Origin of the sequence: Nocardia lasii (assembly GCF_042658545.1) — a bacterium.
GTDB lineage: Bacteria > Actinomycetota > Actinomycetes > Mycobacteriales > Mycobacteriaceae > Nocardia > Nocardia lasii.
On sequence record NZ_JBHSQN010000013.1, the window covers coordinates 148,962 to 203,695 of the forward strand.

At 68.2% G+C, this 54,734-nt stretch carries 56 protein-coding genes and 2 tRNA genes (1 of these 58 only partly in view); 35 read left to right on the top strand and 23 right to left on the bottom strand.

The genetic code is table 11. The features are described from left to right. Nucleotides 1-325: 325 nt before the first annotated feature. The gene (gene pepN / locus ACFP3H_RS19035; RefSeq protein ID WP_378607907.1) at nucleotides 326-2,917 is read right to left on the bottom strand and encodes an aminopeptidase N; all 2,592 of its coding nucleotides are present in this window, start codon (nucleotides 2,915-2,917) and stop codon (nucleotides 326-328) included. A gap of 249 nt (nucleotides 2,918-3,166) precedes the next feature. Here pepN and ACFP3H_RS19040 point away from each other — a divergent pair, with 249 nt between their 5' ends. Continuing rightward, a complete protein-coding gene (locus ACFP3H_RS19040; protein ID WP_378607909.1) occupies nucleotides 3,167-4,003 on the top strand; it encodes a phosphoribosylaminoimidazolesuccinocarboxamide synthase in 837 nt (278 codons plus the stop codon). Nucleotides 4,004-4,020: 17 nt separating this feature from the next. Here ACFP3H_RS19040 and ACFP3H_RS19045 read toward each other — a convergent pair whose 3' ends face one another. Continuing rightward, nucleotides 4,021-4,377 carry a winged helix-turn-helix transcriptional regulator gene (locus ACFP3H_RS19045; protein ID WP_378607911.1) on the bottom strand — a complete coding sequence of 119 codons (357 nt, stop codon included), beginning with the start codon at nucleotides 4,375-4,377 and terminating at the stop codon, nucleotides 4,021-4,023. Nucleotides 4,378-4,502: 125 nt separating this feature from the next. On the opposite strand from ACFP3H_RS19045, the gene ACFP3H_RS19050 reads away from it, so the two are divergent. Next, complete coding sequence (locus ACFP3H_RS19050; protein WP_378607913.1) at nucleotides 4,503-5,321, top strand: NAD(P)-dependent oxidoreductase; 819 nt, start codon at nucleotides 4,503-4,505, stop codon at nucleotides 5,319-5,321. 94 nt (nucleotides 5,322-5,415) lie between these two features. Here the strand turns inward: ACFP3H_RS19050 and ACFP3H_RS19055 are convergent, their stop codons facing one another. Beyond that, nucleotides 5,416-6,123 carry an NAD(P)H oxidoreductase gene (locus ACFP3H_RS19055; protein WP_378607915.1) on the bottom strand — a complete coding sequence of 236 codons (708 nt, stop codon included), beginning with the start codon at nucleotides 6,121-6,123 and terminating at the stop codon, nucleotides 5,416-5,418. Nucleotides 6,124-6,263: 140 nt separating this feature from the next. On the opposite strand from ACFP3H_RS19055, the gene ACFP3H_RS19060 reads away from it, so the two are divergent. Beyond that, a complete protein-coding gene (locus tag ACFP3H_RS19060) occupies nucleotides 6,264-7,211 on the top strand; it encodes an AraC family transcriptional regulator (RefSeq protein WP_378607917.1) in 948 nt (315 codons plus the stop codon). A gap of 454 nt (nucleotides 7,212-7,665) precedes the next feature. Here the strand turns inward: ACFP3H_RS19060 and ACFP3H_RS19065 are convergent, their stop codons facing one another. Genes ACFP3H_RS19065 through ACFP3H_RS19075 form a run of 3 tightly spaced genes read right to left on the bottom strand, consistent with a single transcriptional unit; the run spans nucleotide 7,666 to nucleotide 9,060 of the window. Further along, nucleotides 7,666-8,097: a nitroreductase/quinone reductase family protein gene (locus ACFP3H_RS19065; protein WP_378607919.1), complete on the bottom strand. Its 432-nt coding sequence runs from the start codon at nucleotides 8,095-8,097 to the stop codon at nucleotides 7,666-7,668. A 10-nt stretch (nucleotides 8,098-8,107) separates the two neighbouring features. After that, nucleotides 8,108-8,605: an NUDIX hydrolase gene (locus ACFP3H_RS19070; protein ID WP_378607921.1), complete on the bottom strand. Its 498-nt coding sequence runs from the start codon at nucleotides 8,603-8,605 to the stop codon at nucleotides 8,108-8,110. Nucleotides 8,606-8,649: 44 nt separating this feature from the next. After that, nucleotides 8,650-9,060 carry a MarR family winged helix-turn-helix transcriptional regulator gene (locus ACFP3H_RS19075; protein ID WP_378607923.1) on the bottom strand — a complete coding sequence of 137 codons (411 nt, stop codon included), beginning with the start codon at nucleotides 9,058-9,060 and terminating at the stop codon, nucleotides 8,650-8,652. 65 nt (nucleotides 9,061-9,125) lie between these two features. Between ACFP3H_RS19075 and ACFP3H_RS19080 the strand changes: the two genes are divergently transcribed. Then, the gene (locus tag ACFP3H_RS19080; RefSeq protein ID WP_378607925.1) at nucleotides 9,126-9,536 is read left to right on the top strand and encodes a MarR family transcriptional regulator; all 411 of its coding nucleotides are present in this window, start codon (nucleotides 9,126-9,128) and stop codon (nucleotides 9,534-9,536) included. A 148-nt stretch (nucleotides 9,537-9,684) separates the two neighbouring features. Here the strand turns inward: ACFP3H_RS19080 and ACFP3H_RS19085 are convergent, their stop codons facing one another. The 3 genes from ACFP3H_RS19085 to ACFP3H_RS19095 form a co-directional block, all read right to left on the bottom strand. Continuing rightward, nucleotides 9,685-10,965: an RNA polymerase sigma factor gene (locus ACFP3H_RS19085; RefSeq protein ID WP_378607927.1), complete on the bottom strand. Its 1,281-nt coding sequence runs from the start codon at nucleotides 10,963-10,965 to the stop codon at nucleotides 9,685-9,687. Continuing rightward, a complete protein-coding gene (locus tag ACFP3H_RS19090) occupies nucleotides 10,962-11,360 on the bottom strand; it encodes a YciI family protein (RefSeq protein ID WP_378607929.1) in 399 nt (132 codons plus the stop codon). Before ACFP3H_RS19090 ends, ACFP3H_RS19085 begins: the two co-directional genes overlap by 4 nt. A 94-nt stretch (nucleotides 11,361-11,454) precedes the next feature. Then, nucleotides 11,455-12,675 carry an NAD(P)/FAD-dependent oxidoreductase gene (locus ACFP3H_RS19095; protein ID WP_378607931.1) on the bottom strand — a complete coding sequence of 407 codons (1,221 nt, stop codon included), beginning with the start codon at nucleotides 12,673-12,675 and terminating at the stop codon, nucleotides 11,455-11,457. Between the two features lie 152 nt (nucleotides 12,676-12,827). On the opposite strand from ACFP3H_RS19095, the gene ACFP3H_RS19100 reads away from it, so the two are divergent. Continuing rightward, nucleotides 12,828-13,472 carry a mycothiol-dependent nitroreductase Rv2466c family protein gene (locus tag ACFP3H_RS19100; RefSeq protein WP_378607933.1) on the top strand — a complete coding sequence of 215 codons (645 nt, stop codon included), beginning with the start codon at nucleotides 12,828-12,830 and terminating at the stop codon, nucleotides 13,470-13,472. Between the two features lie 7 nt (nucleotides 13,473-13,479). Here ACFP3H_RS19100 and ACFP3H_RS19105 read toward each other — a convergent pair whose 3' ends face one another. Beyond that, the gene (locus ACFP3H_RS19105; protein WP_378607935.1) at nucleotides 13,480-14,673 is read right to left on the bottom strand and encodes a M48 family metallopeptidase; all 1,194 of its coding nucleotides are present in this window, start codon (nucleotides 14,671-14,673) and stop codon (nucleotides 13,480-13,482) included. 36 nt (nucleotides 14,674-14,709) lie between these two features. Here ACFP3H_RS19105 and ACFP3H_RS19110 point away from each other — a divergent pair, with 36 nt between their 5' ends. After that, entirely contained in the window at nucleotides 14,710-15,183 is a 474-nt protein-coding gene (locus ACFP3H_RS19110) for a ribose-5-phosphate isomerase (RefSeq protein WP_378607937.1), read from the top strand. A gap of 148 nt (nucleotides 15,184-15,331) precedes the next feature. Then, nucleotides 15,332-16,135: an Fpg/Nei family DNA glycosylase gene (locus ACFP3H_RS19115; protein ID WP_378607939.1), complete on the top strand. Its 804-nt coding sequence runs from the start codon at nucleotides 15,332-15,334 to the stop codon at nucleotides 16,133-16,135. A 45-nt stretch (nucleotides 16,136-16,180) separates the two neighbouring features. On the opposite strand, the gene ACFP3H_RS19120 is transcribed toward ACFP3H_RS19115, so the two are convergent. After that, nucleotides 16,181-17,134: a diguanylate cyclase domain-containing protein gene (locus ACFP3H_RS19120; RefSeq protein WP_378607941.1), complete on the bottom strand. Its 954-nt coding sequence runs from the start codon at nucleotides 17,132-17,134 to the stop codon at nucleotides 16,181-16,183. Nucleotides 17,135-17,765: 631 nt separating this feature from the next. Between ACFP3H_RS19120 and ACFP3H_RS19125 the strand changes: the two genes are divergently transcribed. From ACFP3H_RS19125 to ACFP3H_RS19135, 3 genes are all read left to right on the top strand, one after another. Then, a tRNA-Gly gene (locus tag ACFP3H_RS19125) sits at nucleotides 17,766-17,836 on the top strand. Nucleotides 17,837-17,878: 42 nt separating this feature from the next. Beyond that, a tRNA-Pro gene (locus tag ACFP3H_RS19130) sits at nucleotides 17,879-17,955 on the top strand. A 248-nt stretch (nucleotides 17,956-18,203) separates the two neighbouring features. Then, nucleotides 18,204-18,533 carry a hypothetical protein gene (locus ACFP3H_RS19135; RefSeq protein WP_378607943.1) on the top strand — a complete coding sequence of 110 codons (330 nt, stop codon included), beginning with the start codon at nucleotides 18,204-18,206 and terminating at the stop codon, nucleotides 18,531-18,533. A 383-nt stretch (nucleotides 18,534-18,916) separates the two neighbouring features. Here the strand turns inward: ACFP3H_RS19135 and ACFP3H_RS19140 are convergent, their stop codons facing one another. From ACFP3H_RS19140 to ACFP3H_RS19155, 4 genes are all read right to left on the bottom strand, one after another. After that, nucleotides 18,917-19,201, bottom strand: coding sequence for a hypothetical protein (locus ACFP3H_RS19140; protein ID WP_378607945.1), 285 nt, complete (start codon nucleotides 19,199-19,201; stop codon nucleotides 18,917-18,919). Between the two features lie 836 nt (nucleotides 19,202-20,037). Continuing rightward, entirely contained in the window at nucleotides 20,038-20,700 is a 663-nt protein-coding gene (locus ACFP3H_RS19145) for a hypothetical protein (protein WP_378607947.1), read from the bottom strand. 1,460 nt (nucleotides 20,701-22,160) lie between these two features. Beyond that, nucleotides 22,161-22,553 (bottom strand): kinase, encoded by a 393-nt coding sequence (locus ACFP3H_RS19150; protein WP_378607949.1) that lies wholly within the window; start codon nucleotides 22,551-22,553, stop codon nucleotides 22,161-22,163. 134 nt (nucleotides 22,554-22,687) lie between these two features. Continuing rightward, complete coding sequence (locus ACFP3H_RS19155) at nucleotides 22,688-23,539, bottom strand: AAA family ATPase (protein ID WP_378607951.1); 852 nt, start codon at nucleotides 23,537-23,539, stop codon at nucleotides 22,688-22,690. A 209-nt stretch (nucleotides 23,540-23,748) separates the two neighbouring features. Here ACFP3H_RS19155 and ACFP3H_RS19160 point away from each other — a divergent pair, with 209 nt between their 5' ends. The 12 genes from ACFP3H_RS19160 to ACFP3H_RS19215 all read left to right on the top strand — a co-directional run bounded on the left by ACFP3H_RS19160 (nucleotide 23,749) and on the right by ACFP3H_RS19215 (nucleotide 31,002). Then, nucleotides 23,749-24,192, top strand: coding sequence for a hypothetical protein (locus ACFP3H_RS19160; protein WP_378607953.1), 444 nt, complete (start codon nucleotides 23,749-23,751; stop codon nucleotides 24,190-24,192). A gap of 14 nt (nucleotides 24,193-24,206) precedes the next feature. Beyond that, nucleotides 24,207-24,455, top strand: coding sequence for a hypothetical protein (locus tag ACFP3H_RS19165; RefSeq protein WP_378607955.1), 249 nt, complete (start codon nucleotides 24,207-24,209; stop codon nucleotides 24,453-24,455). Between the two features lie 92 nt (nucleotides 24,456-24,547). Beyond that, complete coding sequence (locus tag ACFP3H_RS19170; protein WP_378607957.1) at nucleotides 24,548-25,060, top strand: DUF2637 domain-containing protein; 513 nt, start codon at nucleotides 24,548-24,550, stop codon at nucleotides 25,058-25,060. Nucleotide 25,061: 1 nt separating this feature from the next. Further along, nucleotides 25,062-25,268, top strand: a complete 207-nt coding sequence (locus ACFP3H_RS19175) for a hypothetical protein (RefSeq protein WP_378607959.1) — start codon at nucleotides 25,062-25,064, stop codon at nucleotides 25,266-25,268. Further along, nucleotides 25,268-26,572: an FtsK/SpoIIIE domain-containing protein gene (locus ACFP3H_RS19180; protein ID WP_378607961.1), complete on the top strand. Its 1,305-nt coding sequence runs from the start codon at nucleotides 25,268-25,270 to the stop codon at nucleotides 26,570-26,572. Before ACFP3H_RS19175 ends, ACFP3H_RS19180 begins: the two co-directional genes overlap by 1 nt. Then, entirely contained in the window at nucleotides 26,569-26,889 is a 321-nt protein-coding gene (locus ACFP3H_RS19185) for a hypothetical protein (protein WP_378607963.1), read from the top strand. Before ACFP3H_RS19180 ends, ACFP3H_RS19185 begins: the two co-directional genes overlap by 4 nt. A gap of 2 nt (nucleotides 26,890-26,891) precedes the next feature. Further along, on the top strand, nucleotides 26,892-27,080 hold the full coding sequence (locus tag ACFP3H_RS19190) for a hypothetical protein (protein WP_378607965.1): 189 nt from the start codon (nucleotides 26,892-26,894) through the stop codon (nucleotides 27,078-27,080). Then, nucleotides 27,077-27,235 carry a hypothetical protein gene (locus ACFP3H_RS19195; RefSeq protein WP_378607967.1) on the top strand — a complete coding sequence of 53 codons (159 nt, stop codon included), beginning with the start codon at nucleotides 27,077-27,079 and terminating at the stop codon, nucleotides 27,233-27,235. The genes ACFP3H_RS19190 and ACFP3H_RS19195 overlap by 4 nt, the downstream gene beginning before the upstream one ends. Beyond that, on the top strand, nucleotides 27,232-27,873 hold the full coding sequence (locus ACFP3H_RS19200; RefSeq protein WP_378607969.1) for a hypothetical protein: 642 nt from the start codon (nucleotides 27,232-27,234) through the stop codon (nucleotides 27,871-27,873). Before ACFP3H_RS19195 ends, ACFP3H_RS19200 begins: the two co-directional genes overlap by 4 nt. 63 nt (nucleotides 27,874-27,936) lie before the next feature. Continuing rightward, nucleotides 27,937-29,646 (top strand): replication initiator, encoded by a 1,710-nt coding sequence (locus ACFP3H_RS19205; RefSeq protein ID WP_378607971.1) that lies wholly within the window; start codon nucleotides 27,937-27,939, stop codon nucleotides 29,644-29,646. 13 nt (nucleotides 29,647-29,659) lie between these two features. After that, nucleotides 29,660-29,884, top strand: a complete 225-nt coding sequence (locus ACFP3H_RS19210; protein ID WP_378607972.1) for a helix-turn-helix domain-containing protein — start codon at nucleotides 29,660-29,662, stop codon at nucleotides 29,882-29,884. Beyond that, on the top strand, nucleotides 29,884-31,002 hold the full coding sequence (locus tag ACFP3H_RS19215) for a site-specific integrase (protein ID WP_378608410.1): 1,119 nt from the start codon (nucleotides 29,884-29,886) through the stop codon (nucleotides 31,000-31,002). The genes ACFP3H_RS19210 and ACFP3H_RS19215 overlap by 1 nt, the downstream gene beginning before the upstream one ends. A 153-nt stretch (nucleotides 31,003-31,155) precedes the next feature. Here the strand turns inward: ACFP3H_RS19215 and ACFP3H_RS19220 are convergent, their stop codons facing one another. The 3 genes from ACFP3H_RS19220 to ACFP3H_RS19230 all read right to left on the bottom strand — a co-directional run bounded on the left by ACFP3H_RS19220 (nucleotide 31,156) and on the right by ACFP3H_RS19230 (nucleotide 35,019). Continuing rightward, the gene (locus ACFP3H_RS19220; RefSeq protein ID WP_378607974.1) at nucleotides 31,156-31,515 is read right to left on the bottom strand and encodes a hypothetical protein; all 360 of its coding nucleotides are present in this window, start codon (nucleotides 31,513-31,515) and stop codon (nucleotides 31,156-31,158) included. Between the two features lie 178 nt (nucleotides 31,516-31,693). After that, on the bottom strand, nucleotides 31,694-32,497 hold the full coding sequence (locus tag ACFP3H_RS19225; protein WP_378607976.1) for a metallophosphoesterase: 804 nt from the start codon (nucleotides 32,495-32,497) through the stop codon (nucleotides 31,694-31,696). Nucleotides 32,498-32,541: 44 nt separating this feature from the next. Continuing rightward, complete coding sequence (locus tag ACFP3H_RS19230) at nucleotides 32,542-35,019, bottom strand: phosphoketolase family protein (protein WP_378607978.1); 2,478 nt, start codon at nucleotides 35,017-35,019, stop codon at nucleotides 32,542-32,544. A 133-nt stretch (nucleotides 35,020-35,152) separates the two neighbouring features. Here ACFP3H_RS19230 and ACFP3H_RS19235 point away from each other — a divergent pair, with 133 nt between their 5' ends. The 5 genes from ACFP3H_RS19235 to clpX all read left to right on the top strand — a co-directional run bounded on the left by ACFP3H_RS19235 (nucleotide 35,153) and on the right by clpX (nucleotide 40,148). Beyond that, nucleotides 35,153-35,671 (top strand): FKBP-type peptidyl-prolyl cis-trans isomerase, encoded by a 519-nt coding sequence (locus tag ACFP3H_RS19235; protein ID WP_378607980.1) that lies wholly within the window; start codon nucleotides 35,153-35,155, stop codon nucleotides 35,669-35,671. Nucleotides 35,672-35,817: 146 nt separating this feature from the next. Next, nucleotides 35,818-37,182, top strand: a complete 1,365-nt coding sequence (gene tig / locus ACFP3H_RS19240) for a trigger factor (RefSeq protein WP_378607982.1) — start codon at nucleotides 35,818-35,820, stop codon at nucleotides 37,180-37,182. 195 nt (nucleotides 37,183-37,377) lie between these two features. Further along, a complete protein-coding gene (locus ACFP3H_RS19245) occupies nucleotides 37,378-37,953 on the top strand; it encodes an ATP-dependent Clp protease proteolytic subunit (protein ID WP_378607984.1) in 576 nt (191 codons plus the stop codon). A 44-nt stretch (nucleotides 37,954-37,997) separates the two neighbouring features. Beyond that, complete coding sequence (locus ACFP3H_RS19250) at nucleotides 37,998-38,657, top strand: ATP-dependent Clp protease proteolytic subunit (protein ID WP_378607986.1); 660 nt, start codon at nucleotides 37,998-38,000, stop codon at nucleotides 38,655-38,657. Nucleotides 38,658-38,867: 210 nt separating this feature from the next. After that, nucleotides 38,868-40,148 carry an ATP-dependent Clp protease ATP-binding subunit ClpX gene (gene clpX / locus ACFP3H_RS19255; protein ID WP_378607988.1) on the top strand — a complete coding sequence of 427 codons (1,281 nt, stop codon included), beginning with the start codon at nucleotides 38,868-38,870 and terminating at the stop codon, nucleotides 40,146-40,148. 61 nt (nucleotides 40,149-40,209) lie between these two features. On the opposite strand, the gene ACFP3H_RS19260 is transcribed toward clpX, so the two are convergent. Further along, entirely contained in the window at nucleotides 40,210-41,013 is an 804-nt protein-coding gene (locus ACFP3H_RS19260) for a hypothetical protein (RefSeq protein ID WP_378607990.1), read from the bottom strand. A 509-nt stretch (nucleotides 41,014-41,522) separates the two neighbouring features. Here ACFP3H_RS19260 and mihF point away from each other — a divergent pair. Further along, nucleotides 41,523-41,837 carry an integration host factor, actinobacterial type gene (gene mihF / locus ACFP3H_RS19265; RefSeq protein ID WP_378607992.1) on the top strand — a complete coding sequence of 105 codons (315 nt, stop codon included), beginning with the start codon at nucleotides 41,523-41,525 and terminating at the stop codon, nucleotides 41,835-41,837. 61 nt (nucleotides 41,838-41,898) lie between these two features. Here the strand turns inward: mihF and ACFP3H_RS19270 are convergent, their stop codons facing one another. After that, nucleotides 41,899-43,050, bottom strand: a complete 1,152-nt coding sequence (locus ACFP3H_RS19270; protein WP_378607994.1) for an FHA domain-containing protein — start codon at nucleotides 43,048-43,050, stop codon at nucleotides 41,899-41,901. 173 nt (nucleotides 43,051-43,223) lie between these two features. Here ACFP3H_RS19270 and ACFP3H_RS19275 point away from each other — a divergent pair, with 173 nt between their 5' ends. Further along, nucleotides 43,224-43,796, top strand: a complete 573-nt coding sequence (locus ACFP3H_RS19275; RefSeq protein WP_378607996.1) for a TetR/AcrR family transcriptional regulator — start codon at nucleotides 43,224-43,226, stop codon at nucleotides 43,794-43,796. Further along, nucleotides 43,793-44,380, top strand: a complete 588-nt coding sequence (locus tag ACFP3H_RS19280; RefSeq protein WP_378607997.1) for a GNAT family N-acetyltransferase — start codon at nucleotides 43,793-43,795, stop codon at nucleotides 44,378-44,380. The genes ACFP3H_RS19275 and ACFP3H_RS19280 overlap by 4 nt, the downstream gene beginning before the upstream one ends. Before the next feature lie 111 nt (nucleotides 44,381-44,491). Here the strand turns inward: ACFP3H_RS19280 and ACFP3H_RS19285 are convergent, their stop codons facing one another. Next, entirely contained in the window at nucleotides 44,492-46,039 is a 1,548-nt protein-coding gene (locus tag ACFP3H_RS19285) for a glycerol-3-phosphate dehydrogenase/oxidase (RefSeq protein ID WP_378607999.1), read from the bottom strand. Continuing rightward, a complete protein-coding gene (locus ACFP3H_RS19290; RefSeq protein WP_378608001.1) occupies nucleotides 46,029-46,646 on the bottom strand; it encodes a TetR/AcrR family transcriptional regulator in 618 nt (205 codons plus the stop codon). The genes ACFP3H_RS19285 and ACFP3H_RS19290 overlap by 11 nt, the downstream gene beginning before the upstream one ends. Before the next feature lie 192 nt (nucleotides 46,647-46,838). Between ACFP3H_RS19290 and ACFP3H_RS19295 the strand changes: the two genes are divergently transcribed. Beyond that, nucleotides 46,839-48,467: an FAD-binding oxidoreductase gene (locus tag ACFP3H_RS19295; protein WP_378608003.1), complete on the top strand. Its 1,629-nt coding sequence runs from the start codon at nucleotides 46,839-46,841 to the stop codon at nucleotides 48,465-48,467. Next, nucleotides 48,464-49,411, top strand: a complete 948-nt coding sequence (locus tag ACFP3H_RS19300) for a diacylglycerol kinase family protein (RefSeq protein ID WP_378608005.1) — start codon at nucleotides 48,464-48,466, stop codon at nucleotides 49,409-49,411. Before ACFP3H_RS19295 ends, ACFP3H_RS19300 begins: the two co-directional genes overlap by 4 nt. Before the next feature lie 2 nt (nucleotides 49,412-49,413). Here the strand turns inward: ACFP3H_RS19300 and ACFP3H_RS19305 are convergent, their stop codons facing one another. Further along, nucleotides 49,414-50,106: an AAA family ATPase gene (locus ACFP3H_RS19305; protein ID WP_378608007.1), complete on the bottom strand. Its 693-nt coding sequence runs from the start codon at nucleotides 50,104-50,106 to the stop codon at nucleotides 49,414-49,416. Between the two features lie 304 nt (nucleotides 50,107-50,410). Between ACFP3H_RS19305 and ACFP3H_RS19310 the strand changes: the two genes are divergently transcribed. From ACFP3H_RS19310 to ACFP3H_RS19320, 3 genes are all read left to right on the top strand, one after another. Continuing rightward, nucleotides 50,411-53,089 (top strand): valine--tRNA ligase, encoded by a 2,679-nt coding sequence (locus ACFP3H_RS19310; RefSeq protein WP_378608009.1) that lies wholly within the window; start codon nucleotides 50,411-50,413, stop codon nucleotides 53,087-53,089. Nucleotides 53,090-53,190: 101 nt separating this feature from the next. Then, a complete protein-coding gene (gene folC / locus ACFP3H_RS19315; protein ID WP_378608412.1) occupies nucleotides 53,191-54,561 on the top strand; it encodes a bifunctional tetrahydrofolate synthase/dihydrofolate synthase in 1,371 nt (456 codons plus the stop codon). Beyond that, nucleotides 54,558-54,734 carry the 5' portion of a DUF4233 domain-containing protein gene (locus ACFP3H_RS19320; RefSeq protein ID WP_378608011.1) on the top strand. Its footprint extends 219 nt past the window's final position, so 177 of the gene's 396 nt are visible here — the first part of the coding sequence; its start codon is at nucleotides 54,558-54,560; its stop codon lies off the right edge, out of view. Before folC ends, ACFP3H_RS19320 begins: the two co-directional genes overlap by 4 nt.

The window sequence follows — 54,734 nt, forward strand, 5'->3', positions numbered from 1 at the left end:
CCCGTTGCTGGCGGCTGCGCCGCGGACGCAACGGGCGCTAACTCGCGGCCGGGCCGCTACGCCGCTGCGCGGCGATCCCTCCTCGAGGTCGGGATGTGCGGGGCTGGGAGTGCGGTCATGGCGGAATTGGGGTGTGCAGGTGCAGAGGTGTGCAGGTGCGCAGGCGCGTGGGTGTACGGGTGCAGAGGTGTGCAGGTGCGCAGGTGCGTGGACGTGCGGGTGCGCAGGCGCGTGGGTGCGCGGGTGCACAGGCGCGTCGGTGCACAGGTGCACAGGTGCCTGGGTAGGGGGAGGGCGCGGGTGGTCGGCGCCCTCCCCGGGGTGGCTACTTGGCGTCGAATTCTCTGGCGCGCAGGGAGCGTTCGATGCCTGCTCGGCCTTCGGAGACCAGGCGGTAGAGGGCGGGTGGGTGGTTGCCTGACAGGAACTCGTCGGCCTTGGCTACGGCGTCTTCGGTGATGGCCCAGGCGGGGTAGAGGCCTACTACGACGGTTTGGGCTACTTCGCTCGAGCGGCGGTCCCAGACTGCGGGGATGTCGGCGAAGTACTTGTCGACGTAGGGGGCGAGGACCTCCGCTTGGCCTGCGGGGGCGAAGCCGCCGACGATGGCGCGGGCGGTGATGTTGGGGACGGTGTCGTCGCCCATCACCGTGTTCCATGCCTGGGCCTTCACCTCGGCGAGGGGGCGGGCGGTGGCTGCCATGGCGGCCTGGCGCTTGCCCGCCGCCGTCGGATCGGCCTGGAGTTCGGCGTCGATGGTGGGGGTGTCGAGGCCGTCGGCGTCGATCTGGCCCGCCGCCGCCAGGGCGGTGACGATGCGCCAGCGCAGATCGGTGTCGATGGTCAGACCGGGCAGACCCAGGGTGGCGGGGTCGGCGTCGAGCAGCTGGGCGAGCACCTCGATGTGCCGTGATTCCAGCTTGGCGCCGGTCAGAGCGTTGACGAAGGCGAGCTGATGGTCCGAACCGGCTTCGGCGGCGCGGGCCAGTTCGAGCAGGCGGTCGGCGAACTCGGGCCAGCCCTGCTGCTCGGCCCAGGTCGGCTCGGCGTAGCTCGAGATGGCGGTGGCGGCCTGCATGAGCAGTCGCTGGACCACCCCGATCTCGGATTCGGCGCCGATGCCGTGCTGCACGAGCGCGACGAAATCGCGGGCCTTCATCTCGGCCTGCCTGGTCATCTCCCAGGCGGCCGACCAGGCCAGCGTGCGCGGCAGCGAATCGGCGATGTCACCGACGCGCGCCACGACCACATCGAGCGAATCGGGGTCGAGGCGCAGCGAGCAGTAGGTGAGGTCGTCGTCGTTGACCAGCACCAGCTTGCCGCGCGGCACCCCGACCAGCTCGGGGACCTCGGTGCGCGGGGCAGCGTCGAGATCGAGTTCGATCCTGTTGGCGCGCACCAGCTTTCCGTCGACGTCGTCGTACACGCCGATCGCGATCCGGTGCACCCGGTACTCGCCCGCACCGGGCTGCGCGCCCTCCTGCACGACCGCGAAACTCGAGAAGGTGCCGTCGGCGCCCACGGTGAAATCGGGGCGAAGGATATTGAGGCCGGTGGTCTTGAGCCACTGCGCGCCCCAGTCCGACAGGTCACGCCCGGACGCCTGCTCCAGCGCCGCGAGCAGATCGTCGAAGGTGGCGTTGCCGTAGGCGTGGTCGGCGAAGTAGGCGCGCAGACCGGCCAGGAACGGCTGCAACCCGACATAGGCCACCAGCTGCTTGAGCACCGAGGCGCCCTTGGCGTAGGTGATGCCGTCGAAGTTCACCTCGACCGCGTGCAGGTCGGGGATGTCGGCGGCGATCGGGTGGGTCGAGGGCAGCTGGTCCTGGCGGTAGGCCCAGGACTTCTCCACGTTCGCGAACGTGGTCCACGCACTGGTGTATTCGGTGGCCTCGGCCTGGCACAGCACCGAGGCGAAGGTCGCGAACGACTCGTTCAACCACAGGTCGTCCCACCACTTCATGGTGACCAGGTCGCCGAACCACATGTGCGCCATCTCGTGCAGCACGGTCTCGGCGCGACGCTCATAGGACGCGCGGGTCACCTTGGACCGGAACACGTAGTCCTCGAGGAAGGTGACCGCGCCCGCGTTCTCCATCGCGCCCGCGTTGAACTCCGGTACGAACAGTTGGTCGTACTTGCCGAAGGCGTACGGCACGCCGAAGTTGTTGTGGTAGAACTCGAAACCCTGCTTGGTCTCGGTGAACAGGCGCTCGGCGTCCATGTGCTCGGCCAGCGAGGCCCGGCAGTACAGGCCCAGCGGGATCTCGCCGCTCGCGTCGGTGAAGGTGTCGGTCCACTTCGCGTACGGGCCGGCGATCAGGGCGACCAGGTAGGTGCTCATGCGCGGGGTGGTGGCGAAGGTGTGGCGTATGACCGCGCCGATCTTGTGCTGGTCGATATCGGCGCCGTTGGAGATGACCTCCCAGTCCTCCGGCGCGGTGGCCACCACATCGAAGGTGGCTTTGAGATCGGGCTGGTCGAAGCAGGCGAACATCCGCTTGGCGTCGGCGGTTTCGAACTGCGAGTACAGGTAGACGTTGTCGTCGGTGGGGTCGATGAAGCGGTGCAGGCCCTCACCGGTGTGGGAGTACTCGCACTGCGCCTCGACGACCAGTTCGTTCTGCTCGGCCAGGTTCGGCAGCGCGATCCCGGTCGACTCGTCGTAGGTGCTCACATCCAGGGCGACCCCGTTGAGCACCGCCGACCGCACGTGCGGCGCGACCAGGTCGATGAACGTGCTCGCGCCGGGAGTGGCGGTGAAGGTGACGGTGGTCGTGGACCCGAACGTGTCCGACACCTCGGACCCCGTGCCGCGTGGCTGGTCGGTCAGGTCGAGTTCGATCCGGTAGTTCTGCACGGCTACCACGGCCGCGCGTTCGACCGCCTGGTCGCGGGTGAGATTCGGGGCGGACATTGATCTCCTTCGTCGTCGACGAACACGGCACGGTAGTTCCGCGTCCACAATGCCACCTGCCACCGACACCCGCTCACGAGTTTCGCCCGACGTGGCGCGGGTAGTGCGGCGCCGACGCGACGGTGGCGCGCGTCACGGTGTGCGGCGAGACGGTGCCGGGTCGCGGTGACCAGGTGTGATCCGGTGTCGGTGGTGGTCGGTACAGTCCGTATATACCCAGCAATGGACCCAGGATTCGGAGGCTCGACGTTGAAGCATGTGCACGCCGGGAAAGTTCGTGACCTCTACGAGGACGGCGACACCCTGCTGCTCGTCGCGTCGGACCGGGTGTCGGTCTACGACGTCGTGCTGCCCACCCCGATTCCGGACAAGGGTGCGCTGCTCACGCAACTGTCGAACTGGTGGTTCGAGTACTTCACCGGCATCCCCAATCACGTGGTCTCGGCCACCGATGTGCCCGCCGAGTTCGCCGGGCGCGGCATCCGGGTCAAGCCGTTGAAGATGCTGTCGGTGGAGTGCATCGCGCGCGGCTACCTGACCGGGTCCGGGCTCAAGGAGTACGAGCGTTCGGGGACCGTGTCGGGAATCGCACTGCCCGCCGGTCTGCGTGACGGCGACAAGCTGCCCGAGCCGATCTTCACCCCGTCGACCAAGGCGTCCGAGGGGCACGACGAGGCGATCAGTTTCGCCGACGTGGTGAACCAGGAGGGTCGCGAGGTCGCTGAGAAGCTGCGCGATCTCACCCTCGAGATCTACTCGCGCGGGGCCGAGCATGCCGCGAAGGCCGGCGTGATCGTGGCCGACACGAAGGTCGAATTCGGTTGGGACGGTGAGGTTCTCACCCTCGGCGACGAGGTGCTCACCTCCGACTCCTCGCGCTTCTGGCCCGCCGACGAGTGGGAGCCGGGCCGCGCCCAGCGTTCCTTCGACAAGCAGTTCGTGCGCGACTGGTCCACCTCCACCGGCTGGAACAAGGAGTACCCGGGCCCGGAGATCCCCGCCGAGGTCGTCGAGGGCACCCGGCGCAAGTACGAAGAAGCCTTCGAGCGCATCACCGGCCAGAAGTGGGCTGGAATCCAGGCCTGATTCGAGGCGGCGCCGCGTCAGTGCACCGGCGCGGCGACGCCTGTGACCGCGCAGATGTGCTGCATGTGCTCGCTGCCCCACTGGCCGAGCGTGACCAGCGCCTCGTTGAGCGAGACCCCGCGCTCGGTCAGCGAGTACTCCACCTTCGGCGGCACCTGCGCGTAGACCTCGCGGTGGACGATGCCGTCGTGCTCGAGCTCGCGTAACTGCTGGATCAGCATCTTCTCGGTGACCCCGGGGACCAGGCGTTTCAGGTCGCCGAAGCGCTGGGTGCCGGTGGACAGCGCCCACAGGATCAGGGCCTTCCACTTGCCGCCGACGACGTCGAGCGCGGCATCGATACCGCAGGAATACGGACGCTCTCGCTGCTTCATGCTCGCCTTACTTACTTTTCGGTGGGTAGTGCACTTGATAGTCGGTACTTGTTCTATCAAGCATAACCATCGAATCTGGAAGGACGGCGCCGATCGGCGACGAAGGACTCCGAGCAAGGGGAACAATGACCAACCAGGCAGCGGCACAGCGAGTTTCGGTGATCGGACTGGGCGCGATGGGAACGGCACTGGCGAAAGCCCTGCTCGCCGGCGGGCACGAGGTGACCGTGTGGAACCGCACCCCCGCGCGGGCCGAAGCGTTGGTGGCCGACGGGGCGAGGGTGGCGACGAGTTCGGCCGAGGCGCTGACGGCGGCGGATCTGCTGATCGTGTGCGTCCTCGACGACGCGGCGGTGCGTGAGCACCTCGAACCGGTCGCCGCGCGGCTGCGCGGGCGCACCGTGGTGAACCTGACGACCACCACACCCGAGCAGGCCCGCTCGTCGGGCCGGTGGGCGCGCGCGGCCGGAGTCGAACTGATCGACGGTGGCATCATGGCCATCCCCGACATGATCGGCGGCCCCGGCGCTTTCGTGCTCTACAGCGGGGCCGGCGCGGCCTTCGCGCGCTACCGGTCGGTGCTCGAGCTGTTCGGTGCGGCTGAGTTCGTCGGCGAGGATCTCGGCGCCGCCGCCATGTACGACGTGTCGATCCTCGGTGGCATGTACGCCATGTTCGCCGCGTTCCACCAGGGCGGGGCGATGGTCCGCACCACCGGCGGCACCGCCGCGCGCCTGGCCGAACTGATGACGCCGTTCCTCCAGGCCATGGCGACGACGCTGACCGCGCAGGCTCCCGGCATCGACACCCCGGCCGAGTACGTCCAGCCGCAGAGCGACGAGTTCACCGCCGCCGCCATCGACCTGATCGACAAGTCCGCCGCCGAGTCGGGGAATCCCACCGAGCTCTACGGCGGCCTGCGCCGCACCCTCGTCGGCCGGTGACGGTGGCGTAATCGTGCAAAGCCACGTCCGAAAGGCAGTTTTCTGGCCTTTTCGGCGAAGGATTGCACGATTATGCCACTGCTGCGGCAGGCGTTCAGGCGTTGACCAGACCCGCGGCTAGCAGGTCGTCGACGAAGCCTTCGGCCCTGGCGTCGAAGGCGGCGTAGTGGGCGGTGCGGGCGTCGCCGCTGATGGCCTCGCCGATCACCAGGTTGCCCTCGGCGTCGATGGTCTGCGGCTGCTCCTCGGCGTCGGGCAGCAGGCCGACCCGGGAGTCCGCGAAACCGCAGTAGTAGGCCAGACCGTCGCTGAGCTGGGCTTCCAGCAGCTGCTGCATGCCGGGGATGATCTCGTCGTTCGCGGTCGCGCCCGCCAAGCCGAGCCACAGGACGCGCTTGCCCGCCAAGCGTGGCTTGCTGCGGCCGTAGGCGAAACCGTAGTTCCAGACGGTGTCGATCCAGCCCTTGACCAGAGCGGGCACGCTCTGCCAGTAGACCGGGAACACCACGACCACGACCTCGGCGGCCAGGACGCGACCCATCTGTGCCTCGGTGGCGGGGGAGTAGCGCTTGTCGCGATTGTTCCAGTCCGGCTGGTCGGCGACGGTCATGCGGGGGTCGAAGCCCTCGGCGTGCAGGTCGAGGAAGTCGACGGTGTAGCCCGCGGCGGTGAGTCGGGCGGCGGCGCGGCGGGCGGTGTGGGCCGACAGTGAGTCGGCGCGGTGGTGTCCGAGGACGACAAGGGCTGTGCGCGTGGTGGATTCGTCGGAGGTGGTCGCGGCGGGGGTGGTCGACTGCGGCACGGTGGGGCTCCCTGGCGGATCGAGGTTCAGGTGGATCTGATGCGGGCCGATTGCCCTGTCCTTCGAGTTAACCGCCGATCGGGTGGACGATCTATAGGTGATCATCTCGAGTCGATAGGAATTCGTCTACGCTGGTTCGGGTGGATCCGTTGAGTTCGTTGCTGAGCGGCATTCGTGCCGAAGGATCGGTCGTGACCCACGCCGTGCTGCGGCCGCCGTGGGCGATCAGATTCGCCGACCGCGCGCCGCTGATCATGGTGACGGTGCTGCGCGGCGGCGGCACGCTGGTGCTCGCCGACGGTTCGCACACGACGCTGATCGCCGGGGACACCGCGCTCGTGCAGGCCAGTGCGCCTTTCCATTTGGCCGACACCGCCGCCACGCTCGGTCGCCCGCATCAGGGCTACGAGCTGTCGTGTTTCGTGCCGGAAGGGTTCGGACCGGTCGACCTCGCCTGTGCCACACCGGAATTGATCGAGAAGCCGTCGATCACCGGTGCGCCGGAGGAGACTTCGCTGCTCGTGGGCGCCTACCGGGCGGCGGGGCATCGACACGAACGGCTGCTGCGGGCGCTCCCGCCGGTGATGGTCGTCCACGAAGACGCCGACATGTGTTTGTGGCTCGAACGTTCCGCCGCCGACGCCGTCCGACTGAGCGCGGGCTCGCAGGCGCTGATGGACCGGCTGCTGGACTGGGCGCTGGTCTGCACCCTGCGCAGCTGGCTCGCCGAACAGCAACACTGCGCGCCCGCCTGGTACCGGGGCATGGCTGACCCGGTGGTCGGCCCGGCGCTGGCGGCGATCCACGACCGACCGTTCCACCGCTGGACCGTCGCGAGCCTGGCCACCGAGGCCGCGGTCTCGCGCGCCCTGTTCGCCCGCCGCTTCACCGAGGTCATGGGCGAACCGCCGCTGGCCTACCTCACCGAATGGCGGATGGCCGAGGCCGAGGAACTGCTGGCCGACCCCGCCCGCAGCGTCGCGCAGGTGGCGACCACGGTGGGCTATTCCGACGCGTTCGGTTTCAGCGCCGCGTTCAAGCGTTTGCGCGGCACCAGTCCCACCGAGTTCCGGGCGACCCGGGTGTAGTGGGTACGTCGTGCGGGGATTCGCGCGGGGCTGCCCTACGTATGTGTAGTGGTTACGCCCTACGTATGTGTGGTGGTTACGCCGTGCGGGGATTCGCGCGTGGTCGCCGTTGCGGGGTGTGGTGGTTTCTCGTGCGAGGATTCGCCCGGGGCTGCCCTACGTATGTGTGGTGGTTACGCCGTGCGGGGATTTGTGCGAGGTCGCCGTTGCGGGGTGTGGTGGTTTCTCGTGCGCGGATCTGCCCGAGGCCGCCCCTACGTATGTGGCCGCCACGAGCGCGTTGCGATTCGGGCGGGTGCGTGGTGCCGAACGTGTATCCGCCGCTGGTGGGAGCGGGCGTTGGGCTCTTGGCACGAAAAGCGGCGAGCGGGGACCAGGCCGTCGGGGGCTGGGTGAGGGTATCGGACCGTGGCGCGGGATCGGTGCCGGGCGACGCTCGCGGAAGCCTGCGGGCTCAGGTACGGGGGGTGAGCAGGACCAGCGGGATCTCGCGGGTGGTCTTCTTCTGGTAGTCGCCGTAGCCCTTGTACGCCGCGACGACCCGCGGCCACAGTTCGGCGCGCTGCTCGGCAGTGGCGACGGTGGCCAGCATCGGCCGCTCCGGCCCGTTGCGCAGCGACACCTCGACGTCGGGGTTGTCGCGCAGGTTGAGGAACCAGGCCGGGTGGGTGTCGTCGCCGCCGCGCGAGGCGACGACGACGATCGTGTCGCCGTCGATGATGGGCGCGGTCAGCATCGACTTGCGCGGGGTGCCGGACTTGCGGCCGATCGTGGTGAGCTCCAGGGAGGCCATGCCCAGGACGGAGTTGCCGATGCGGCCACCGCTGACGGTGAGCAACGCGCGATGGACGGCGTTCATGATCTTCAGCTGCAGGTCGCTGGGCATACCGCGAAATCTACTCCGATCGCGCCGGATCGCCACCGAGCTGGACGACCAGACGGTTCAGGAACGGGCGCTGGCCCTTGCCGAGCTTCGCGGCCGCGGTGGCGAGGTCGAACCAGTCCGCGCGGTCGATCTCGGGGAACTGCGCGATCTGGCCCGATTTCGGCGGCCACTCCATCTCGAAGGTGCCGGGCACCACATCGGCCGGGTCGAGGTCGCCCTCGACGGTCCACACCTTGAGGATTTTGCGCTTGGCGCCGCTGCGGTAGCTCACCTGACCGAGCTCGGCCCACTCACCCTCGGGCGCGGGCAGCCCGAGCTCCTCGGTGAACTCGCGACGGGCGGCGTCACGCGCCGACTCCTCCTCGGACGCGAACTCGCCCTTGGGAATCGACCACGCCGAGGCGTCCTTCTTCGCCCACAGCGGGCCACCCATGTGCCCGAGCAGCACCTCGACCCCGGCCTCGCCGCGGCGATACACGAGCAGTCCAGCACTGAATACGTCCGTCATGACCGTGAGTCTGCCAGGCGCGGCGCGGTGACCCGGTCGCGGTGTCAGTCGAGTGCGCCGACGAATCGGGTGAGCAAGCGGGTGAATTCGACCCGGTCGGCGTCGGTCCAGCCGGTCATCGCGCGATCGAAGGCCCCTCGTCTGCGGCGGTGCGCCTCGGCGAGGATCTCCGCGCCGCGAGCGGTGAGGACCAGCAGGGAGCGCCGCCCGTCGGATTGATCGGCGACCCGGCGCACGAGCCCGGCGGCCACCGCGCCGGCCACCAGCTTGCTGGCGCGCGGCTGATCTACGGCCAGCGCGGCGGCCACCGTGGACACGGTCGGCTCGCTCGCGTCTTCGATGACATCGAGGACGTCGAAGGATTGTCCGCTCGGCTCGTCCGCCGCGAGGGTGCGTCGGGTCTGACGCCGGCGGATGGCGATCATCGCCCGCTCGATCTGCTCGACCTCGTCCATACGGGCATGTTACCGTCGTACATATACATGTCATACAACATGTAATTATAGAAGGGCATATATCTGTGACCGAGCGAAGAATGATCGGCTACCAGGTCAAACGCCTGGACCAACTCATCGAGGCCGCCTTCGATCAGGCAACCGAGGCCGCGGGCATGTCTCGTCGCGAATGGCAGACGCTGAACACCATCGTCGCGAGCCCCACGGCCGACCTCCACGACGCCCTGCGGCCGTTCTGGGAGGGCAACGACGAATCCCGCACCGCCGTCATCGACGGTCTCCTCGCGCGCGAGTGGATCGCCCGCGACGGCGGTCGCCCTGTCGCCACCGAGGCGGGTCGGGCGGCGCACGAGATCGCCGCGCGTTCGGTGGGGGCTCTCCGTCGCCGGATGGCGGACGGCATCACCGACGCCGAATTCGCCACGCTCACCGGCACACTCGCCCGCATGATCGACAATCTCGACGCGACGCGGTGACTTTCGGTGAGAGGGTCTCGTCCCCGACGCGGTGGCTTTCGGTGCGAGGGCCTCGTCCCCGACGCGGTGACTTGCGAGGGTCTCGCCCCCGACGAGGTGACTTTCGGTGCGAGGGTCTCGCCCCCGACGCGGTGGCTGCGGGCGGTGATCACCCCGGCGCGGTGTCGCTCGCGCGCAAATGGGCCGCGTCGACGTGCGCGATCTGCTCGACCGCGCCGCTGTCGTCGCTCGCGCGCAGGTGGGCCGCGCGCAGCAGGAGGTAGTCGCGTTCCGGTGCGCTCGCGGTCTGTCGGGCGGCGCGCTGGTATTCGCGTACGGCGGCTGCGGACTCGCCCGCCATTTCGTGCAGGTGGCCGCGGACGGCGGCGAGGCGGTGGGAGCGGGATAGGGGTGCGGCGACGGTGTCGGTGACGGCCAGTCCGGCGGCGGGGCCGTGCACCATCGCGGTGGCGACGGCACGGTTGAGGGTGATCATGGGGTTGGGGGTCAGGCGTTCGATCATGGTGTAGAGCTGGAGGATTCGCGGCCAGTCGGTGTCGTCGGGGTGGATCGCGTGGGCGTGCAGGCCCGCGATGGCGGCCTGGATCTGGTACGGGCCGGTGAGTCCGGCGGGCATGGTCGCGGTGAGCAGGCGCAGACCCTCGGTGATCTGCGGGCGGTCCCAGCGGGTGCGGTCCTGTTCGGTGAGCGGGATCAGTTCGCCGTGCGGGCCGGTGCGGGCGGCGCGGCGGGCATCGGTGAGCAACATCAGCGCGAGCAGGCCGGTGACCTCGGTGTTGTCGGGCAGCAGCGTGCGCAGGGCGCGGGTGAGTCGGATCGCCTCGGCCGACAGATCACCGCGCCGCAAACCCGCCCCGGAACTGCTGGTGTGGCCCTCGGTGAAGATCACGTACAGCACCTGGAGCACCGCGTCGACCCGCGTGCGGTCGTGCGCGCCCTCGGCGAACGGACGATCGGATTCGGCCAGGCGCTTCTTCGCGCGCGAGATCCGTTGGCCCATGGTCGATTCGGGAACCAGGAAGGCGGCGGCGATCTCGGCGGTGCTCAGGCCGCCCACCGCGCGCAGGGTCAGCGCGACGGCTCCGGCGGGCGGCAGATCGGGATGGCAACACAGGAAGTAGAGGTCGAGGGTGTCGTCTCGCGTGACCGCCTCCACCGGCACGTCCCGCACGAAAACCGTTGTCTCCCTCCGTCGCCGCGCCACATCGGCCCGCACCGCGTCCGCCATCCGCCGCTGGGCGACCTGGATCAACCAGGCGCGCGGGTGCTCGGGCAGTCCCTCGCTCGCCCACTGCGTAGCCCCGGCCACCAGCGCGTCCTGCACCGCGTCCTCGGCCAGGTCGAAATCGCCGAAGCGGCGGACCAGTACGCCGAGGACCCGCGGCGCGAGGTCACGCAGCAGGTCCTCGATCCGTGGTGGCGCACTCACTCGACGTCGGGCGCGCTCATGATCTGACGCACCTCGATGTACTCCCCGATCGGCTTGCCGCCGGGACCGGGCGCCGCCGAGGCCTGCGCGGCGATCTCCACGGCCCGCTCGACCGAGTCCACGTCGACGATCCAGTACCCGGCCAGGAACTCCTTGGTCTCGGGGAAGGGTCCGTCGGTCACCACCGGCGCCGAGCGGCCGTCGGCGCACACGACGATCGCCTGATCGGGTCCAGCCAGGCCCTGGGCGTCGACGAGTTCGCCCGCCGCGGCGAGCTGCTCGCCGAGGGCGCGCTGGAAATCGATGTGGGCGGCGATGTCCTCGGGCGCCCACTCCGGGATCGGGGTGTCGCAGTAGGCGGCGTCGGAATAGGTCTTGACCAGCATGAATTTCATGGTTCGGCTCCTGTTCGGTGCGCCCCTGTGGCGCGTTCGAGAGTGGGTCGGAGCCGATGCGCCGTCTTCGACACAACCTGTCTTGTGAAGTGGGTCACAGTTCGGTGGAGGTGTCCGTGAGCCGGTCCGGGTCGACGGGTTCCTCCGACAGGATCAGTTCCTTGATCCGGTCGGTCACGTCCCAGACATTGACGTTCATCCCCGCGCGGACCTTGTTCTGGCCGTCGAGCCAGAACGCGATGAACTCCCGCTTGTCGAGATCGCCCCGGATCACCACCCGCACGTCGTCGTCGCGCCCGACATACCCCGTGTACTCCATCCCGACGTCGTACTGATCGCTGAAGAAGTACGGAAGTCGGTCGTACACGGCGGTTTTGCCCAGCATCGTCTGCGCGGCCACGGCGGGCTGGTTCAACGCGGTCGCCCAGTGCTCGACGCGGATCAACCGGCGCAGCAGCGGGTGCTCCTCCTCGGCGATATCGCCGACCGCCACCACATCGGGATTGCTCGTGCACAGCGCGGCATCCACCAGCACCCCGCCGTCGACCGCGAGCCCGGCCGCGGTGGCCGCCTCGATATTGGGCTGCGCGCCCACCGCGACCAGCACCGCCTGGGCCGGCACCACCGTGCCGTCGCCCAGCTGCACGCCGGTCGCCTCGTTCTCGTCGGTCAGGATCAGGTCCACGGTGGTGTCCAGGCGCAGGTCGACGCCGTGCGCGCGGTGCAGCTCGGCGTAGAACCGGCCCATCTCCGGGCCGAGGACGGTGACCAGCGGCAGCGTCGCCGACTCGATCACCGTCACCTCCACGCCCTTGGCGCGGGCCTGCGCGGCGACCTCGAGCCCGATCCACCCCGCCCCGATGATGACCAGCCGCCGATCCGCGCGCAGGACCTCCACCAGCGCGTTCGAGTCGCCGATGGTGCGCAGGGTGTAGACGTTGGGCGCGTCGGCGCCGGGAATGTCGAGGGTGCGGGCGCGCGAACCGGTGGCCAGGGCCAACTTGTCGTAGTCGAGGGTGGAGCCGTCGGGCAGCGTGACGGTCTTGGCGATCGGGTCGAACGCGGTGGCGGTGGTGCCCAGGCGCAGGTCGACGTGGTGATCGCGGTACCAGGCCGCCGGGTCGACGGTGAACTGCGGCAGGTCCTCGGTGCCCGCCAGATGCTGTTTGGACAGCGGCGGACGCTCGTAGGGAAGTTCGTCTTCGGCGGCCAGGAGGGTGACGTGACCGTCGAAGTCGTTGGCGCGCAAGGCTTCGGCGATCTTCGCCCCGCCCAGACCCCCACCGATGACGACGAAATGCTGATTCGAGCTCATGAACAGATCCCTTCTCGCGGACGACCGGGACTCTCGCGCTATCGAGCGTAGTGCGCCGCACGCGCCGCGGGAACGATTCGCGTGGGCGCGCGGTTGCACCTGACGGCGGGGTGACCCGCCGCACTGTCGACGCTGACCGAGAGGAACCCACCGTGAGCGAACAGGCCACCAAGGATGTCGCCGATTTCTGGTTCGACCCGCTGTGCCCGTGGTGCTGGATCACCTCGCGCTGGATCCTGGAAGTGGAGAAGGTGCGCGATATCGACGTGCGCTTCCACGTGATGAGCCTGTCGGTGCTCAACGAGGGCAAGGACGACCTGCCGCAGTACTACGCCGAGATGATGGCCGCCGCCTGGGGACCCGTGCGCGTCGCCATCGCCGCCGAGCAGAAGTACGGCGAGGAGATCCTGTCCCCGCTCTACACCGCCCTGGGCACCCGGCTTCACGATCGCAAGAACGAGTTCGAACGCGACACCCGCGCGGCCACCTACGCCGCCGTCGTCGCCGACGCGCTCGCCGAACTCGAGCTGCCCGCCGAACTCGCCGAGGTCGCCACCGAGGCCTCCTACGACGAGGCGCTGCGCGCGAGCCACCACGCGGGCATGGACAAGGTGGGCCCCGATGTCGGCACGCCGACGATCCACGTGAACGGGACCGCGTTCTTCGGGCCGGTGCTCTCGCGCATCCCGCGCGGCGAGGAAGCGGGCCGGGTGTGGGACGGCGTGGTCGCGCTGGCCTCCTACCCGCACTTCTTCGAACTCAAGCGCACCAGGACCGAGGACCCGGTCTTCGACTGAGCCGCGCTCAGACCGGCTTCGGCGGGAGCGCGCGCGGCGTGGTGGCGAGCGGATAGCCGCCCGGCGGCGGGATCATCCCGGGATGCGGCGGGCTCGGGCGCCAGAACATCGGCCCCGGCCTGCTGCGGTCGCGCAGCGCCCACATCCGCCAGGTGAGGACCGGATGGCTGGCCATGGCGTTGACCAGCCAGATGAAACCGCCCTTCTCGATGGCGGCCCGATCGGCCATCTCGTCGACGCCCACGTCGGTATTGAGGTACTTGCCCGCGGCGAGGGTGGCCATCGCCCCGGACGCGCCGCGCGGGCTGAAGCAGTAACCGTGATTGTCGGCGGTGTACTCCTGGGCGCGGATCAGCGAGGCCCCGAGCAGCGGCAACCACGGCGCCACGAACATGCCGAGCTGACGCCAGTACGACACGTGACCGGCGGCGATATGGCCGACCTCGTGACCGATGATGAACGCGAGCGCGTCGGGTTCGCGTGCGGCGCCGCCGATTTCGAACAGGTCGCTGTAGACCGCCACGTACCGGCGGAACCCGTGTCCGGCCGCGAACGCGTTGATCTGGCCGTTGCCCAGCACCACATAGGCGTCCGGCGCGCGGTGCATCCCGAATCGCGCGGCCGCCTCCTGCACCATCCGGTAACCCTCCGGGAACTGGGTGGGCGACATCCGCACCCCGTTCACCCGCTGGGTGGCGAAGTTCAGACCACGCCCCGCCCACAGCAGCACCGGCGCGAACAACAGCAGCAGCACATACGGACTGCTGATCAGCGAACCGGTCTGCTCCACCCCGTGCTCGTCGACGATCGGGTCGGCGAAGAGCGCGATGAGCATGAACAGCACGGCCAGCAGATACGCCACCGAGGTCATCATGATGACCACCACCAGTAGCGGGATCTCCCACGGATGCCGCGCCGGGCGATCCCACGGCATCAGCCCGCGCGGGCGGTGCTGCGGGGGCATCGGCGGACCGCCCGGCGGGTAGTGACCGGGCGCGTACTGGTTCGGCGCGACGGGCGGATACGGGCTGGTCGGCGGGGGAAACGCGGGCTGTTCGGGTGCGGGGTAACCGCCCGAGGACGCCCAGGGGGAGGGCTGCGGCGCGCCCTTGTCCAGCGACGGTGTCGGCTCGGGCTGCCCGCCGGTGTGCTCCGGCGAAGAACCCGTCGGGGGCGGGGAATGCGGTTCGTGCGGGTGCATGAAACGACTCTAAGCGGGCCTGCGACAATCGCAGCCATGCGTGTTTACCTGGGTGCCGACCATGCCGGTTTCGAACTGAAGAATCACGTCAAGGCCCATCTGCTCGAGGCCGGACACGAGGTCGTCGACTGCGGCGCCCTCGAATACGACGCCCTCGACGACTACCCCGGCTTCTGCATCGAAGCCGCCCGCCGCACCGTCGCCGACCCCGGCTCGCTGGGCCTGGTCTTCGGTGGCAGCGGCAACGGCGAGCAGATCGCCGCCAACAAGGTCCCCGGCGCCCGCTGCGCCCTGGCCTGGAGCGTCGAGACCGCCGTGCTGGCCCGCGAACACAACAACGCCAACCTGATCGGCATCGGCGGCCGCATGCACTCCACCGCAGAGGCTCTCGCCATCGTCGACGCGTTCATCGCGACGGCGTGGTCGGAAGAGGCCCGCCACCAGCGCCGTATCGACATCCTGGCCGACTTCGAGAAGTCGGGCATCGCCCCCGAGATCCCGGCCTACTGAGGCTGGTCCGCCTCTCCGCGTATTTCGGCCGGACTCAGTTGCGGGGTTCGTTGAGTACGCGGCCGGCGGTCGGGTAGTGCTCGGGTTTGCCCGTGCCCGGTGAGTTACCCATGTTCGTGCGCGATCTGTTGTCGGGAGGGTGTGTCTGATGCCGGAGGGGCACACCCTTCATCGGATCGCCGGGCTGCACGATGCTCGGTTTTCCGGTGCGGCTGTTCGGGTGTCGAGTCCGCAGGGGCGGTTCGCCGAGGGGGCCGCGCTGGTGGACGGGCAGGTGTTGGAGCGGGCCGAGGCCGTGGGGAAGCATCTGCTGCATCACTACGCGTCCGGGTTGACGGTGCACGTGCATCTCGGGCTGTACGGCAAGTTCAGTGAGTCCGGGTTGCCGATGGGGGAGCCGATCGGGCAGGTGCGGATGCGGATGGTCGGGGGCGCAACGGATTTCGGGACCGATCTGCGCGGGCCGACCGCGTGCGAGGTGCTGCTGCCGCCCGAGGTGGACGCGCTCGTCGCGCGACTTGGAGCCGACCCGCTGCGCGCCGACGCCGATCACGAACGGGCGGGCGCGCGAATTCGACGGTCCCGCAGGGCGATCGGGGCGCTGCTGATGGACCAGGCCGTGATCGCCGGAGTGGGCAACGTGTATCGCGCGGAAGTGCTGTTCCGGCACGGCATCTCACCGTTTCGGCCGGGTACCTCGATCACCGCGTCCGAATGGGACGCGCTCTGGGCCGATCTGGTCGACCTCATGCCGATCGGCGTCGCCACCGGCCGCATGCACGTCGTGCGCCCCGAACACGACTCCGGCGCACCGTCTTACGCCAAGGACCGCCCCCGTACCTACGTCTACCGCCGCCAGGGCCAACCCTGCCGAATGTGCGCCACACCCGTCGCCCACCAGGTCATGGAAGGCCGAAACCTCTTCTGGTGCCCCACCTGTCAGCCTCGATAGCAATCGGCTGAGCCGGACCGCGAAGTGCAGGCTTCGCGATCCGACTCAGCCGGCGACCGCCGTTCCCAGTTCGGGGTCGCCCGATTCAGCGAGCGCGAAACGCCGCCCGCCCGCCGACTTCGCCGAGTACATCGCGCGGTCGGCGCGACGCAACAGGTCGGTGAAATCGCACGTCTGGCCCGGTGGGCAGAAAGCCGTGCCCACACTGGCCGAAACCGGTACCGGACCCGCGCTCGACCACACCGGATCGCGCAGTGCGGCGACCACGCGGTGCGCCAGCTCGCCGAGGGTGTCGCGGCGCGGGTTGGCCGCGACCACGAACTCGTCGCCGCCGTAGCGACAGATCACCGTGTCGGGCGGGCACACCTCGCGCAGGCGATTGGCCAGTTCGACCAGTACCTCGTCGCCGATCGCGTGTCCGTAGCCGTCGTTGATCTGCTTGAAGCGATCCAGGTCCACCACCAGTACCCCGACACCGCGGCTCGGGTCGGCGGCGAACGCGCGCACCCGTTCGCCGAGCAGTGTGCGGTTCGCCAGATCGGTGAGGGCGTCGTGGGTCGCCTCGTGGCGCAAGCGGTGCTGCAGCGCGGCGATCTCCTGTACGCGCAGTGACACTTTCGCCGAGATGTTCTGTTCCTGTTGCGCCAGCGCGCGTTCTTGCAGCGCCTGGGCGTAGCTGTCGATGGCCTGGCTGGCCACCAGCGGCCAGCGGGTCGCCACCAGCGAACCCGGAACCCCCGAGGGGAAGCCGAGCAGCCAGCGACTGGCGTGGGCCAGCATTCTGGTTCGTTCGAACGGCGCCTCGACCAGTCGCGCGCCGAGCTTACGCGCCTGTGGCACCGGGAACGGTTCGGTCCTGGCCAGATGGAGCAGCCGCTCGACGATCTCGACGAGCACCGGCTCCAACTGGTGCGGCGCCGTGGAAGAGCCCGGTTCGGCGCATACCGCGCGGGCCCAGGCGCGGGCCATCGCGGCGACCGGTGGCTCGATGTGGGTCATCGACATCACCGGCGTTCATTCGCACTGCTACGCGGTTGGGTCCACCGAGTTCGGTACACGCTCACCGCCCCCTTTCCAGATACCCCCGTCCGGCAAAAAGGATCCTAGCAAGCCACCCGAGACCGAAAATCCACGTTGTAGAACGTGTTACAGGTCTCTCGCGAATGGCGATCGGCTATGACATCGCTGCGCAGCCCCCGGCGTTACAAAGTTTCTGAAGAAATTTTCAGAAGCCCGAAACGTGCAGCGTAGAGCCCTCTGCGGGGTGGTGGACGTTGCCTCGACATCGGTACCTCCTGCACGGGGAGTGAAGCGCACTCTCATGGTGGCCTATCCGCCGCCCACGTGCCAGGTTTTTAAGGAAAATTCTCCTATTTAATCCCCCGGTGAAGCAGGCGCCGGTCCCCATGGGCGCCCGACCATCGTGGCCCGCCCCACCGACCCGGGGATAGGGTCATTAGGCCCTAATCGGACGAGAAGTTGATTGGTACCGCGCGCGGTGGGTACACCCGTCGCCCGTCGAACGCGGTGCTCGAGGCCAGGTGGGGGCCGGATTGGCATTTACCGCGCGAGGTTCGGTACAGTCGTGGCGCACACGACATCGTGGCGATCCCATCGATGTCGTATGCCTGCGGGTGTAGTTCAATGGTAGAACCTCAGCCTTCCAAGCTGATGGTGCGGGTTCGATTCCCGTCACCCGCTCAAACATGTATCGCCGCAACGACTTTCTCGTCGTCGCGGCTTCGGGGTGTAGCGCAGCTTGGTAGCGCATCCGCTTTGGGAGCGGAGGGTCGCAGGTTCAAATCCTGTCACCCCGACCATCAACACGATTCGTTCGCCCAGTTCAGGGCTCGATCCGCCTCTCGGCGCCGCCGGGGTGATGTGCTGTTGATCACTCCGATTGACCGGGATTGACCGCCAGTAGTTGCACGTACATCGCACGCGGATGTTGACGCCATCCGCGTCGTTGGTGTGTCCGGACCACGGTTGCCCTGTTCTGGGTTGGGGTGCACACACAGGGGCTGGCTCACCGCGTGCCCGGTACATTTTGAGCGTAGGATCCGGCGACATGGGCGGGCCCACTGACGAGTTGACGTTGACGATCATGCGATCGCTGGAGATCGATTGGCAATGGGTCAAGCATTTCGACCCCACTGATGTCACCGGCATAGCGGAAGCGCGATCGGCCGGACGGCGTGCAGGTCGAGCTATGGGTCTCAAGATCGTCACCTTTGCGTCGGACCCTGCGAAGCGCGAAGACGGAAGGGTCGTCGTGATCGTGGCGGTCAACCAGCCTGCGTCGGATCCGGAAGATGAGAAGCGGATGGAAGACCGAAGCAGGTTGATCGTGGACCAAATGCTCAAACGACCGGGCGATTCGCCGATCTCAGGGCCCTAGTCCGAGCAGGCGCTGTCCAAGTCGGGGTTTGGCCCTGTTCTGGTTTGGGGTGCACACACAGGGGCTGGCTCACCGCCTGCCCGATACGGCCTGCCGTTCACGCGCAGAGGCTCACAGGTCAAGGGTTGCTCAGCAATCAGCGAAGCTGACGCCATCGGCGCCCTTGAGGTGTGAGGGGCGCGGGATCACAATGCAGGCCAACCCAGAACAGGGCCACGCGGCCGCCGGTCGCGATACCACCACCCTCGCCGCGGATTCCGTTCAGCAATTGGCCGGGCGGGGGTTGCCAGGGCCTGGGGTCGACGGCGTTGGCGACCCGCTACCGGCTTCGTTGACGGCGGCCAGGGAGGGAGAAAGGGGCCGAAGCCCCCTTCTCGGTGTGGTCAGCAGTTCAGGTCGCACCCGTGGTAGGCGAGGCCGCATTCGTGGCAGATGTGGTTGTCGCACAGCTCGCACGCGTAGGTGATCGAGAAGTCGCAGTCGGTGGTGCAGACCGAGCACACCTCGTCGGGGGCGGTGAAGAAGGCGTAGGCGGGGTCGGTCAGGACGGCGCGGTAGACCAGGAAGGTGGTACCGGCGGACTCGCGGGGGTAGCTCTGCCAGGTGCCGCCGCCGTAGGGAGAGAGGTCGGGCAGCGGGAGCGGGGCGGGGGTGACGGTCATGGTCATCGGCCTTTCCGGGGTTGGTGGGATCTGGGCACAGCCCGGACCAGGCCGCGCCCACCCCGGCAAGGGCTCACCGCCCGAGGTGGTCACCCGGCATAGAGCTTGACTGGAGATTCAGGCCCCGAAATGACGTCGCCGCTGGTGACCACCTCGGGTGGTGACAACGCTTGGTCCTTGCCGGGGTGGGTGCGGTCTGGTACGCCTCTCGGCAGATTCCGCCGACCCCGGAAAGGTCGATGACTCGCCATCCCCGCCCCGTTCCCGCTGCTCGACCTCGGTGGTGAGATGACGGGCAGAGCTACCCCCGCGAGTTCGGTGGTGCCACCGAAGGTGACGCGTCGTCCTGGCCGACCCCGGCTACGTCTGGACCGTCGGGTGTGGGCTCGGGTTGCACCACCGACTGCGACTTCTCGATCAGCCCATGCGTGCGAGCTGTGCGACAACCACATCTGCCGCGCGGTCTCGCCCACGGGTGCGACCTGAACTGCTGACCACACCGACCCCACCGCGGATTCCGTTCAGCAATCCGGCCGGATCTGGACCACAGCCATTCGGCCGGCAAGTAGCCGCCGGCCTCTTCGTCCCGAACGTTGCTCCGGCGTATTGGGTGGTCGCACCCAGTGCCGTTGAGCTGGCAACTAATGCCTTCCCGTGCGGTGTAGTTTCGGCCTGTATCGGTGCTCCCGCTGCCTTTTCGCTGCCGTCCGCTCATGCCGATGAGCGTGCATCGCACCCAGCATCGCCGTCCAACAATCGGCGAGTCGGCATTGTTGGACACCGCGCTACTCGGCACATTCCTCGACAGCCGCCCGACCTTTGATCAGCGCAAGGTCCAGTCGCTAGTTCAGCGCGGCATGTGCAACGTTCGTCGGAACCTTCCGTGTCTTGACCCGCACAACAAGTGACGCCACGAGAATTGCCACGGGTACTAGGTACCACCCGTTTCTGGGGATGCGGATGCCGTTGATGAGGACGAACAACGACCAGATGAACCAGGCTCCGACGGTTGTCACCTGTTGCCAGTGCCGTGCACCGAGCCAGGTGCTGATCCGGTCGAATGAGGTTGCAACGAGTAATGCGATGACGAGGTAGCCGGCGCCGCCGATGATTATCGAGGCGGCCGAGGCTAGGGTCCAAAAGATCGTCGGATCGGTGGTAGCGAGAGTGATGATCGCGGCGAGATGGACTCCGTGTGAGACCGCGAATGCCAGGCCTAGGTGTCGTCTGTTGCGGTGCAGCCAGCGGGTTGGAGCGCTCGGTCGGAGTCTGAGCAGGGCCGTCGCGAGGAAGGCGCTCAGGAAAAGGGTCAAAGATGTCCGAGCCGTCGCCCGGATGACCATCCGATACCCGTCGGTGTCCCATCCGGCACTCGCCAGTATGACCAGAGCCATCGCGACGAGCCCGATGGTCAACAACCCAAACAGGCGCAGACCTTCGCACCAGCTGCCAGGTGACTGTTCAACCGCTCCCGATCCGACGATATCCCGCCCCGCCACTGCCATCGTGCACCCCCGTACTGATTAGTCGCCCATCGACGACCCCTGAGGGATATATTCGCCGACGGCGAGCGCCTGGCGGGATGAATGAGACTAAGGACATAGGTTGCTCGGTCTGTCCCGTACGGCGGTCGAGCGCTGCATCTGGCTCAGCCGAATCGCAGCGCTGTGGTTCTGGTATGTGGCTGTGCGCCAGCGGCTCTCGCGCTGGTGGACATCGCATCAATTCTGGCTACCGCCGCGCCATCGCCCCGGACGGCATCCTGAGAATGCCGCTTATCGCTCGTTCTCGCTGACCACCACTGGCCCTGTTCTGGGCTGGGTTGCACACCAAAGGGGCTGGCTCACCGCCTGCCCGATACGGCCTGCCGTTCACGCGTAGAGGCTCACAGGTCAAGGGTTGCTCAGCAATCAGCGGAGCTGACGCCATCGGCGCCCTTGAGGTGTGAGGGGCGCGGGATCACAATGCAGGCCAACCCAGTACAGGGCCACGCGGCCACGGGTCGCGATACAACCGACCTCACCGCGGCTTCTGGTCCGACTTGCGTGTTCGCCTGGCGCTCGTCGACGCGAGCATGATTGTTCAGCAGTTGTGAGAGCGGTGACATGAGCCGGTCGCCTGGGCAGAGTGCCGGCGGATTCGTGGACGACTTCGGGAGGTAGGCCGGGGACGACGCACGAAGCGCCCAGCAATGCCTCGGTTGATGCAAGAAGCAGCCAGATAGGCGAAAGGGCCGTGCTACCACGTCGCAAAGCGGTGCCGACGCGCCCAACGGGCCCGCCTGCCGTAGCGAAGCGGAGGCCGGCGGCTGCGCGGTGCCGCGTGGCGGCACCGCTGGCGGCGCGCCAGCGCCGCCCTTGACTCTATATAGCCGAATTCAGCAACCACCTCATGAAGTGAGGGGCGCTCCCCAACTCGGGGACGTGAACTGGCTGCGCCTGGTCCGTGATCACGGGTCGATGCGGCTGGTATCGGTCGGCTCGGTGGTGATGGGGCTGGGAGGTGATTGTGCGGGAGCTGCGGACATCGTCCCCGTGCTCAGTCGCGGTAGCCCGAGGAATACCTGCTCGCCGTGGACGGAGGCGGGGGCCGGAAGTATCTGGGGTGCAAACGGTTCCGGGACTCGGTGCCTCGAGTACGCTGATCGCACCTCCTTCTCAGGGGCGGTGCGGACAATGCTGGTCCGATCCGTATCGCGCCGAGAAAGGAGGTGGTGGGAATGCCAAAGCATCGCCGGAAAAAGCAAGATGCCCCGGTCGACTACGGCGTAATCCTTGGAGGGGTTGCCGTGATCGCCGGGGCAATCGTGCTGGTCCGCCGAGTGTGGGCTAAGTAGTCCCATCAGGGTAGGGCGTCGGTTGCAACGGCGTCCTACCCGCTCGACATCACTTGCGTGATGCGTCCGATGATACTGGACACACCGTTTCGCGGATAGTCCAACCGGTTGTCTTAGGTCATCGTTCGACTAGTTCTGAACTCCGTGCGAGCGGATCTCCCGTGCGGCTTCCTCGGGTGTCACGGCGCCCGTGTCGATGGTGAGGTTCGCGCTGATTGTCGGCGTCTCCACGCTGGCGGCCAACCGTTCGTCAACGTCGCCGGTCTGCCGCGCGATTATGCGGGCCTGCGCGATGTCGGCGTCGCAGTGCAGTTGCACTACAGTCCATCCGACCTGCGGTGTCGCAGCTCGAACGGCATCGATGACCTGTGGTTGACCGGCGTGAACAACGGGGATGAGGTTCGCCGCTACCAGGTCGTCCAACCCTGGGCGATCGATCGCGTACCGCGCGCCGTATCGCGAGTTGGCCCAGATGAGTAGGCCGGCCTTTTCGAGGCGGTCGAGTTCGGCGTCGTTGGTCATGCGGTATCCCGTCGTCCGACCTGGCCCCGACTTCAACCGCTCGAACAGGCGATAGCGCGAATCGATTCTCGAAAGGGCTTGCGTAACAGTGTCTTTGCCTGTTGCGGGCGCCCCGTAGAGGATGAGTCCCGAACTCACTTTCCAGAGTCCCGCCGGAATGACTCGATGAGCTGCTGGGCCTGAGTGCGTAGCGGTGAGCTGTCGGGATCGTTGTCGATAACGACGTGGTCGACCTCGGGCCGGAAGTCGAGATTGAGCCCGGCGCTGTAACGGTCCCAGTCGGCGAGCTTGGCATTGTCGCGTCCTGCACCGCGTCGACGGAGGTACATGAGCATCGTGTCGAGCGAACAACGCACCCACACGAACGTGCAGTCGGCGCGGGAGTTCTCCCCGCGGGCGATCACCCGATCCAGCCAAGCTCGGTCGGTGAACTCGCGGATGTACGGCGCGGTCGCGATCACCGAGGTGCCGACCTCGATGTTGTCGTTGATCACGCCGTCGAGCGCTTCGTACTCGCGGGGGCGGAGTCGATTGAAGTAGAGGTCGGACTCACGATCGTTGACGCTGTGGCCGAGATCCTCGAGGGCTGGCTCGATCAGCGGGCGGGCGATCGTGTCTTTGTCGAGAATCGCCCAGTTCGTCGCCCGTGCCAGCGTCCGAGCGAACTCGCTCTTTCCGGACCCCGGGAAGCCGCCGACATACACGATCCGTGGCCGAATCGGACGAAACGGCGAAGAGAGGGCCAGGGCTATCGAGGTGGGCGTGGTCACGACGCGACCGGATCGGTTCTGCGTCGCGATGTAACCCTCCTTGACGAGAAGGTCCATCGCATCGGTGATCGTGCGCTGGCTGGCCTGCCACTCCTTCGCGAGCTCGCGAGTCGAGGCAAGTCGCTGCCCGTCGCGTAGCCGCCCCGCCTCGATGTCGTTGCGGATGGCCTGTGCGATCCGTGCAGGGGCGGACGGTCTGGCGTCGCTCGCGGACACGAAAACTCCTTCGGTAGCAGTTGCTAACGCGAGGGTATCAGCTGCCACTGACGTTCTGACCTGCGAAAAGTGTCAAACCGATGGTTGCTGTGAATTGCCTCACGAAAGTAGTTGCTATCCTTCGGTAGCAGTTGCTACCGTTGTTGTACGGGGCACGCAGAGAAACCGAATCGACATCCACCGAAGCCCCCGGACGACAGGAGAAACTCATGGCTTTCAAGCGCGGCACTCGCTTCCCGGTCTCGCACGCTGAGGCGTTCCCGAAGGGCCTGATCCTGCAGGGTCAGATCGAGCCGCTGATCAAGTACAACCCGGACCGCAACGCCGTTCCGGAGCAGCGTCGCGACTACGACCCGAAGACCAATGAGGGCACTCAGCTGCTGATGTGGCGTGCCACGGTCACCGACCCGGATGAGACCAAGTCCAAGCGCGCCAGCTTCGACATGATCTTCCTGGCCGATGTGGTGCCGGTGCCCTCGACGCCGGAGGTGCTGCCGGGGATGCGTCAGATCGAGTTGGACGGTCTGGTGGCCGAGCCGAAGGTGATGGGGCAGGGCGAGTTCAAGTACCTGGGCTACCAGTTCTACGCCGGTGGCATCAAGGGCGACAACTCCGGTGTCCGCAACGTCACCGCCGAGCGCAAGGCCGCGTGAGCGCCGTGGCTTACATGTCGACCCACACCGGATATTCCGACGGCGTCACGCTCGACTACGACGCACCCAGGTACGACAACGGCGCAGCGATCGGCGCGTACGTGCGTCTCAAGGTCGCGTCGGGGCTGGGCAGCTACTCGCTGTCGCTGAGCATCGACGAGGCGCGGGTGTTGGCCGAACAGCTCCCGGTGCTGGTCATGGCTCACGACGCGGCCGAGCACATCGCCAAGGGTTGCGGCGCGGCTGAGTTCAAGGCGGCGTGAGCATGAGCACGGCGGATCAGCAGCCTCACAGCGTTCGGTGGGCTCGCTGGTCCGCCGTTCTCGTTGTCACGGTGATCGGAGTCGCCGCGTTCGTGCTGTCGTTCGCGGCTCTGCGCGACCTCGCGGTCATGGCTCACACTCCGACTCATCTGGCGTGGCTGTTCCCGGTCATCGTGGACGGCACCATCATTCAAGCCACCATCGCGGTCCTGGCTCTGGCCGACAGTCCCGAACGGGTCTTCTTCACCCGTGTGCTGATCGTCGGGGCGACGGTCTCGATCGGTGGGAACGTCGCGCACGCGATGGCTTCGGGCCACGGCCTGGGAGCGGCTGTCCTGGCGATCATCGCTCCGGCCGCTCTGCTGCTCGATACGCACGGATTGGCTGTGCTGCTGCGGGCCAGGGATGCCCCGACCGCTCAGCCGCCAACCGAAGATCAGCCGATGAAACAGGTTGTGCAAGAGGCGAATTCGGATTCAGAACCTTCGCCGAGTTCGCCGGAACCTGTACGTCCGATCACCGCGCCGCCCGTGCGGGTGGTCCAACCCTTCCAGCCCCCGCGCCCTACTCCGGTCGCGGTCCCGATCCCTACAGGGGGTAACTGAAATGTCTGACAACTCGTTCATGACGATGACCGCATCGACTCACGACAACACGCTCGACGTGAAGTTCGTGGAGTGCATCGGCATGATCGCCGTCGATGTCGGCCCACACGCCACGTTGTACTTCGACCCGGCCGATGCCGCGGTCGTGGTCGAGAAGCTGCTCGACGCGCTCGATGTCTACGCCTCGACCTTGCGGGCGGTGGCGTGATGGTCACGGTCATTGTCACGGTGTCCGCGGTCGTGGTCGCGGGCCTGATGTTGTGGTGGCGCCATCTCGACGGCGTGACCGGTCCCGGCCGTGAGGTCGATCCGTATGCCGGCATTCCGGTCGATCTGCGAACCGCGGCGATGATCGTGACCGATGCGCGGCAGCTGGCGTTGATGTGGCCGGTGTTGGGTTTGGGTTCGGAAGGTAACTGGCCCAACGTGCTCTCGGCTGAGCTGGTCGAAGCGGGAGCGGTGATCGATGTGCAGATGGTCGGCGGGCAGAAGCTCACCGACTGGACCAACGATGAGACCACTGACGCGTTGGCGCAGTACTTCGGTGTTCCGAAAGTGCTTGTCGCTCAGTCCTCGCCAGGGTTCTTGCGCATCGAGCTGCGCACGTTCGACACTCTCGCCGCCGCGGTGTCCCCGGCCGGTGTGGCCTCGACCGGGGTGGATCTGGAAGCGGTCGAGACCGGTATCCGTGAGGACGGCCGGTTGTGGTTGCTGCGCGTGCTGTATGCCCACATCCTGCTCGCCGGTGCGACCGGTTCGGGTAAGGGCTCGGTGTTGTGGTCGATCATCCGCGGTATCGGTCCCGCGATCCGGGCCGGATACGTCGATGTGTGGATGGCAGACCCGAAAGGCGGGATGGAGTTCGGGCGCGGTGAACGGCTGTGGGTGCGTTTCGAGTGGACCGCTGACGGCATCCTGTCGATGCTGACCGAAGCCGTCGAGGTCATGGGCAACCGGGCCGCCATGTTGCGCTCGGCCGGGATCCGCAAACACGTCCCCACAGTGGATGAGCCGCTGATTCTGGTGGTCATCGATGAGGCTGCCGCGTTGTCGGCGTATGCGACTCGTGAACAGCGCCAGGAGTTCGAACGCCTGCTCGGGCTGCTGCTCTCCCAAGGGCGTGCGGTCGGGGTCTCGGTGATCGCGGCGTTGCAGGACCCGTCGAAGGAGACGATGCCGTTTCGCCAGTTGTTCCCGGTCCGGATCGGGTTGCGCCTGGACGAGCCGACCCAAACCACGATGGTGCACGGGCAAGGCTCCAAGGATCGGGGTGCGTTGTGCCACGAGATCCCTGACACGACTCCGGGTGTGGGTTATGTCGGTGAGGACGGCACGAGCGAGTTCGTGCGGGTGCGCGCGTACTGGATCACCGACGAGCAGGCCGACGAGATCGTGGATGCGTACTCGCCGATCCCGATGAGCCTCCCGGCCCCGGTCGATGATTTCGACCCGGCCACCTTCGACCCGGATTTCATCCCCGGCGAAGACGACGCCCAGGGGTGGGCGGCATGAAACGCGGGATCCAGACCGAATCGCACGTGGTCGTCTACTGCGGGTCCTGCGGTGATGTCTTCCAACCGTCCTCGGGGCGACCGATCTGCTTCGCCACGACCACCGAGGCCGTCGAGTTCATCGCCGCTGATACCGAGACCGGGTGGAACTGCGACGGGCACACCGTGCGCTGCGACGACTGCGCCGCGGCTGAGCACTGCCGCGCTCATGGCCATGAGTTCGTCCTCGACGGCATCTGGGCCGAGCTGGTCACCGGTCCTTACATCTGCTCGATGTGCGGGCTTTTCGAGTCCGACATTCCCGAATTGGAGAACTGATCATGTCCGGCAACAACACCCGCATCGACAACGGTCTCGCTGATGTCATCGACTTCGCCGCCCGTGCCCGCTGCCGCTCCGAAGCCCGCGGCCTGGATCCCGTCGCGGTCGCGGTGACCATGCTCGCTGAAACCGGCACCGCCCCGTCCTGGACCGACTACAGCCCCGACGGCTGGGACGACGCCGCATGACCGACCGCGAGAAGCCGCCGAAACAGGCTGTGCCGCTGGTCAATCCGGTTGTCAAGGCTGCCGCCGAGCAAGTGCGGAAACCGCGGCCGCGGACCGAAACCGCCCAGCTCGAACTGTTCTCCCTGAACTCTGTGACCCGAAAGAAGAACCGATGACCACCACTACTCATGATCCGGCCGGGGAAATCCTCGACGCTGTCCTGACCGGCCTCGGTCGGCTCCTGCTCGCCGGGTTCGCCCTGGCGTGGTTGGCGGTCCTGTTCCCGATGATCTCGATTCCCGCCGGCCTTTCCCTCGCCGCGGGTTGGCGGTTCGGGTGGCCGGTCGGGGTCCTGGCCGCTGGTGTGTCTGTCGCGGGGATGGTGCTGTGGCGAGTCTCGAGCCCACAGACCTTCGAGCGCTGGCTCACCCTGCGGGTACGAGCACGGTGGCTGGCCTGGTTCCGCTACCGACGCCGCTGGGCTCGACTGATGAGCGGGTGTGGACTGTCCATCACCGAGGGCGAGCAGGTCTGGATCCCGCGGTTGACCGAGGTGCTGATCGGTGACGTCACCGACATCGTGCGGGCCAAGATGTTGCCCGGACACTGCCCCGACGGCTGGACCAACCGCGCCGCCCACCTCGCTCACGGGTTCGGTGCCCAGCACGCCCGCGTCCGGATGGCCGGTCCCGGACAGGTCGAAATCGTCTTCCGCCACACCGATTCGTTGGCTGATCCGGTCGTGGTCCCGTTCGACCCACCCGCCCGGCTCAAGTCGCTGCCCCTCCAGTCCCTGCCCCGCAAGGCCGCATGAACACCTCAACCAAAAACCACCCCGCCGAAGGAGGCCGCGCTATGGACACCGCCACCAACACTGATGACACCGTCCCCGGCGGCCTCCCTCGGTCCTCTCACCGCCGCACAACGCCGTGCCCTGCCCAGCCTGCGCGACATCGCCGAGTCCGCCGCCGAGAAAGAAGGCGTGTGCGCCCGGGTCGTACCGATGCGCGCTGTCGATGACCGCACCGGCACGATCAGCTACGTCGGTGCCCCGTGCAAGTCCCGCAACGAAGCCGTGTGCCCGGCGTGCGCGAAAGCCTTCCGGCACCTGCGGATGGACCAGTGCCGCGAAGGATGGTGCCTGGGCGCCGAACCCGTCGACACCCCGGTCGAACCCACCGACGCACAACGTGACCTGCTCATCGCCCGCGCCGAATTGTTCACCCAGTACCAGGACGCTCGCCGCGACGACGATCACGAACTCGCCGAGTCCATCGCCGCCCTGGTGGCCGACCTCGACGCCGAGCTACGTGACCTCGGCGTGCGTGGCCGGTTCCCGACCCTCGATGAACGACCCCGGCGCAAAGCCAAGTCCACCCGCCGCCGCCAGGACGTGCCCGACCTGCCCCGCCGCAAGGTCGAGAAGCGCACCGTCGGGCAGGTCTACAACGGCTACCAGCCCTCGACGTTTCTGACGTTGACCCTCGACGGCTACGGCGCGATCAACTACGTCTACGACCCGAAAGCCCAGAAGACGGTCTCTGACGGGTCCCCGGTCGACCCCGAGACCTACGACTACACCCGCGCTGCCCGCGACATCGTGCACTTCGCCGCCCTGTTCGATCGCTGGGTACAGAACCTGCGTCGCGCCGTCGGCTGGGACGTGCAGTACTTCGCCACTGTCGAACCGCAGAAGCGCGGGGCCCCGCACCTGCACATCGCCATCCGGGGCTCGGTCTCGAACAAACTGCTCAAGGCCGTCACCGCGGCAACCTACCGCCAAATCTGGTGGCCGCACTTCGACCGGCCCGTCTACCAGACCGGGCACATGCCGGTGTGGGACTACGAGGCCGGCCTTTTCTGCGACCCCGATACCGGTGCGGCGCTGCCGACTTGGGATGAAGCCCAGGCCGTGATGGACAGTGTCGATGACCTCGAACCGGCTCACGTTGTGCGGTTCGGCCAGCAGTCCAAGCCGATTCAGGTCCTCGGTGGCACCGACAAGGCCGAGCACCGGGTGCGGTACCTGACCAAGTACCTGACCAAGGATGTCGCGACCCTGCTCGAACCGGGCTCGCGTCGCGTCGCCGAGCACTACGACCGCCTCCACGCCGAACTGTGCGTCACTCCGTGCTCGCCACGCTGCGGTGTGTGGTTGCGCTACGGGATCGTCCCCAAGGGCGCCACGGAAAAGACCCAACCCGGCCGGTGCAAGGGCAAAGCCCACCGCCGCGACACCCTCGGCCTGCCCGGTCGGCGAGTGCTGGTGTCGAAGAAGTGGACCGGCAAGACCCTGCCCGACCACAAGGCCGAACGCACCGAGTTCGTTCGGCAACAGCTCGCGGCCGTGGGAATCGTGAAGCCGGAAACCTCGCACCTGCGCGTGTATCCGGTCCCGCCCGGCGACAAGGACGCGCCCCCTCGGGAACACCTCGTGATCGCGTTGGTAGCGGCCCGCTCGCGATGGCGAAACGAGTACAACGCGGCCCGTCTCGCCCTGGCCGACAGTCCACCCGGTGAGCAGGGAGTTTCACGTGAAACTGTTGTGCCACAACATATTTCAGTCATTCAGCAATCCGCGGCATAGGGAGGGAAGAGAAATGGAAATTCGGCTCAGCACGGAGTATCTGACCGTCGAGCAGGCCGCCGAATACCTCGGCACTGGGGTTCGGTTCATTCGTCGGCTGGTGGCCGAGCGGCGAGTGGTGTTCTACAAGGTCGGCAATCACGTGCGATTCAAGCGCTCCGACCTCGAGGCATTCGCTCAGTCCGGTCGTGTCGAGCCCGTTCAGGTGAGCTGGTCCGGCGGCAGGGTGGTGGCGTGATGGCCCGTCGACGTTTCGGCAACGTTCGCAAGCTGCCCTCGGGCAAGTTCCAGGCGTCGTTCATCGCGCCCAATGGCAAGCGCCAGAACGCGCCCAACACGTTCCGCACCAAGACGGACGCGGACCGGTGGCTGGTCAAGATCGAAAGCGATATCAGCCGGGGGACATGGCTCGATGACGGCGCAGGTCGGCAACGGTTCGAGGACTACGCAAAGGCATACCTTCGGGACAACCCCGAGGTCGGTTTGCGTTGGGAGGAAACGTGCCTGCGGAACCTGCGCTTGCATATGGTCGACCTGCACGATGTGCCTCTGGTCGCGATGACGCCGACAGTCGTTCGGGCCTGGCACAAGAAGGTGATGGCGGGAACTGGTGGCCGCACGTCGATTGCCCAGTCCTATCGCTTCCTGAGTACCGTCATGAATTGTGCCGTGCGGGAGAAGGCCGTTGCCTCGAACCCCTGCCAGATTCGAGGAGCTGGCGCGGACAGGGCGAAGGAGCGGCCGATTGCCACTCCCGCAATGATCGAGCAGCTGGTGGAGGCAATCACGCCGCGATTCCGTGCGGCTGTGCTGATGGCGGCCTGGTGTGAGATTCGGCGTGGTGAGCTGTGCGCACTGCAAACCGCTTTCGTCGACATTGATTCGGCAACCGCGTGGGTGATCCGCAACCGGGTCGAATTGCTCGAATCGGATCTCGCGTTCGACAAGGACCCGAAGACGGACGCCGGCGGTCGACCGATCGCGATCCCGCCGCACATCATTCCGTGGGTGCGCAAGCATCGCGACGAATGGGCCGGACCCGAACGGTTCTTCGTCGGCCGTGATGGTGCTCCGATGAAGGGCAACACGATCTCGCAGGCGTTCAACCGCGCCAAGAAGACGGTCGGCTTCACCGGAACGTTTCACGATCTCCGGCACACCGGGCAGTCGCTCGCTGCGGCATCAGGGGCCACGCTGGCCGACCTCAAGAAGCGCGCCGGGCACTCGTCGGACCAAGCGGCATCGCGCTACATGCACATGGTCGCCGGGCGTGATCGGGAGATCGCCATTCGTCTGAGCGAGATCGCACGAAGCGGGGACGCGGCCAAGCTGCCGCCCGGAATCGTCATGCACTGACCGGCGGAGATGTTGCACGTAGAACGCACGTGGGCACCTGAAATACCCTCTGACCTCGGGTCGATCTCCCCGCTTTGGGAGCGGAGGGTCGCAGGTTCAAATCCTGTCACCCCGACCATCACGATTCGCCCAGGTCAGAGTGGTTCGGTGGGGTCAGGCGCAGCCGAAGCGGAAGTCGGCTCGCGATTCTGTGCCCGGTGTGACGCTGACCTGGACCGGGGTGTCGGTTCGCAGACCGCAGCCGACGGGGACCGTTGCCACCCCGACGTCGTAGCAGCCCGTGGGTAGGGCGATCGTCGCTCGGCCGTCGGCGCCGCTGATCAGGGTGACGATCGGCTCGGTGGTGTCGCAGGGGGTCACCGCGATGTCGGCGTGATTGACCGGGAGGATTTCTCGGCCGGTGAACGCGTGGACCGTGAGAGTGCCCTCGGTGGGCGGGGCGGGGTCGGCGGTGGCGATGCCGGCCAATGCCAGCGGGCCGAGTACGGACAGTGCGAGCAGTGTTCGGCGCATGAAACCTCTCCTCAGCAGTGAAGTCGGGTCGTCCGCTGCGATCGTAGGCCCTGGTTCGTCGAATAAGCCGTTGTCATGCGGTGTTTCGCGACGTTCGGTTCGACGGAGGTCGGCGCGGGCCGCCCGCGACGCGCGCCGGGATCGGCGAATAGTGTTGGGGTGCTGGAGGTTTCGCAGTTCAGCGGTCGACCGGGGAGATACCGGGGCGTTCGCACCAGACCTGCTCGGCGGGGACCGAGACCGTGCTCAGCTCGGGGTAGCGCACGGCTGAGAGGGTGCCGCCGAAGACGGCGCCGGTGTCGAGGCAGAGCGTGTTGTTGACCCAGGTGAGGTCGGTGACGGGGGTGTGGCCGTAGAGGACCGTGGCGGTGCCGCGATAGTCCTGCGCCCAGTCGTAGCGCACGGGATAGCCGTGCGCGTCGATCTCGCCCGTGGGGGCGCCGTAGAGGGCGAACGAGCGGGCCCGACCCGACGTGCTGCCGTGCAGACTCTCGGGCAGACCCGCGTGCGCGACCACCAGCCGACCCCGGTCGAGCAGGTAGTGGCTGGGCAGCTCGCGCAGGAAAGTGTGTGCGGCGCCACGGAATTCGTCGTCCTCGACGGACAGTTGGTCCAGGGTCTGTTCCAGGCCGTGGGCGATGCGCACATTGCGACCGTCCAGCGCCCGCATGAGTTTGTGGTCGTGATTGCCGGTGACGCACAGGGCCGTGCGCGCGTCGACCATGCCCATCGCCAGGCGCAGGACACCGGGGGAGTCGGGGCCCCGGTCGACGAGGTCACCGACGAAGACCACGGTCCGGTTCTCGGGGTGTGTGGCACCGATCGGGCGGCCCAGTTCGTCGCGGTCGAGGGCGTAGCCGAGCTCGGTGAGCAGGGTTTCGAGTTCACCACGGCACCCGTGGACATCGCCGATCACGTCGAACGGTCCGGTCAGGTCACGGCGGTCACGGGGCAGGGTATCGGGCTGGCGTGCTTGGGTCATCGCCCCTCCATCGTGGTGCAGGCCGCGCCCGCGTCGCAACCGCGTTACTCCGGGGTGGGGATCGCGGCGTCGGGCCAGACCCAGTCGGCGACCACCGGGATGTCGGCGCCGTGCTCCCTGGTCCACCGGCGCGCGATCAGGCGCGCGTCGACGATCTCCTGACGCAGTCCCGCCGCGCGTTCGCGCAGGCCGGGCACCCGGTCGATCACATCGATGACCAGGTGGAAGCGGTCCAGATCGTTGAGCATCACCATGTCGAAGGGGGTGGTGGTCGTGCCCTTCTCCTTGTATCCGCGCACGTGCAGATTGTGGTGATTGGTGCGGCGGTAGGTGAGCCGATGCACCAGCCACGGATAGCCGTGGAAAGCGAAGATCACCGGGCGGTCGGTGGTGAACAGGGCGTCGAACTCGGCGTCGGGCAGGCCGTGCGGGTGCTCGTCGGCGGGCAGCATGCGCATCAGATCGACCACATTGACGAAGCGGACGCGCAGGTCCGGCAGGCGGTCGCGCAGGATCGCCGCCGCCGCGAGGGCCTCGAGCGTCGGCACATCGCCCGCGCAACCGAGCACCACGTCGGGGGTGGTGCCCGGGTCGTCGCGGTGGCAGGCCCACTCCCAGATGCCGAGGCCGCGCGTGCAGTGCAGCCCCGCCTGCTCGGCCGAGAGCCAATCCGGGCTGGGCTGTTTGCCCGCCACCACCACGTTGGCGTAGTGCAGCGAGCGCAGGCAGTGGTCGTAGGTCGAGAGCAGGGTGTTGGCGTCCGGCGGCAGGTACACGCGCACGATATCGGGGCTCTTGTTGGCGACCACGTCGAGGAAACCGGGATCCTGGTGGGTGAACCCGTTGTGGTCCTGGCGCCACACATGCGAGGTGAGCAGGTAGTTCAGGCTGGGGATCTTGCGCCGCCACGGCACCCGCAGGCTGGCGTCGAGCCACTTGGCGTGCTGGTTGAACATGGAGTCGACGATGTGGATGAACGCCTCGTAGCAGCTGAACACGCCGTGGCGCCCGGTCAGCAGATAGCCCTCGAGCAGGCCCTCGCACATGTGCTCGGACAGCACCTCCACCACGCGACCGGTGGTGGACAGGTCCACGTCGAAGCGCCCGACCTCCTCCTGCCAGTCGCGCCCGGTCACCTCGAGCACGTCCTGCAGGCGGTTGCTGACCAACTCGTCGGGGGCGAAGGTCAAGAAATTGTGCGGATTGCGGGCGGTGACATCGCGCAGCCAGCTGCCGAGTACCCGGGTGGCCTCGTGCTCGACCGCGCCGGGTGTCGGCACGTCCACGCAGTACTCGCGCCAATCCGGCAGGTCCAGATCGCGAACCAGCAGGCCGCCGTTGGCCACCGGGTTCAGGCTCATCGGCAGCTCGGGGACCTGCTCGAGCAGGACGCCGACCGGCGCGCCGTCACCGTCGAACAGCTCCTCGGGGCGATAGGACCGCAACCACAGCTCGAGCACGCGCCGGTGCACCGGGTTGGTGCGCGCGTTGGGCAGCGGCACCTGATGCGCGCGGAAGGTGCCCTCGACCCGGTGGCCGTCGACCACCGGGGGACAGGTCCAGCCCTTCGGCGTGTGCATCACGATCATCGGCCAGCGCGGACGCGTGCCGTCGCCGTCCTCGCGCGCCGCGCGCTGGAACCGCGCGATCCGGTCCAGGCAGGCGTCCATCGCGGTGGCCATCGCCTGGTGCACGGGCGCGGGGTCGTTGCCGGACACGATCAGCGGCTCGTAGCCGTAGCCGCGCAGCAGTTCCACCAGCTCCGGTTTGGGCATCCGGGCCAGGATCGTCGGGTTGGCGATCTTGTACTCGTTGAGCGCGAGAATCGGCACCACCGCGCCGTCGCGGCCCGCGTTGAGGAACTTGTTGGCGTGCCAACTGCCCGCCAGCGGACCGGTTTCGGCCTCGCCGTCGCCGATCACGCAGAACACCACCAACTCGGGGTTGTCCAGGGCGGCGCCGTAGGCGTGCAGCAGCGAGTACCCGAGCTCGCCGCCCTCGTTCAACGAACCCGGCGTCTCCGGCGCGCAATGGCTGGGGACACCGCCGGGGAAGGAGAACCGGTGGAAGAACGCGCCCATGCCCGCGAGGTCGCGCGGGATATCGGGTTCGAGGTCGGCGTAGGCGTTCTCCAGCCACGCGCACGCGTTCGGGCCGGGACCGCCGTGCCCGGGGCCCGCCACGTAGACCGCGTTCAACCCGCGCGCCCTGATCACCCGATTGGCGTGGGCCCACACCAGATTCAGGCCGGGAACCGTGCCGAAATGGCCGAGCAGGCGCGGTTTGATGTCCTCGGCGACCAGCGGGGTGCGCAGCAGCGGGTTGCCCATCAGATAGATCTGGCCGACGGACAGATAGTTCGCCGCGCGCCACCACGCGTCCACCGCGACGAGTTCGGCGCGCGAGAGCGGGCCGGGCGCCTCGGACAGCACGTAGGGCGTGGGGGCGATGTTCTCGCCGCCGCCACCGCGTTCGACATCGTCCGCGGCGGTATCGCCCTGGGAATCGCTGGACCGGGTCATCGCGGACTCCTCGTTCTCGCTGCGAGTTCGCGACACGGCGCGCGCCGCGAAGGACCTGCTGAGACACGCATCGCCGAGCCTACCGTCGAGCCGGTTCCCGGGCCCGCAACGACGGTCGATTACTGTGCGGGCCATGCGTTCTCTCGGCAGGATCATCGGCATCGGACTCGTCACGGCCGCCGCGTTCACCGTCGCGGCCTGCGGTTCGGACTCGGATTCGACCAGTTCGGCGACCCCGGATCGCGAATGCACCGCCGACGATGTGAAGGTCGACGGCGGGTACGGCCAGCCGCCCACCATCACCATCCCCGACGACTGCACCGCGCCCACGACCCTCGTCGTCAAGGACCTGGTCCCCGGCAGCGGACCGGGCGCGGTGGCGGGTCAGCCGCTCACCATGAACTACGAACTGGTCACCTGGTCCGACAAGCAGGTCCTCGACAGTTCCTTCCAGCGCGGCACGCCCTTCGGGCTCACCCTCGGCGCCGGACAGGTCATCGAGGGCTGGGACCAGGGCCTGCTCGGCGTGCAGGAAGGCGCCCGGCGCCTGCTGATCGTGCCGCCGGACCTCGGCTACGGCCAGGGCGGCCAGGGCGTGGCCCCGAACGAGACCCTGGTCTTCGTCACCGACGCCGTGCAGGTCGGTAGCTGAACACGCCGTCGCAACCAACCGCCGATTGCGCGACCGCCCACGCGGTCAACTAACCTGGTCGGGATGCGTACGCCGCACCCCTTCTTTCGGGGCGCGCCGCCCCATGCGGGGACACCACCATGAACTACGAACCAAGGAGTATGTCCGTGAAGAGCACCGTCGAGCAGCTGAGCCCGACCCGGGTCCGGATCAACGTCGAGGTGCCCTTCGAGGAGCTGAAGCCCGACTTCGACAAGGCGTACAAGGCACTGGCCAACCAGGTCAAGATCCCCGGCTTCCGTCCCGGCAAGGCTCCGGCCAAGCTGATCGAGACCCGCGTCGGCCGTGGCGCCGTGCTCGAGCAGGTCGTCAACGACGCGCTGCCGAACAAGTACGCCGAGGCCGTGCAGGCCGGCGAGGTGAAGGTCATCGGCCAGCCCGAGATCGAGATCACCAAGATCGAAGACGGCGAAGAGCTGGCGTTCACCGCCGAGGTCGACGTGCGCCCCGAGATCACCCTGCCCGACTACTCGGGCATCGAGGTCAGCGTCGACTCGTTCACCATCGACGACGCCGACATCGAGGAGCAGCTCACCTCGCTGCGCCAGCGTTTCGGCACCCTCACCGGTGTCGAGCGTCCGGTCGCCGACGGTGACTTCGTCTCGATCGATCTCTCGGCCACCGTCGACGGCGAGGACGTCCCCGAGGCGGCCACCACCGGTCTGTCGCACGAGGTCGGTTCGGGTCAGCTGATCGAGGGCCTCGACGAAGCCGTCATCGGCCTGAAGGCCGGCGAGTCCGCCGAGTTCACCTCCACCCTGGTGGCCGGTGACCACGCCGGCAAGGAAGCCGTGATCACCGTGACCGTGCAGTCGGTCAAGGAGCGCGAGCTGCCCGAGGCCGACGACGAGTTCGCGCAGCTGGCCAGCGAATTCGACACCATCGACGAGCTCAAGGAAGACCTCAAGGGTCGCGTCGAGCGCGTCAAGAAGGTCGAGCAGGCCGGTTCCATCCGCGACAAGGTGCTCGACACCCTGCTCGAGACCGTCGAGGTCCCGCTGCCGGAGGCCGTCGTCAAGGCCGAGGTCGACGCCGTGATCCACGACGCCGTCCACGGTTTCGACCACGACGAGGCCAAGCTGGCCGAGGCGCTCGAGGCGCAGGGCTCCTCCCGCGAGGAGTTCGACAAGGACACCAAGGACGCCGCCGAGAAGTCGGTCAAGACCCAGCTGCTGCTGGACGCGATCGCCGAGGCCGAGGGCACCCAGGTCGGCCAGCAGGAGCTGACCGAGCGAATCCTGTTCCAGGCGCAGCGCTACGGCATGTCGCCCGAGCAGTTCATCCAGCAGGTGCAGCAGGCGGGCCAGCTCGGCGCGGTCTTCGCCGACGTGCGTCGCGGCAAGGCGCTGGCCGGTGTGGTCGGCCAGGTCAAGGTCACCGACTCCGACGGCAACGTGGTCGACACCACCGAAATGTTCGGTGACCCCGCCGATTCCGCCGAGACCGAGCAGGGCGACGCCGCTGCCGAGTAGTTTCGCGTGGCGTGATTTGATTGCGCCCGTGAGTGGAATCGAGCGCGACGAGATTGCGCTCTGAGCGAAGAAGGGCGGTACCGGGAGTTCGGTGCCGCCCTGCTTCGTTAGTGTTTGAGACGACGAACCGTATGGCCGTTAGCAATCGGTGAGAAGAGAAGGCAGGTATCCGTGACAATCAACCAGGCAGGGGTCATGACAGCCGCTACCGCTGGTCTCAACCTCAGTGATTCGGTCTACGAGCGGCTGCTGCGCGAGCGCATCATCTTCCTGGGCACCCAGGTCGACGACGACATCGCGAACAAGCTGTGCGCGCAGATCCTGCTGCTCTCGGCCGAGGATCCGACCAAGGACATCTCCCTCTACATCAACTCCCCCGGTGGCTCGGTCACCGCGGGGATGGCCATCTACGACACGATGCAGTTCGCCGAGTGCGACATCAAGACCGTCGCGATGGGCCTGGCGGCGTCGATGGGGCAGTTCCTGCTCACCGCGGGCACCAAGGGCAAGCGTTTCGCGCTGCCGCACACCCGGATCATGATGCACCAGCCCTCGGCCGGCATCGGCGGTTCGGCGGCCGACATCGCGATCATGGCCGAGCAGTTCGCCCACACCAAGCGTGAGCTCAACGAGCTGCAGTCGCTGCACACCGGCAAGTCGGTGCAGCAGGTGACCGAGGACGCGGACCGCGATCGCTGGTTCACGGCGAAGGAAGCCCTCGAATACGGCTTCATCGACCACGTGGTCGCCCACGCCAACCAGGCGAAGTAGCGCCGGCGCGCCCCCTCACACTCGAGACAAGCTTGGAGACAAAGATGGCCAATCTGATCGACCCACGCGGCCTCGGTGGCGCCGCCGCCACCCCGCAGTCGCGCTACATCCTGCCCCAGTTCACCGAGCAGACCTCGTTCGGGATCAAGACCTCCGACCCGTACAACAAGCTGTTCGAAGAGCGCATCATCTTCCTGGGCAACCAGGTCGACGACGTCTCGGCCAACGACATCATGGCGCAGCTGCTGGTGCTGGAGTCCCAGGACCCCGATCGCGACATCACCATGTACATCAACTCGCCCGGTGGTTCGTTCACCGCGCTGATGGCCATCTACGACACCATGCAGTACGTGCGCCCCGACGTGGTCACGGTCTGCCTCGGCCAGGCCGCCTCGGCCGCCGCGGTGCTGCTGGCCGCCGGTGCGCCGGGTAAGCGCGCCGCGCTGCCCAACGCGCGCATCCTGATCCACCAGCCGTCCTCGGGCGGGGTGCAGGGTCAGGTCTCCGACCTCGAGATCGCCGCGGCCGAGATCGAGCGGATGCGTCGCCTGATGGAAGTCACCATCGCGCGCCACACCGGCAAGTCCGAGGAGCAGGTCCGCAAGGACACCGACCGGGACAACATCCTGACCGCCGAGGAAGCCAAGGAATACGGCATCATCGACCAGGTCTTCGATTACCGGAAGCTCAGCGGACAGAAGTGACACGCCCGGGCCCGCTGCCCCGGTCGGGGCGGCGGGCTCGGTTTTTGTTCAACGCATCACAGAAACATGCGCGAGTTGTCGACCTGTCTCGCGCACACCAGGTACGGTCGACTCAGGGACCATTGCTCTGATTGGCGGCACCGAGACGAATTTTTCCGGCCCAATCGGGGACGACGGTCGCACTCGGACAAGGAAGTAGGGACCTACGAGATGGCGCGCATCGGAGACGGCGGCGATCTGCTCAAGTGCTCGTTCTGCGGAAAGAGCCAGAAGCAGGTCAAGAAGCTCATTGCGGGCCCCGGGGTCTATATCTGCGACGAGTGCATCGACCTGTGCAACGAGATCATCGAGGAAGAGCTGGCCGAGTCGAGCGAGGTCAAGCTCGACGAGCTGCCCAAGCCCTCGGAGATCCGGGATTTCCTCGAGAATTACGTGATCGGCCAGGACACGGCCAAGCGCACGCTCGCGGTGGCGGTCTACAACCACTACAAGCGCATCCAGGCCGGCGACAAGGGCCGTGACAGCCGCGGCGAGACCGTCGAGCTGGCCAAGTCGAACATCTTGATGCTCGGCCCCACCGGTTGCGGCAAGACCTACCTCGCGCAGACGCTGGCCAAGATGCTCAACGTGCCGTTCGCCATCGCCGACGCCACCGCGCTCACCGAGGCGGGCTATGTCGGCGAGGATGTCGAGAACATCCTGCTCAAGCTGATCCAGGCCGCCGACTACGACGTCAAGCGCGCCGAGACGGGCATCATCTACATCGACGAGGTCGACAAGATCGCCCGCAAGAGCGAGAACCCCTCGATCACCCGTGACGTGTCCGGCGAGGGCGTGCAGCAGGCGCTGCTGAAGATCCTGGAGGGCACCCAGGCGAGTGTGCCGCCGCAGGGCGGTCGCAAGCACCCGCACCAGGAATTCATCCAGATCGACACCACCAACGTGCTGTTCATCGTGGCGGGCGCCTTCGCGGGCCTGGAGAAGATCATCTCCGACCGCACCGGTCACCGCGGCATCGGCTTCGGCGCCGAGGTGCGCTCCAAGGCCGAGGTCGACACCGATGACCACTTCGCCGACGTGATGCCCGAGGACCTGATCAAGTTCGGTCTGATCCCCGAGTTCATCGGCCGCCTGCCCGTGGTCGCCTCGGTGACCAACCTGGACAAGGAATCGCTGGTCACCATCCTGTCCGAGCCGAAGAACGCGCTGGTCAAGCAGTACGTTCGCCTGTTCGAGATGGACGGCGTCGACCTCGAGTTCACCACCGACGCGCTCGAGGCCATCGCCGATCAGGCCATCCTGCGCGGCACCGGCGCCCGTGGCCTGCGCGCCATCATGGAAGAGGTCCTGCTGCCGGTGATGTACGACATCCCCGGCCGCGACGATGTCGCCAAGGTGGTCGTGAACGCCGACACCGTCATCGACAACGTGCTGCCGACGATCGTGCCGCGCAAGGCGCAGCGCACCGAGCGTCGCGACAAGTCGGCGTAGCCTCCCAGACAACGAAAGCGCCCCCTCGGATTCCGATCCGAGGGGGCGCTTTCTCGTGGGTTCAGCGGGTCATGCTCGGGGCGGCCGAGAGCTCGTCGCCCTCCTCGGCGGGGATCTCCGCGCTGGCACGGGCGATCGCGGTGCTGTAGCGGGCGCTGGCGGCGTTGTGGATGAGCAGGGCGACACCGATCATCACCGGGGCCACCGCGTGCACAGCGGCGTCGTACCAGTGCCCCGCGCTCAGGTGCGGGTAGGTGTTCAGTGCGATGGTGAGGGTGAGCAGGAACAGCTCGGCGACGAGCACCTGCGTGCGGTTGCCCAGCACGCCCCACTCCGAGACCCGGGTGGTGCCGATCATGATGATGATCAGACACACGCTGATCATCGCCTCCAGGCCGAAGCTGGCCCAGTAGAGCGGGTCGCTCGGTCCGCCGGGGGCGATGTTGTGCTGCACGTTCACCGCCGACCACAGCATGCCCGCGATCACCACGCCCGCGAGCGCGCGCAGCGACCAGGTGCGGTGCTGATACAGCGAGGCCAGCCGAGCCCGGGGATTGGATTCGCGGCGCTGCGCGGCGATGGCCTTGCGTGCGAGCATCAGATCCGCCATCTCGGCCCGCTCGAGCTCGGCGGTGGTGTCACGCAGACGGTCGGCGTGCGAGGAGGTGGCCTTGATCTGCTTCCAACGCTGCTCGCGCTCGTAGGTGCGGATCTTCTCGGCCAGCTCGCGTTCGGCGCGCAGTTCGTCTTCCGAGAGCGCGTCGGTCAGTGCGGGGTCGGACTGGTAGGCGATGCGTTGCCTGGCCCGTTCCACCCGCACGGGCAAGGACGTGACCTCGTGGTCGAGCGGGTGTTCCTCGCGCATCGCAACTCCAGGTAGCAAAAGGGTTCGCCGGGTCGCGTCATTGTTGCGCATCGAGCGGGGTACTACACCCGCGGGCCCGAAAAATCTCGAACCCGCAGGCGACGAAAATGTCTGGCGCACAAGCTGTGTAGCTGTCGATGCACCAGAACGGGAGACGGTGACGACGGCCGATGACCGTCGCGCCCGGGGCCGAGGAGCGTCGTTGATCCTCCGTGGTTCGCCGTTGAACCTTGATCCCGTGAAGTGCTTCTGCTGGTGTGTCGTCGCTGGTCATCACCGTGTTACGCGGACCACTGGGGGGTGGCGAAACCGATAGGGGAATGGTTCGGCCGAAACCGTCTTTTCGTCCGTTTGGTCCGTTCAGCAGGGCCTTCACTCAATACGACGGGCTCGGCACGCAAAACTCATCGGCGTATTCTCGCGGTGTGTCGGACTGATGCTGCCGATTTCGTGCTGTTTACTCGGTCCGTCAATCAGATGTTCGAGTGACGAGTGGAAGCGGAGGAGACATGGCACTGCCTACGATGACCGCCGAACAGCGCACCGAGGCGTTGGCCAAAGCGGCTGCCGTGCGCAAGGCGCGCTCGGAACTGATCGGCAAGGTGAAGGACGGCAAGGTCACCGTCGCCGATCTGCTCAAGAAGGCCGACAGCGACGATCTGGTCAAAAAGACCAAGGTCGCTGCCGTGATCAAGGCTCTGCCGGGCGTCGGCCCGGTCAAGGCCGCGAAGTTGATGGACCAGGCCGAGATTCCCGAGGATCGCCGTATCGGTGGTCTGGGTGCTCGTCAGCGCGCCGCGCTGCTCGACGCCCTCGAGGCCTGAGCGTTTCGCGATCCGACGCCCGTGGTGCGCCACGCACGGGCGTCGGGATGGTCACCGAGAGTTATACGCAGTAGGTCAGCAGGAAGTCGTTGATCCGCAGGCGCCAGCCCGGTTGCAACTCGATCGGGAGGGTGCCCACGCGTGACCAGCGCTCGCTGTCGGGGGCGGCGAAGAAGGTACCCGAGGTCGCGGGGGCCTCGCGGACGAACACCTTGCCACGGTCGGGGGCGACGAAGGCATGGACCCGCGAGACGAGCCGATCCCGTTCGATCAGGATCGGGGTCGCCGCGGAGGCCCGCACCGATTCCTCACCCGCCGGATTGCGGCCGAGCACATACGCCCGGTCCAGGGGGTAGCTGAGCCCGTCCTCGGTCACCAGGGCGCCCCGGGAACTGCTCGGGGGCGCGCTCTTGCTCAGGGCGACCGGTTCGGGGCGCGGGGCGGCGTCGATGGCCTGGGACCAGGCCAGCGGGGGAGTGTTCGTGGGGGAATTGCGGGTGCCGGTGCTCACGGTGGCACCGTCGCCGGTGTTCGGGCGGTGGCTCACCGTCGCGCTGTCGGGTCGGCCCGCGTCGGCCGATACCGCCGGGGGTTGCGGTACCGCGTGGGGTTGCTCGGCCTGCGCGGTGAATCCGGGCGGGGCATCGGGCGCGCGCAGGGCTTGGAAGCCGGTGGCCTCGGTCGGGGCGGGCTCGTCGACGGCCTCCACGCGCCGGGGCGCGGGATTGCGGCGGCGGCCGAGATTCAGCACGAAACCGTTGCCGGTGACGATGCCCGCGCGCAGGTCGGTGCGGGGGTTGGCGCTGGTGGGGTCGGCCATCTCGGCGCCGACGGCGATGCGGCGGACGGGTTCGCGGATGATCTCGTCGACCCAGGTGAAGGCCCGGTCGCCGGCCAGGCGGCGATTGCCCTCCGCGCCGGAGATCTCGGCGATCACCGCGCCGCGCAGCAGGATCAGCATGCCGTCGCCGGTGGGGGCGAGCACGCCGAAAGGTGGTGGGGCCGAAGCGCCGCCGAAGACCACGCCCGCCAGTCGCTGCGCCAGCGCCGCGCCGGGGGCCGAGGCGGCGGTGTTGTTGGCGACGGTCTCCACCGCGCCGAGGAGGCGATCGGTCGACGGCGTTTCCCCGGCCAGGTAGACGACGACGTCGCCGAATCGGGCCACGATCCCGGTGCCCGGCACGATGGCCACGGTGGACGAATGCGCGTGCATCAACGCCTCCTTCTCGGACTGGCCCTCATCGCCGTCCCCCGCCCCGCGGCAGACCGCGACCGAGGTCTCCGCCCGCCAGCATAGAGGGCTCGGAGCCGGGGGATAAGGCCCGAAGGTACAGCCCGAACGATGTTCGTGCCAAACGTCGTTCGGTGGGCGCGTACGATCGGCGCATGACCGCCGCACCCGTCAGCCGCCGGGCCCGACCGGCGAAAGCCCCGCTCAGTCGCGACCTCGTGATCGAGACCGGACTGCGCGTCCTCGACACCCACGGCGCCGCCGCGCTCACCATGCGCCGGGTCGCCCAGGAACTCGACACCGGCGCCGCCTCGCTCTACGTCTACGTCGCCAACCGCGACGACCTCATGAAGGCCATGCTCGACCACGTGCTGTCGCAGGTGGTCGTCCCGGTCGACGGTGCCTGGCGGGCCCGGCTCACCGCACTGGTGGAATCGGCGATCGAGGTACTCGGCCGCCACGAAGGGCTCGCGCTGGTCGCCTTCGGACGCACACCCACCACCGAGCACGCGCGCGTGCTGGTCGATCGGGTGCGGGAGTTACTGCTCGAAGGCGGACTCGACCCCGACACCGCGGGGTGGGCCATCGATCTGATCTACCTGCACATCACCGCCGAGGCCGCGGGCACCCGCGAAGGACGACACTCCGACGCCGATATCGAACGGTCGCGGTGGACGCTGCGCGCGCTGCTCGACGGCATCCTCGACACCCCGGCGGTCGCGCGATGACCGGGGTCGAGGAGTCGGGCGTGGTCGTCTCGGCGGGCAATCGCCTGGCGCCGGGCGGGCCGATCCGGCTCGCGCGCGAGGACGAGATCGGGCAACTGCAGGAGATCGAGCGGCGGGCGGGGGCGCCGTTCGCCGAGGTGGGGATGAACGCGGTGGCCGAGGACGAGCCGCCGTCACGAGAGGTGTTGCGGGGGTTCGTGATCGAGGGGCGAGCGTGGGTGTGGCCCGATGCGGACGATCACGCGATCGGGTATCTGGTACTCGGGTTGGTCGACGATCAGCCACACATCGACCAGGTCTCCGTCGACCCTGCCCACGCCGGCGCCCGGATCGGCAAGCGCCTGATCGACCACGCGGTGCGCTGGGCGAAAGACCGTGGGCTGTGCGAGATCACGCTGACCACGTTCACCCAGGTTCCGTGGAACGGGCCGTATTACGAACGCCTCGGCTTCACCTACGTCCCACCCGCCGACGAACCGCCCGGGTTGCGGGCGATTCGGGCGAACGAGGTTGCGCACGGGCTCGACGAGTGGCCTCGCGCGTCGATGCGCGCGGATCTGAAGACCTGGGTGCTCGAGGGTTGAGTCGCACACACGTGCGTTTGCGGCGGGGTCGGTTTCAAGATCAGCACGCCGTGGTGGCGAGGAAAGGTGGGGGAGTTCGCCACCAGGGCGTGGTGATCGACTGTCCAGGGGTCAGCGGGTGGCGGTTCGGCGGGTGAAGGCGGCCTCGGCGGCGGGGGTGGCGGCGGTGCGGTCGGTGGGGACCAGGCCGATGCGGGTGCGGCGGTCGAGGAGGTCGTCGGTGGTGAGGGCGCCCTCGTGGGTGATGGCGAAGTCGAATTCGGCGGCGGTGACGTCGATTCCGGGAGCTACCGGTTCGGCCAGGGTCGGGTCGGCGAGCCAGGCGGCGACGATCCGGGTGGCTTCGCTGCCGTAGCGCTCGATCAGCACGGGGGGTGCGTCGATGCGGTCGCGGTCGGCGCCGGTGACCGCGCCGACCAGGGGCAGGGTGGCGGTGCGGCAGGGGGCGGCGGACAGACGGGACCGGGCGAGCGCGGCGTCGACGGCGTCCTCGGCCATCTGGCGGTAGGTGGTGAGTTTGCCGCCGACGACGGTGATCAGGCCGTCGGGAGCGGTGAGGACCGCGTGTTCGCGGGAGATGTCGGCGGTGCTGTCGTCGTCGGTCTCGAGCAGCGGGCGCAGGCCGGCGAAAGTGCCGCGGATGTCGGCGCGGGTCAGGGGCTCGCGCAGCACGGTGTTGATGGTGGCGAGCAGGAAGTCGATCTCGGCCTCGGTGGGCTTGGGCTCGTCGGGGATCGGGCCGGGAGCGTCCTCGTCGGTGAGGCCGAGGTAGACGCGGTCGTGCGCGGCGGGCAACGCGAAGACGAACCGGCTGATACTGCCGGGCACGGGCACGGTCAACGCGGCGGTGAGGCCACCGAAGGCGGCGGCGTCGAACACGAGGTGGGTGCCGCGACTGGGTCGCAGGGCGATGCTGTGGTCGACCTCGGCCGCCCACACGCCGGTCGCGTTCACCACCGCGCGCGCTCGCACCTCCAGGGTCTCGCCGGACAGCGTGTCGCGCAGGCGCACCGAATCCCCGGTCGCGGCAACGGCTTCCACGCGGGTGAGCACCGCGGCGCCCTGCGCCGCGGCCGTGCGAGCCAACGCCACGACCAGGCGCGCGTCGTCGACGAGCTGTCCGTCCCACGCCTGCAACCCGCCCCGCAGCCCGGCGCGGCGCACGGTGGGGGCCAACCGCAGGGCCTCCGCCGCGGCCACCCGACGCGACCGCGGCAGGGTGTCGGCCGAGGTGCGCGCCGCGATCCGCAGGGCGTCACCGGCCGCGAAACCCGCACGGATGAGCGAACTCTGGGCCCGGGTGATGTCGGGCAGCAACGGCACCAACTGCGGCAGCGGCCGCACCAGATGGGGCGCGGTGGTGCGCAACAGGATTCCGCGCTCGACCGCGCTCTCGTGCGCGATCCCCACCCGCCCGCTCGCCAGATACCGCAGCCCGCCGTGCACCAGCTTGGAGCTCCACCGACTGGTCCCGAACGCGAAGTCGTTGCGCTCCACCAGAACTGTGCGCAGGCCGCGCGCGGCGGCGTCGAGGGCGACGCCGGCGCCGGTCACGCCACCGCCGATCACGACGAGATCGACAGCGGGATCGTCGGCGAGGGCGGCGAGTTCGGTGGTGCGGCGGGCGAGGTTCAGCGCGGCGGGGGAATCAGGAGTCATCACAGTCCTTCTCGGGTAACGGGAGCAGATAACCCTCGATAGCCCGGGACAACTCGGCGTCGAATTCCGCGCCCGACAGCAGGGCCGCGACCGTGCCCGCCGACTGCACCGCCGACTGGGTGATCAGCAGCAGCATGGTGGCCATGTGCTCGGGATCGCCCGCCCGGATGGAACCGTCGGTGTGACCGTCGCGGATGACCACCTCGAACAGCCCGATCAGGGTGCGCTGATTGCGCCCTAATCGACCGAACACATAGGTCAGCATCAGGTCGGAGTCGGTGCGGAAGATCTTGGCGAACACCGCGTTGGACCGAATCGCCGCCGCCCCGGACACGATGCCGTGCACCAGCCGATCCCGGGCGATCCCGGTCTCGGGGAAGGTGGTCGCGACGATCGCGCGCAGTTCACGCACCAGCAGCTCGGCGATCAGCGACCCGGTGTCGGGCCAGCGGCGATACACCGTGGGTCTGCTGACCCCCGCGCGACGCGCCACCTCGGTGAGGGTGGTGCGACGGACGCCGAAGTCGACGACGCAGGCCCGAGTGGCATCGAGAATCGCCATATCTGTCGGCGAGAGCTGGTCAGCGTGGGTCGCGAGGTCGATCATCTGGGTCACCGCCGGTGTGTTCGATGGCGCCGGGTGGGCACCGTGGTCGAGCTGGAACCGCCCAAGGGTATCGAGCGGGCCAGAGGGGTTTCCGCCATGAAACGTCGCTGGTGACATTCGACAGCGGTGGGTTGACGACTCGAGGACATCTCGTGGGTTAACTACTTGACATTATATGTCAGAATGTAACGCATGGTCGAGACGCAACACGAACATTCCGGGTCTGCCACCCTGGCGCCGAACATGGTGTGGGACGCCTGGGGCGTCGCCGCCGGTCACCAGCCGCTGTCGGCACAGATCCGGGGTCTGCTCGGACAGGTTTTCGGCATCTCGGGCGAACCGGTGCCCCGTCGCGACGCGGCCGACGTCCCGCTGATCTCGACCACCCTCACCACCGCCGACCGAACCGGCCTGACCGACATCGTCGGTGACGAATATCTCACGACGGACCCGCTCGACCGGTTACGGCACGCGGGCGGCAAGAGCACGCTCGATCTGCTGCGTCGCCGCGACCTCGAACCGCAGGACGCGCCCGACGCGATCGTCTTCCCCGCCGACCACGCGCAGGTCATGGCGCTGCTCGCCTACTGCGCGGCGCACGAGATCGCGGTGGTTCCGTTCGGCGGCGGCACCAGCGTGGTCGGCGGCGTCGACCCCGTGCGCGGCCGCTTCGACACCGTGATCGCGCTGGATCTGCGTCGACTCGACACCATCGACGCGGTCGACCCCGTCAGCGGCACCGCCACCCTCGGCGCCGGGCTGACCGGGCCCCGCGCGGAGGAACTGCTCGGCGCGCACGGGCTCTCGCTCGGCCACTTCCCCCAGAGTTTCGAATTCGCCAGCATCGGCGGATTCGCCGCGACCAGGTCCTCGGGCCAGGCCTCGGCGGGGTACGGGCGCTTCGACGACATGGTCGAACATCTCGTGGTCGCCACCCCGCAGGGCACCCTCGACCTGGGCCGCGCCCCCGCGTCGGCGGCCGGGCCGGACCTGCGCGAGCTGTTCGTCGGGTCCGAGGGCACCCTCGGCATCATCACCTCGGTCACCGTGCGGGTGCATCCGGTGCCCGAGACCACCGCCTACCAGGCCTGGTCGTTCCCCGACTTCGCCGCGGGCGCGGCCGCGCTGCGCACCGTCGTGCAGGCGGGCGCGGCGCCGACGGTGCTGCGGTTGTCCGACGAGGTGGAGACGGGGCTGAACCTGGCCCGCTCGGCCGATGTCGGCGGCAACCCGGTCTCGGGCTGCCTGGCCATCACCACGTTCGAGGGCAGCGCGGCGCACGTGGCCGCGCGCTCGGCCGAGGCCACGGACCTGCTCACCGCCGCCGGTGGCACGGCACTGGGCGAGGCGCCCGCGCGGCAGTGGGAACACGGCCGCTTCGCCGCGCCCTACCTGCGCGACGCGCTGCTGGATCTCGGCGTGCTGTGCGAGACCCTCGAAACCGCCACCAGCTGGAGCAACCTGGCCACCCTCAAGGCCGCGGTGACCAGTGCGCTCACCGAGTCGCTCGCCGCGCAGGGCACCCCCGCCCTGGTCATGTGCCATATCTCGCACACCTACCCGACCGGGGCCTCGCTGTACTTCACCGTCGTGGCCAAGCAGCTCGACGACCCGATCGCCCAGTGGCGCCTGGCCAAGACCGCCGCGAGCGAGGCGATGGTCGGCACCGGCGGCACCATCACCCATCACCACGCCGTCGGCGCCGACCACCGGCCGTGGATGGGTGCGGAGATCGGTGACCTGGGCGTTCGCGTGCTGCGCGCGGTGAAGCGCGAGCTCGATCCCACCGGCGTGCTCAACCCTGGGAAGCTGGTGCCGTGAGCGAACTTTCGGTGCGTCGGGTCCTGGTCGTCACGAACCCGCACTCCGGGTCGGGACGTGGCGACGGGGTCGCCGAGGCGGTGCTGGGCGAGTTGGGTGCGCGGGGCGTCGAGGTGACGCGGGTGCGCGCCCCGAGCGCGGACGAATCGGTCGCCCAGGTGCGCACCGCCCTGGCCGGGGACGATCGACCCGACGCGGTGCTGTGCGTCGGCGGCGACGGGCTGATGAACGTGCTGCTGGCGGCCGTGGCGCACAGCGGCGTGCCGCTCGGACTGGTCCCCGCGGGCACCGGCAACGACCTCGCGCGCGAACTCGGCATCCCCACCGACGACCCGCGCGCCGCCGTCGACATCGCGCTGCGCGGTCACACCCGCCTGCTGGATCTGGGCCGCATCGAGTCCACCGCCACCGCCCCGATGTGGTTCGCGACCGTGGTCGGCACCGGCTTCGACGCGCGAGTCACCTTGCGCGCCAACCGGATGCGCTACCCGCGCGGACCCCTGCGCTACACCGCCGCCGCCGTCGTCGAGCTGATGCGCGGCTACACGCTGCCGTTCCGTATCGAGATGTCGGGCCTGGCGCCCGGCGCGCTGGACAACCCGCCCGACTCGCACGTGGTGGTGCTCACCGACGCGGTCATGGCGCCCATCGGCAACACCCGCACCTACGGCGGCGGGATGCTGGTGTGTCCGGAGGCCCGCGCCGACGACGGATACCTCGACATCACCGTGGTCGGCGCGATGTCGCGCCTGGAACTGGCCCGGCTGCTGCCCGCGCTCTCGGCGGGCAAGCGCATCGACCATCCCGCCACCCAGCGCTACCGGGCGCGCCGGATCACCGTCAGTGCCAGGGACGGGCACGCGACGGCCGACGGCGAACCCGCCGGGATGCTGCCGGTGACCGCGCAGGCGATGCCGGGCGCGCTGACGGTGCTGGTGCCCTGAGCTCAGACCGCGTCGAAGGTGATGCGCGAGACCGCCCGTAGCGTCGGGCGGTCGATGAGCACCACTGAGGCGGCGTCCAGTGGTCGCGGATTCGGTGCTGCGACGGTCTCGCGCGCGCCGAGTGTGTCCATCAGGGCTTCCCAGCGGCGGCAGTGCCCGGTGAACGCGAGCCCGTTGACGCGCCGACCCCGACTGATCTGCCCGTGCCTGGCCTGGTCGGCGGGCACATCGATGAGGACCATGTGGAGTTGCCTGCTGCCCGCGGTGGTCCAGCGGATGATCAGGCGTCGACTCCAGCCGAAGGTGGCGCAGTCGTGGATGGCGACCGGGCCGGTGCCCGCGCTCAGTGCGGCGCGGATCGCGCGGTAGTGGGCGAGGTGGACCAGCGGGCGCCACAGGGAGTACGGCGCCCAGCCGAGCCGGTGGCGCAGGCGGTTGCGGGTGTGATTCGAGTCCAGGACCGTGGCGCCCGAATCCGAGTGCACCGGGCGGTCCGCGTCCGGGCCGGCGCCGAAGAAGCGGTGGAGGGCGGTGGATTTGCCCGCGCCGGGAACGCCCGCGAAGACCAGGACCGTGGTGGCGGGGTAGCGCAGCTCGTCGGCTTCGCTCGCGCGTAGGTCTACCAGGGCGATCGGGGTGATGATCTTGGGTGCCGACCGTGGGGTGCCGGTGGTGGAATCGAGCGGGGGCGTCACCCTGTCCAGAGTCCGGGAAAACGGGGGAAACGGCAATCGGGGGTTTCCCCTACTTTGTGGTGTATGTGTTGTGGGGCAACGGTTTCCGCGTGTCGCCATGGCGTGTCTCGGGTTGGGCGGGGAGAAGCTGAGAATTCCATATGGATTCTTCTGCGCGGGGCTGCGGGAAGTTAATCGCCGGTAGTATCTGAGACGTAGACGGAGTCTTCGGTGTCCCTCATCCACCGGAGATTCCGTCTTTTTTGTTTCGCGGGCGGGGTGAGGCGGGCAAAACCCGATTGCCGGTGCCCTTTAGGATTGGGGCGTGACCAGCGGAGCCCATGACAACTCGCGTAATCGTGCCGATGCCCTGCCCAAGAGCTGGGATCCCAGCTCGGTGGAGGCCGACCTGTACGAGGGCTGGGTAGCCGCCGGGTACTTCGCCGCGGACGCCGCCTCGGACAAGCCGCCGTACTCGATCGTGCTGCCGCCGCCCAACGTCACGGGCACCCTGCACATGGGCCACGCGCTCGACCACACCCTCATGGACCTGCTCACCCGCCGCAAGCGGATGCAGGGGTACGAGGTGCTGTGGCTGCCGGGCATGGACCACGCCGGTATCGCCACGCAGACGGTGGTGGAGAAGCAGCTCGCGGTCGACGGCAAGACCAAAGAGGACTTCGGCCGCGAGCTGTTCATCGACAAGGTGTGGGACTGGAAGCGCGAATCCGGCGGCCAGATCCAGGCGCAGATGCGCCGCCTCGGCGACGGCGTGGACTGGAGCCGGGACCGGTTCACGATGGACGACGGTCTCTCGCGCGCGGTGCAGACCATCTTCAAGCGCCTCTACGACGCGGGCCTGATCTACCGCGCCGAGCGCCTGGTGAACTGGTCGCCGGTGCTGCAGACCGGCATCTCCGACCTCGAGGTCGACCACAAGGAGGTCGACGGCGAGCTGGTGAGCATGCGGTTCGGTTCGCTGAACGACGACGAACCGCACGTGATCGTGGCCACCACCCGCGTGGAGACCATGCTCGGTGACACCGCCGTCGCGGTCCACCCGGACGACGAGCGGTACAAGGCCCTGATCGGCACCACCCTCTACCACCCCATCACCGGTCGCCAGATCCCGATCGTGGCCGACGACTACGTCGACCCCGAATTCGGTTCCGGCGCGGTGAAGATCACCCCCGCCCACGACCCCAACGACTTCGAACTCGGCCTGCGCCACGGCCTGCCGATGCCGACGATCATGGACAAGGCGGGCCGGATCGCCGACACGGGAACCGAATTCGACGGCATGGACCGGTTCGAGGCCCGCGTGAAGATCCGCGAACGGCTCGACGCCGAGGGCCGCATCGTCGGCCGCAAGTTCCCGTACAAGCACCAGGTGGGTCACTCGGAGCGCTCCGGCGAGCCGATCGAACCGCGCCTGTCGATGCAGTGGTGGGTCAAGGTCGACACCCTGGCCAAGGCCGCGGGCGACGCCGTGCGCGGCGGCGAGGTGAAGATCCATCCCGCCAGCCAGGAACCGCGCTGGTTCGACTGGGTCGACAACATGCACGACTGGTGCATCTCGCGCCAGCTGTGGTGGGGTCACCGCATCCCGATCTGGTACGGCCCCGAGGGCGAAGTGGTGTGCCTGGGCCCCGGCGAACAGGCACCCGAAGGCTGGGTGCAGGACCCGGACGTGCTCGACACCTGGTTCTCCTCGGGCCTGTGGCCGTTCTCCACGATGGGCTGGCCCGACGCCACGCCCGAGCTGGCCAAGTTCTATCCGACCAGCGTGCTGGTCACCGGGTACGACATCCTGTTCTTCTGGGTGGCCCGGATGATGATGTTCGGCATGTTCGTCAGCGACGACCCCGTGCTCACCGCCGGGAAGGGCGGGCAGGAGCAGGTGCCGTTCGAGGACGTGTTCCTGCACGGGCTCATCCGCGATCAGCACGGCAAGAAGATGTCGAAGTCGCGCGGCAACGGCATCGATCCGCTCGACTGGATCGACTCCTACGGCGCCGACGCGCTGCGCTTCACCCTGGCCCGCGGCGCCCAGCCCGGCGGCGACCTGTCCGTCGGCGACGCGCACGCGCTGGCCTCGCGCAGCTTCGTCACCAAGCTGTTCAACGCCACCAAGTTCGCGCTGATGAACGGCGCGCGCCCGGGTGAGCTGCCCGCGCGCGAGACCCTCACCGACGCTGACCGCTGGATCATCGACCGGCTCGACGCCGTGCGCGCCGAGGTCGACACCGCCTTCGACGCCTACGAATTCGGCAAGGCGTGCGAGGCGCTCTACCACTTCGCGTGGGACGAACTGTGCGACTGGTACCTGGAGCTGTCCAAGGTGCAGTTCGCCGAGTCCGACGCGCGCGCCGACAGCACCGCCGTGGTGCTCGGCAACGTGCTCGACGCGGTGCTGCGCCTGCTGCACCCGGTGATCCCGTTCGTCACCGAGACGCTGTGGAAGGCGCTCACCGGTGGCGAATCGGTGGTGATCGCGTCGTGGCCGCAGGCCAGTGGCATCGCCGCCGACGAGGTCGCGGCCGGTCGGGTGGCCGACACGCAGCGACTGATCACCGAGATCCGCCGGTTCCGCGGCGATCAGGGCCTGGCCGACAAGCAGAAGGTGAAGGCCACCCTCGTCGGAATCGAGGAGGCCGGGCTCGGCGGGTTCGCCGACTCGGTGGCCAACCTGGCCCGGCTCACCGAACCGGGCGCGGACTTCGCGACCACCGCCGAGGTGGAGGTGCGCCTGTCCGGCGGCACCGTCACCGTGCAGCTCGACACCTCGGGCGCGATCGACCTCGACGCCGAACGACGCAGGCTCGAAAAGGATCTCGCGGCCGCGCAGAAGGACCTCGACACCACCACCGCCAAGCTCGGCAACGAGGCCTTCCTGGCCAAGGCCCCGCAGCCGGTCGTCGACAAGATCACCGGCCGACGCGATGTGGCCGCGGCCGAAGTCACGCGCATCGGCGCCCGCCTGGCGGAGCTGAGCGCCAAATGAGCGAGCCGGGCGACATCGATCCCGCCGACGCCGAGTTCGGCGGCAGCGACTACAGCGAGGCTCGGCTCGACGCCGGGCCCTCGCCGGTCGACCTGGCCGAAATGGCGCTGGTGGAGGCCGAACTCGACAAGCGTTGGCCCGAGACCAAGATCGAACCGTCGCTCACCCGCATCGCCACCCTGATGGACCTGCTGGGCAACCCGCAGCACAACTATCCGGCGATCCACATCGCGGGCACCAACGGCAAGACCTCGGTGACCCGGATGATCGACGCCCTGCTCACCGCCCTGCACCGGCGCACCGGCCGGATCACCAGCCCGCACCTGCAGCTGGCGACCGAGCGGATCAGCATCGACAACGCGCCGATCAGCCCGGCCGACTACGTCGCGACCTATCACGAACTCGCGCCCTACATCGGCATGATCGACCAGCGTTCCGCCGAGTCCGACGGCCCGGCCATGAGCAAGTTCGAGGTGCTCACCGCCATGGCCTACGCGGCCTTCGCCGAGGCGCCGGTCGATGTGGCCGTGGTCGAGACCGGCATGGGCGGCACCTGGGACGCCACCAATGTCATCCACGCGCAGGTCGCGGTGATCACCCCGATCGGCCTCGACCACACCGACTACCTCGGCCCGGATCTCGAGTCCATCGCCAAGGAGAAGGCCGGGATCATCAAGCGCGCCCCCGAGGCGCTGATCCCCACCGACACCGTCGCGGTGATCGCCGAGCAGGAGCCCGAGGTGATGGACGTGCTGTTGCGCCGCGCCGTCGCCGAGGACGCCGCGGTGGCGCGCGAGGGCGCGGAGTTCCGGGTGCTCGAGCGGGCCGTGGCCGTCGGCGGACAGCTGCTGACCCTGCAGGGTCTCGGCGGTGTCTACGACGAGATCTTCCTGCCGCTGCACGGCGAGCACCAGGCCCGCAACGCCTCGCTCGCGCTGGCCGCGGTGGAGGCGTTCTTCGGGGCGGGCGCGGATCGTCAGCTCGACATCGACGCCGTGCGCGCGGGTTTCGCGACGGTGGCCAGTCCCGGACGGATGGAACGGATGCGCAACGCGCCGACGATCTTCGTCGACGCCGCCCACAATCCGGCCGGTGCGCAGGCCCTGGCCACGACGCTGACCAGCGAGTTCGACTTCCGCAAGCTGGTCGGGGTGGTCGCGGTGCTGGCCGACAAGGACGCGGCGGGCATCCTCGACGCACTCGAACCCGTCTTCGACGAGATCGTCGTGACCAGCAACGGCTCACCGCGCGGCATGGACGTCGACGCGCTGGCCGATCTGGCCGTGCAGCGCTTCGGCGACGAACGCGTGATCACCGCCGAGACTCTGCCCGACGCCCTGGAATCGGCGATCGCCCTGGCCGAACAGGCCGGGGACGAGGGTGACGTGATCTCCGGCGCCGGCGTGATCGTCACGGGCTCGGTCGTCACCGCGGGCGCGGCTCGCGCCCTGTTCGGAAAGGGACCGGCATGAGCGAAGTGCCACCGCCCGCCAACGATCCCTGGAAGGGGCTGCGCGGGGTCATGGCGGGGACGTTGATCCTCGAGGCGATCGTGGTGCTGCTGGCACTGCCGGTGGTCGCCGATGTCGGCGGCGGGGTCACCTGGCTGTCGGGCACCTACCTGGTCGTCCTGTCGCTGCTGATG

Bases quoted from the DNA above. Each gene is read 5' to 3' on its own strand.
- pepN (WP_378607907.1), bottom strand. From the start codon at position 2,917: ATGTCCGCCCCGAATCTCACCCGCGACCAGGCGGTCGAACGCGCGGCC.
- ACFP3H_RS19045 (WP_378607911.1), bottom strand. From the start codon at position 4,377: ATGAAGCAGCGAGAGCGTCCGTATTCCTGCGGTATCGATGCCGCGCTC.
- ACFP3H_RS19050 (WP_378607913.1), top strand. From the start codon at position 4,503: ATGACCAACCAGGCAGCGGCACAGCGAGTTTCGGTGATCGGACTGGGC.
- ACFP3H_RS19065 (WP_378607919.1), bottom strand. From the start codon at position 8,097: ATGCCCAGCGACCTGCAGCTGAAGATCATGAACGCCGTCCATCGCGCG.
- ACFP3H_RS19070 (WP_378607921.1), bottom strand. From the start codon at position 8,605: ATGACGGACGTATTCAGTGCTGGACTGCTCGTGTATCGCCGCGGCGAG.
- ACFP3H_RS19075 (WP_378607923.1), bottom strand. From the start codon at position 9,060: ATGGACGAGGTCGAGCAGATCGAGCGGGCGATGATCGCCATCCGCCGG.
- ACFP3H_RS19090 (WP_378607929.1), bottom strand. From the start codon at position 11,360: ATGAAATTCATGCTGGTCAAGACCTATTCCGACGCCGCCTACTGCGAC.
- ACFP3H_RS19095 (WP_378607931.1), bottom strand. From the start codon at position 12,675: ATGAGCTCGAATCAGCATTTCGTCGTCATCGGTGGGGGTCTGGGCGGG.
- ACFP3H_RS19105 (WP_378607935.1), bottom strand. From the start codon at position 14,673: ATGCACCCGCACGAACCGCATTCCCCGCCCCCGACGGGTTCTTCGCCG.
- ACFP3H_RS19110 (WP_378607937.1), top strand. From the start codon at position 14,710: ATGCGTGTTTACCTGGGTGCCGACCATGCCGGTTTCGAACTGAAGAAT.
- ACFP3H_RS19115 (WP_378607939.1), top strand. From the start codon at position 15,332: ATGCCGGAGGGGCACACCCTTCATCGGATCGCCGGGCTGCACGATGCT.
- ACFP3H_RS19120 (WP_378607941.1), bottom strand. From the start codon at position 17,134: ATGACCCACATCGAGCCACCGGTCGCCGCGATGGCCCGCGCCTGGGCC.
- ACFP3H_RS19135 (WP_378607943.1), top strand. From the start codon at position 18,204: ATGGGCGGGCCCACTGACGAGTTGACGTTGACGATCATGCGATCGCTG.
- ACFP3H_RS19140 (WP_378607945.1), bottom strand. From the start codon at position 19,201: ATGACCATGACCGTCACCCCCGCCCCGCTCCCGCTGCCCGACCTCTCT.
- ACFP3H_RS19145 (WP_378607947.1), bottom strand. From the start codon at position 20,700: ATGGCAGTGGCGGGGCGGGATATCGTCGGATCGGGAGCGGTTGAACAG.
- ACFP3H_RS19150 (WP_378607949.1), bottom strand. From the start codon at position 22,553: ATGACCAACGACGCCGAACTCGACCGCCTCGAAAAGGCCGGCCTACTC.
- ACFP3H_RS19160 (WP_378607953.1), top strand. From the start codon at position 23,749: ATGGCTTTCAAGCGCGGCACTCGCTTCCCGGTCTCGCACGCTGAGGCG.
- ACFP3H_RS19165 (WP_378607955.1), top strand. From the start codon at position 24,207: ATGTCGACCCACACCGGATATTCCGACGGCGTCACGCTCGACTACGAC.
- ACFP3H_RS19175 (WP_378607959.1), top strand. From the start codon at position 25,062: ATGTCTGACAACTCGTTCATGACGATGACCGCATCGACTCACGACAAC.
- ACFP3H_RS19180 (WP_378607961.1), top strand. From the start codon at position 25,268: ATGGTCACGGTCATTGTCACGGTGTCCGCGGTCGTGGTCGCGGGCCTG.
- ACFP3H_RS19185 (WP_378607963.1), top strand. From the start codon at position 26,569: ATGAAACGCGGGATCCAGACCGAATCGCACGTGGTCGTCTACTGCGGG.
- ACFP3H_RS19190 (WP_378607965.1), top strand. From the start codon at position 26,892: ATGTCCGGCAACAACACCCGCATCGACAACGGTCTCGCTGATGTCATC.
- ACFP3H_RS19195 (WP_378607967.1), top strand. From the start codon at position 27,077: ATGACCGACCGCGAGAAGCCGCCGAAACAGGCTGTGCCGCTGGTCAAT.
- ACFP3H_RS19200 (WP_378607969.1), top strand. From the start codon at position 27,232: ATGACCACCACTACTCATGATCCGGCCGGGGAAATCCTCGACGCTGTC.
- ACFP3H_RS19205 (WP_378607971.1), top strand. From the start codon at position 27,937: ATGACACCGTCCCCGGCGGCCTCCCTCGGTCCTCTCACCGCCGCACAA.
- ACFP3H_RS19210 (WP_378607972.1), top strand. From the start codon at position 29,660: ATGGAAATTCGGCTCAGCACGGAGTATCTGACCGTCGAGCAGGCCGCC.
- ACFP3H_RS19215 (WP_378608410.1), top strand. From the start codon at position 29,884: ATGGCCCGTCGACGTTTCGGCAACGTTCGCAAGCTGCCCTCGGGCAAG.
- ACFP3H_RS19220 (WP_378607974.1), bottom strand. From the start codon at position 31,515: ATGCGCCGAACACTGCTCGCACTGTCCGTACTCGGCCCGCTGGCATTG.
- ACFP3H_RS19225 (WP_378607976.1), bottom strand. From the start codon at position 32,497: ATGACCCAAGCACGCCAGCCCGATACCCTGCCCCGTGACCGCCGTGAC.
- ACFP3H_RS19230 (WP_378607978.1), bottom strand. From the start codon at position 35,019: ATGACCCGGTCCAGCGATTCCCAGGGCGATACCGCCGCGGACGATGTC.
- ACFP3H_RS19235 (WP_378607980.1), top strand. From the start codon at position 35,153: ATGCGTTCTCTCGGCAGGATCATCGGCATCGGACTCGTCACGGCCGCC.
- ACFP3H_RS19245 (WP_378607984.1), top strand. From the start codon at position 37,378: ATGACAGCCGCTACCGCTGGTCTCAACCTCAGTGATTCGGTCTACGAG.
- ACFP3H_RS19250 (WP_378607986.1), top strand. From the start codon at position 37,998: ATGGCCAATCTGATCGACCCACGCGGCCTCGGTGGCGCCGCCGCCACC.
- clpX (WP_378607988.1), top strand. From the start codon at position 38,868: ATGGCGCGCATCGGAGACGGCGGCGATCTGCTCAAGTGCTCGTTCTGC.
- ACFP3H_RS19260 (WP_378607990.1), bottom strand. From the start codon at position 41,013: ATGCGCGAGGAACACCCGCTCGACCACGAGGTCACGTCCTTGCCCGTG.
- mihF (WP_378607992.1), top strand. From the start codon at position 41,523: ATGGCACTGCCTACGATGACCGCCGAACAGCGCACCGAGGCGTTGGCC.
- ACFP3H_RS19270 (WP_378607994.1), bottom strand. From the start codon at position 43,050: ATGCACGCGCATTCGTCCACCGTGGCCATCGTGCCGGGCACCGGGATC.
- ACFP3H_RS19275 (WP_378607996.1), top strand. From the start codon at position 43,224: ATGACCGCCGCACCCGTCAGCCGCCGGGCCCGACCGGCGAAAGCCCCG.
- ACFP3H_RS19280 (WP_378607997.1), top strand. From the start codon at position 43,793: ATGACCGGGGTCGAGGAGTCGGGCGTGGTCGTCTCGGCGGGCAATCGC.
- ACFP3H_RS19285 (WP_378607999.1), bottom strand. From the start codon at position 46,039: ATGACTCCTGATTCCCCCGCCGCGCTGAACCTCGCCCGCCGCACCACC.
- ACFP3H_RS19290 (WP_378608001.1), bottom strand. From the start codon at position 46,646: ATGATCGACCTCGCGACCCACGCTGACCAGCTCTCGCCGACAGATATG.
- ACFP3H_RS19295 (WP_378608003.1), top strand. From the start codon at position 46,839: ATGGTCGAGACGCAACACGAACATTCCGGGTCTGCCACCCTGGCGCCG.
- folC (WP_378608412.1), top strand. From the start codon at position 53,191: ATGGCGCTGGTGGAGGCCGAACTCGACAAGCGTTGGCCCGAGACCAAG.